The organism is Streptomyces sp. NPDC001219 (genome assembly GCF_053597915.1).
Window position 1 is genome coordinate 113554 of record NZ_JBSFJF010000011.1, and the last position, 47696, is coordinate 161249.

General features: G+C 73.4%; 41 protein-coding genes and 1 pseudogene (1 of these 42 running past the window's edge). 26 read left to right on the plus strand and 16 right to left on the minus strand.

What is annotated here, in order from left to right; all coding sequences use genetic code 11:
• Both ACWC9R_RS09840 and pcaD read left to right on the plus strand, forming a co-directional pair.
• Window positions 1–958, plus strand: partial view of a CocE/NonD family hydrolase gene (locus tag ACWC9R_RS09840; protein WP_450730072.1) — the 3' portion only. It extends 719 nt beyond the left edge of the window; the window shows 958 of its 1677 coding nt (coding positions 720–1677); the start codon falls outside the window, past its left edge; the stop codon is at window positions 956–958.
• A gap of 182 nt (window positions 959–1140) precedes the next feature.
• Window positions 1141–1959 (plus strand): 3-oxoadipate enol-lactonase, encoded by an 819-nt coding sequence (gene pcaD / locus ACWC9R_RS09845; protein ID WP_450730075.1) that lies wholly within the window; start codon window positions 1141–1143, stop codon window positions 1957–1959.
• 12 nt (window positions 1960–1971) lie between these two features.
• On the opposite strand, the gene ACWC9R_RS09850 is transcribed toward pcaD, so the two are convergent.
• Window positions 1972–3036 (minus strand): PP2C family protein-serine/threonine phosphatase, encoded by a 1065-nt coding sequence (locus ACWC9R_RS09850; RefSeq protein ID WP_450730161.1) that lies wholly within the window; start codon window positions 3034–3036, stop codon window positions 1972–1974.
• A gap of 280 nt (window positions 3037–3316) precedes the next feature.
• Here ACWC9R_RS09850 and ACWC9R_RS09855 point away from each other — a divergent pair, with 280 nt between their 5' ends.
• Entirely contained in the window at window positions 3317–3451 is a 135-nt protein-coding gene (locus ACWC9R_RS09855) for a hypothetical protein (protein WP_450730077.1), read from the plus strand.
• A gap of 27 nt (window positions 3452–3478) precedes the next feature.
• On the opposite strand, the gene ACWC9R_RS09860 is transcribed toward ACWC9R_RS09855, so the two are convergent.
• Both ACWC9R_RS09860 and ACWC9R_RS09865 read right to left on the minus strand, forming a co-directional pair.
• Window positions 3479–3766 (minus strand): hypothetical protein, encoded by a 288-nt coding sequence (locus ACWC9R_RS09860; RefSeq protein WP_450730079.1) that lies wholly within the window; start codon window positions 3764–3766, stop codon window positions 3479–3481.
• Window positions 3767–3974: 208 nt separating this feature from the next.
• A complete protein-coding gene (locus ACWC9R_RS09865) occupies window positions 3975–5198 on the minus strand; it encodes a serine hydrolase domain-containing protein (RefSeq protein ID WP_450730081.1) in 1224 nt (407 codons plus the stop codon).
• Window positions 5199–5596: 398 nt separating this feature from the next.
• Here ACWC9R_RS09865 and ACWC9R_RS09870 point away from each other — a divergent pair, with 398 nt between their 5' ends.
• Together ACWC9R_RS09870 and ACWC9R_RS09875 are read left to right on the plus strand one after the other, a co-directional pair.
• On the plus strand, window positions 5597–5731 hold the full coding sequence (locus tag ACWC9R_RS09870; RefSeq protein WP_450730083.1) for a hypothetical protein: 135 nt from the start codon (window positions 5597–5599) through the stop codon (window positions 5729–5731).
• A gap of 98 nt (window positions 5732–5829) precedes the next feature.
• The gene (locus ACWC9R_RS09875) at window positions 5830–6231 is read left to right on the plus strand and encodes a VOC family protein (RefSeq protein WP_450730085.1); all 402 of its coding nucleotides are present in this window, start codon (window positions 5830–5832) and stop codon (window positions 6229–6231) included.
• A 71-nt stretch (window positions 6232–6302) separates the two neighbouring features.
• On the opposite strand, the gene ACWC9R_RS09880 is transcribed toward ACWC9R_RS09875, so the two are convergent.
• Window positions 6303–7121, minus strand: a complete 819-nt coding sequence (locus ACWC9R_RS09880) for a lipase family protein (protein ID WP_450730087.1) — start codon at window positions 7119–7121, stop codon at window positions 6303–6305.
• Window positions 7122–7362: 241 nt separating this feature from the next.
• Between ACWC9R_RS09880 and ACWC9R_RS09885 the strand changes: the two genes are divergently transcribed.
• The 9 genes from ACWC9R_RS09885 (at window position 7363) to ACWC9R_RS09925 (ending at window position 16144) form a co-directional block, all read left to right on the plus strand.
• Window positions 7363–7749, plus strand: coding sequence for a hypothetical protein (locus ACWC9R_RS09885; RefSeq protein ID WP_450730089.1), 387 nt, complete (start codon window positions 7363–7365; stop codon window positions 7747–7749).
• Between the two features lie 109 nt (window positions 7750–7858).
• Entirely contained in the window at window positions 7859–8449 is a 591-nt protein-coding gene (locus ACWC9R_RS09890; RefSeq protein ID WP_450730091.1) for a (2Fe-2S)-binding protein, read from the plus strand.
• A complete protein-coding gene (locus tag ACWC9R_RS09895) occupies window positions 8446–9441 on the plus strand; it encodes an FAD binding domain-containing protein (protein WP_450730093.1) in 996 nt (331 codons plus the stop codon). Before ACWC9R_RS09890 ends, ACWC9R_RS09895 begins: the two co-directional genes overlap by 4 nt.
• Before the next feature lie 125 nt (window positions 9442–9566).
• The gene (locus ACWC9R_RS09900) at window positions 9567–11720 is read left to right on the plus strand and encodes a xanthine dehydrogenase family protein molybdopterin-binding subunit (protein ID WP_450730095.1); all 2154 of its coding nucleotides are present in this window, start codon (window positions 9567–9569) and stop codon (window positions 11718–11720) included.
• 140 nt (window positions 11721–11860) lie between these two features.
• Window positions 11861–12430 carry an ATP-binding protein gene (locus ACWC9R_RS09905; RefSeq protein WP_450730097.1) on the plus strand — a complete coding sequence of 190 codons (570 nt, stop codon included), beginning with the start codon at window positions 11861–11863 and terminating at the stop codon, window positions 12428–12430.
• A 134-nt stretch (window positions 12431–12564) separates the two neighbouring features.
• Complete coding sequence (locus tag ACWC9R_RS09910; RefSeq protein WP_450730099.1) at window positions 12565–12999, plus strand: hypothetical protein; 435 nt, start codon at window positions 12565–12567, stop codon at window positions 12997–12999.
• A gap of 90 nt (window positions 13000–13089) precedes the next feature.
• Window positions 13090–13602, plus strand: a complete 513-nt coding sequence (locus ACWC9R_RS09915) for a hypothetical protein (protein ID WP_450730101.1) — start codon at window positions 13090–13092, stop codon at window positions 13600–13602.
• An 80-nt stretch (window positions 13603–13682) separates the two neighbouring features.
• Window positions 13683–14852 carry a PLP-dependent cysteine synthase family protein gene (locus tag ACWC9R_RS09920; RefSeq protein ID WP_450730103.1) on the plus strand — a complete coding sequence of 390 codons (1170 nt, stop codon included), beginning with the start codon at window positions 13683–13685 and terminating at the stop codon, window positions 14850–14852.
• 5 nt (window positions 14853–14857) lie between these two features.
• Window positions 14858–16144 (plus strand): MFS transporter, encoded by a 1287-nt coding sequence (locus ACWC9R_RS09925; RefSeq protein WP_450730163.1) that lies wholly within the window; start codon window positions 14858–14860, stop codon window positions 16142–16144.
• Window positions 16145–16224: 80 nt separating this feature from the next.
• Here the strand turns inward: ACWC9R_RS09925 and ACWC9R_RS09930 are convergent, their stop codons facing one another.
• Entirely contained in the window at window positions 16225–17127 is a 903-nt protein-coding gene (locus ACWC9R_RS09930; protein WP_450730105.1) for a class I SAM-dependent methyltransferase, read from the minus strand.
• Window positions 17128–17353: 226 nt separating this feature from the next.
• Between ACWC9R_RS09930 and ACWC9R_RS09935 the strand changes: the two genes are divergently transcribed.
• Window positions 17354–19411, plus strand: coding sequence for a phosphocholine-specific phospholipase C (locus ACWC9R_RS09935; protein ID WP_450730107.1), 2058 nt, complete (start codon window positions 17354–17356; stop codon window positions 19409–19411).
• 188 nt (window positions 19412–19599) lie between these two features.
• Window positions 19600–20646: an aldo/keto reductase gene (locus ACWC9R_RS09940; protein ID WP_450730109.1), complete on the plus strand. Its 1047-nt coding sequence runs from the start codon at window positions 19600–19602 to the stop codon at window positions 20644–20646.
• 69 nt (window positions 20647–20715) lie between these two features.
• On the opposite strand, the gene ACWC9R_RS09945 is transcribed toward ACWC9R_RS09940, so the two are convergent.
• Together ACWC9R_RS09945 and ACWC9R_RS09950 are read right to left on the minus strand one after the other, a co-directional pair.
• Window positions 20716–21888, minus strand: coding sequence for a L,D-transpeptidase family protein (locus ACWC9R_RS09945; RefSeq protein ID WP_450730111.1), 1173 nt, complete (start codon window positions 21886–21888; stop codon window positions 20716–20718).
• A gap of 230 nt (window positions 21889–22118) precedes the next feature.
• The gene (locus tag ACWC9R_RS09950) at window positions 22119–23459 is read right to left on the minus strand and encodes a DUF6777 domain-containing protein (RefSeq protein WP_450730113.1); all 1341 of its coding nucleotides are present in this window, start codon (window positions 23457–23459) and stop codon (window positions 22119–22121) included.
• Between the two features lie 380 nt (window positions 23460–23839).
• Here ACWC9R_RS09950 and ACWC9R_RS09955 point away from each other — a divergent pair, with 380 nt between their 5' ends.
• Window positions 23840–25153, plus strand: coding sequence for a streptophobe family protein (locus ACWC9R_RS09955; RefSeq protein ID WP_450730165.1), 1314 nt, complete (start codon window positions 23840–23842; stop codon window positions 25151–25153).
• 36 nt (window positions 25154–25189) lie between these two features.
• On the opposite strand, the gene ACWC9R_RS09960 is transcribed toward ACWC9R_RS09955, so the two are convergent.
• From ACWC9R_RS09960 to ACWC9R_RS09970, 3 genes are read right to left on the minus strand one after another with little or no spacing between them, the layout of a single operon-like run.
• Window positions 25190–26227 (minus strand): serine/threonine-protein kinase, encoded by a 1038-nt coding sequence (locus ACWC9R_RS09960; protein WP_450730115.1) that lies wholly within the window; start codon window positions 26225–26227, stop codon window positions 25190–25192.
• On the minus strand, window positions 26224–26934 hold the full coding sequence (locus ACWC9R_RS09965; RefSeq protein WP_450730117.1) for a hypothetical protein: 711 nt from the start codon (window positions 26932–26934) through the stop codon (window positions 26224–26226). Before ACWC9R_RS09965 ends, ACWC9R_RS09960 begins: the two co-directional genes overlap by 4 nt.
• A gap of 16 nt (window positions 26935–26950) precedes the next feature.
• Window positions 26951–29341 (minus strand): FHA domain-containing protein, encoded by a 2391-nt coding sequence (locus tag ACWC9R_RS09970; protein ID WP_450730119.1) that lies wholly within the window; start codon window positions 29339–29341, stop codon window positions 26951–26953.
• Between the two features lie 391 nt (window positions 29342–29732).
• Here ACWC9R_RS09970 and ACWC9R_RS09975 point away from each other — a divergent pair, with 391 nt between their 5' ends.
• Window positions 29733–31307 carry a solute carrier family 23 protein gene (locus ACWC9R_RS09975; RefSeq protein WP_450730121.1) on the plus strand — a complete coding sequence of 525 codons (1575 nt, stop codon included), beginning with the start codon at window positions 29733–29735 and terminating at the stop codon, window positions 31305–31307.
• 82 nt (window positions 31308–31389) lie between these two features.
• Here ACWC9R_RS09975 and ACWC9R_RS09980 read toward each other — a convergent pair whose 3' ends face one another.
• Window positions 31390–32115 (minus strand): transcriptional regulator, encoded by a 726-nt coding sequence (locus ACWC9R_RS09980; protein ID WP_450730123.1) that lies wholly within the window; start codon window positions 32113–32115, stop codon window positions 31390–31392.
• A 681-nt stretch (window positions 32116–32796) separates the two neighbouring features.
• On the opposite strand from ACWC9R_RS09980, the gene ACWC9R_RS09985 reads away from it, so the two are divergent.
• Window positions 32797–35196, plus strand: coding sequence for a glycosyltransferase (locus ACWC9R_RS09985; protein WP_450730125.1), 2400 nt, complete (start codon window positions 32797–32799; stop codon window positions 35194–35196).
• Window positions 35193–36386 carry an acyltransferase family protein gene (locus ACWC9R_RS09990; protein WP_450730127.1) on the plus strand — a complete coding sequence of 398 codons (1194 nt, stop codon included), beginning with the start codon at window positions 35193–35195 and terminating at the stop codon, window positions 36384–36386. The genes ACWC9R_RS09985 and ACWC9R_RS09990 overlap by 4 nt, the downstream gene beginning before the upstream one ends.
• A 34-nt stretch (window positions 36387–36420) precedes the next feature.
• Here the strand turns inward: ACWC9R_RS09990 and ACWC9R_RS09995 are convergent, their stop codons facing one another.
• Window positions 36421–37191 carry a TetR/AcrR family transcriptional regulator gene (locus tag ACWC9R_RS09995; protein WP_450730129.1) on the minus strand — a complete coding sequence of 257 codons (771 nt, stop codon included), beginning with the start codon at window positions 37189–37191 and terminating at the stop codon, window positions 36421–36423.
• Between the two features lie 140 nt (window positions 37192–37331).
• Here ACWC9R_RS09995 and ACWC9R_RS10000 point away from each other — a divergent pair, with 140 nt between their 5' ends.
• Window positions 37332–37553, plus strand: a complete 222-nt coding sequence (locus ACWC9R_RS10000; protein ID WP_450730131.1) for a hypothetical protein — start codon at window positions 37332–37334, stop codon at window positions 37551–37553.
• A gap of 94 nt (window positions 37554–37647) precedes the next feature.
• Here the strand turns inward: ACWC9R_RS10000 and ACWC9R_RS10005 are convergent, their stop codons facing one another.
• Window positions 37648–38442 (minus strand): maleylpyruvate isomerase family mycothiol-dependent enzyme, encoded by a 795-nt coding sequence (locus ACWC9R_RS10005; RefSeq protein WP_450730133.1) that lies wholly within the window; start codon window positions 38440–38442, stop codon window positions 37648–37650.
• 333 nt (window positions 38443–38775) lie between these two features.
• On the opposite strand from ACWC9R_RS10005, the gene ACWC9R_RS10010 reads away from it, so the two are divergent.
• Window positions 38776–39222, plus strand: a complete 447-nt coding sequence (locus ACWC9R_RS10010; protein ID WP_450730135.1) for a DUF4118 domain-containing protein — start codon at window positions 38776–38778, stop codon at window positions 39220–39222.
• Between the two features lies 1 nt (window position 39223).
• Here ACWC9R_RS10010 and ACWC9R_RS10015 read toward each other — a convergent pair whose 3' ends face one another.
• Window positions 39224–39709 (minus strand): hypothetical protein, encoded by a 486-nt coding sequence (locus ACWC9R_RS10015; RefSeq protein WP_450730137.1) that lies wholly within the window; start codon window positions 39707–39709, stop codon window positions 39224–39226.
• 186 nt (window positions 39710–39895) lie between these two features.
• Window positions 39896–42763, minus strand: a complete 2868-nt coding sequence (locus ACWC9R_RS10020; protein ID WP_450730139.1) for a SpoIIE family protein phosphatase — start codon at window positions 42761–42763, stop codon at window positions 39896–39898.
• Window positions 42764–43015: 252 nt separating this feature from the next.
• Here ACWC9R_RS10020 and ACWC9R_RS10025 point away from each other — a divergent pair, with 252 nt between their 5' ends.
• The 3 genes and pseudogenes from ACWC9R_RS10025 to ACWC9R_RS10035 all read left to right on the plus strand — a co-directional run.
• Window positions 43016–43537: a DinB family protein gene (locus tag ACWC9R_RS10025; protein ID WP_450730141.1), complete on the plus strand. Its 522-nt coding sequence runs from the start codon at window positions 43016–43018 to the stop codon at window positions 43535–43537.
• A gap of 290 nt (window positions 43538–43827) precedes the next feature.
• Window positions 43828–45003: a ribosome small subunit-dependent GTPase A gene (gene rsgA, locus ACWC9R_RS10030; protein ID WP_450730143.1), complete on the plus strand. Its 1176-nt coding sequence runs from the start codon at window positions 43828–43830 to the stop codon at window positions 45001–45003.
• A gap of 106 nt (window positions 45004–45109) precedes the next feature.
• A pseudogene (locus ACWC9R_RS10035) lies at window positions 45110–45361 on the plus strand (Ada metal-binding domain-containing protein); the annotation flags it as partial.
• Window positions 45362–45510: 149 nt separating this feature from the next.
• On the opposite strand, the gene ACWC9R_RS10040 reads toward ACWC9R_RS10035, so the two are convergent.
• Window positions 45511–45993 (minus strand): DUF456 domain-containing protein, encoded by a 483-nt coding sequence (locus ACWC9R_RS10040; protein WP_450730145.1) that lies wholly within the window; start codon window positions 45991–45993, stop codon window positions 45511–45513.
• Between the two features lie 398 nt (window positions 45994–46391).
• On the opposite strand from ACWC9R_RS10040, the gene ACWC9R_RS10045 reads away from it, so the two are divergent.
• Window positions 46392–47606, plus strand: a complete 1215-nt coding sequence (locus ACWC9R_RS10045) for a protein phosphatase 2C domain-containing protein (protein ID WP_450730147.1) — start codon at window positions 46392–46394, stop codon at window positions 47604–47606.
• The last annotated feature ends 90 nt before the right edge of the window (window positions 47607–47696 follow it).

Genomic DNA, 47696 nt, shown 5'->3' on the forward strand with positions numbered 1-47696 from the left:
AGTGCCCTGGCTGGACGGTGTGATGACCCACCCGGACGCCGACGACCCGTACTGGGACGGCGCTTCGGTGGCCGCCGCGGCGGAGCGGTCGGCCGTGCCCACCTGCCTGGTCACCGGGTGGCACGACGGGCTGGCCGACCAGAGCTTCCAGCAGTTCGACCGGCTGCGCCGAGCCGGCTGCGAGTCCTCGCTGCTGGTCGGCCCCTGGACGCACACCTCCGCGATGCAGCAGGGCTGGCCCGAGGTCTTCGCCGAGAGCCTCGCCTGGCTGCGTGCGCACCTGTGCGGCGACCATGCCGGGCTGCGCCCCACTCCCGTACGCGTCCATGTCGGCGGCGAGGACGCCTGGCGGGACCTCGACGACTGGCCGCCGGCCCCCGCCACCACCGACTGGTTCCCGGCGGCGAAGGGGACGCTCGGCACACAAGCCCCGCTGGAATCCGGCCCGTTGGCGGACTTCCGCTACGACCCGGATGACCCCACCCCGTCCGTGGGCGGGCGGCTGCTCTCCCGTGCCGCCGGTCCCCGGGACAACCGCGAGCTGGAAGCGCGGGAGGACGTCCTGACGTTCACGAGCGCGCCGCTGGCCGAGCCCGTCGACGTCGTCGGCCCGGTCTCCGCCCGGCTGCGGATCGCCACGGACACCGGTCACGCCGATGTCTTCGCCCGCCTCTGCGACGTGGACGCGCAGGGCCGGTCCACGAACATCTGCGACGGGCTGACGCGGCTGCGGACCACCGGACAGACCCCCTCGGAGGTCACCGTGCCGATGAGCTCCACCGCCCACCGCTTCGCCGCAGGGCACCGGATACGTCTCCAGGTCAGCGGCGGCGCCCATCCGCGCTACGCCCGCGGTTCCGGCACCGGGGAGGCGCCGGCCGAGGCGACCCGCTTCGTGCCGGTGCGGCTCACGCTGCACACGGGATCGGCGCTGACGCTCTCGCAGGGCGGCGCGTAGGGGACGCCCGGTCGCGGACCTGACCGGCCCTCGTGTCCAGGTACGCCACAACCCTCCTGGACACGACGGCCCCGCGCACCGTGGAGCGGGGCACCGCCCCGGCCGCACCAACCCCCGTGCTCCGCCGGCGCGGTCGCGGGCCGCACACTGGAACGTCCCCAGTGCCGCCCACAGGAGTCCGGATGACCCACCCGCCCGCCGCCCCGCTCCCGCACCACACCGTGGACGGACCGGACGACGCCCCGCCGCTCCTCCTGGGGCCCTCGCTCGGTGCCTCGCTCGCCGTCTGGGACCCGCAGCTCCCTGCCCTGGCCCGGCGCCACCGCGTCATCCGCTGGGACCTCCCCGGCCACGGGGGCACCCCCGCCGGAGTGCTGGGCACCGCGCCCGCCACCGTCGCCGGCCTGGCCCGGCTGGTTCTCGGGCTCGCCGACGCGCTCGGCCTCGACCGGTTCGCCTACGCCGGGATCTCGCTCGGCGGCGCCGTCGGGGCCTGGCTCGCCGCCCATCACCCGGAGCGGATCGTCTCGCTCGCCCTGCTCTGCTCCTCCGCACGGTTCGGCGAGCCGGCCGGCTGGCACGAACGGGCCGCGCTGGTACGGAAGTCGGGTCTCGGGCCGATCGCGGAGGCCGCCGCGAGCCGCTGGTTCACCCCGGCCTTCGCACACTCCCCGCAGGCCACCGCCCTGGTCGAGGCGGTGCGCCGGTCGGTGGCCCCGGCCGGCTACGCGGCCTGCTGCGACGCCCTCGCCGACTACGACCTCCGCACCGGCCTGGCCCGGATCACCGCCCCCGCACTCGTCGTCGCGGGCCGCGCCGACCCGGCCACCCCGCCCGCCCACGCCCGCGAACTCGCCGACGGCATCACGGACGCGAGCCTGCTCGAACTGTCCGGCGCCGCCCACCTCGCCAACGTGGAACGGCCGGCCCCGGTGCGGACCGCCCTGCTCCGCCATCTCGCCGGCGCCGAACGGCCGGAGAACCGGTCGGGCCGCCGCTGACCTGCGGCCCGTTCACCGGCCCGGCCGGTAGCGGACCAGCAGCATCGCCGCGTCGTCGTGCAGCGGCCCCTCGGCATGCTCCACCAGGTCCTCGCGCACCGCGCGCAGCGCCGTCTCCGGGTCGGGGTCCTTGAGCAGCGCGGCGCGTTCGTCGAGGGGGTAGAAGCGGTCCGCCGCGTCACGGGCCTCGGTGACGCCGTCGGTGTAGAAGAGCAGTTGGTCGCCGGGGGCGAACGGCACCTCGTAGGGCACCGGGGCCGAGGTGCCGTGCAGGCTGAGGCCGAGCGGCAGCGCGCGGTCGGGCGGTGCGGCGAAGCCGACCGTGCCGTCGGGGCGGACGACCAGCGGCGCCGGATGACCGAAGTTCAGCAGCGTGGCACGCGGGCCGTCGCCGATCTCGGCGAGCACCGCCGTGACGAACCGTTCGCCGGACAGATGACGGTTCAGCGCCCGCTCCACCCGCGCGCCGACCGCCGGCAGGTCCGCTTCGTCATGTGCCGCCTCCCGGAACGCCCCCAGCACCACCGCCGCGCTCTCCACGGCCTCCAGGCCCTTGCCCTGCACATCGCCGACGATGATCCGCACCCCGGCGGGCGAGGTCACCACCTCGTACAGGTCACCGCCTATCCGGGCCTCGGCCAGCGCCGAGGTGTACGACACCGCGATCCGCAGCGGGCCGGCGCCGCGCGGCACCGGCCGCAGCAGGACCCGCTGGGCGACCTCGGCGATCGACCGGACGCTGGCCAGTTCCGCCTCCCGGCGCTGCCGCATCACCGCGGCGACCACCCCGGCCGCGGTCACCCCGGCCACCGTCAGCAGGGCGGTCAGCCCGCGCCGGGTGTCGAACAGCCCGTTGTAGACCCCCAGCCCGAGGCAGAGCAGGAACGCCGTCAGCCCGACCACGGCCGTCCGCCGCCAGCCGCCGACCAGCCCCGCGAACGCCGGCCCCAGCGACACCAGGGGCAGGAACCCGACCCCCGGCCCCGCGATGAGGTCAACCGCGGTGACCACGGCCATGACCGCGTACGGGAGCACGGCCAGCACCCGGGAGCCGGTGCGCCGCTCCTCGTTCTCCATGGCCAAGGCGTTCTCCGGCGGTCTCAGGTGAAGGGTTCGGACGAGAGGGCCGTCGGCCGTCGGAGTGTCCGAAAGCGCCCCTCCGGCCTCTGGCCTGAGCATATGCAACATATGCCGTACCGAAATACCTCGAATGCGTGCTGTTACCGAATCGCAGTGGCCCGCACCAGCGGGGAGCGCCCGCGCGGGAGGGGCATGCGGATCTCAGGGACCCTTGACGCGGCGCCCCGGACATGGGGGCGGAGCGCACTGCCGCGCCTGGCGTGACCGGCATGCGCGTGTGCTGGTCACCGGCGGCGAGGGCGGCGGCGGCCCGCCTGCGCCCTGCCTGTCCACCGCCCGCCGACGGACCTGGCTGACCGCCCAGGCCGCCCTCGCCCATTTGGCCAACCACCCGTTGTACGCCGGATGGTGACGAGGCGTCAGGAGTGGGTGAAGGGGGTCAGGCGAGGTAGGGGCGGGTCGAGTTGACCCGGCCGGGGCGCAGAATCCGGATCGGGCCGCGGTTGCAGGAGGGGCAGTCGGCGCGGGTCAGCGGGGAGGCGACACGGACGCCCCGGGTGAAGTAGTCGGCGCGCCGGTGGCCGGCCAGATCCGTGGTGTGCCGGATCTCGTACTCCTCTTCCCAGCCGTGCCCGCAGTGCAGACAGACGAACGCGTACGCCTCGTGAACCGTCTCGGTGTCCCGTTCCATGATCACCACGCCCTTTCCCCGGGCCGTGGCGCTCACGCCAGGCCGGATGCATGCCGCACCTCCCATTATTGCGCTCGGCAACGAGGATGGCCGGGTCGGATTTCCGGGCCGGGGAGGGGCGGCGCGGCCCCTCTCACCAGGAGGGATGCCGGCACGGGCCGCGCGGGACCGGGGGTGGGGTGCCTTGGGGCGCGAGACGCCCGGGGCGGGCGGGCACGGCGGGTGGCCGGGCCGACCGGCAGCGTCACCCGCCACCCGGCAGGTCACCGCCGCCTCGGCCCCGTTGCCGCGCCAGCGCCCGGTACACCGCCCGCACCAGCCCGGCGTTGCGCGGGTCCTGGCCCGTCGTGCCGCCGCCGTACCTGTTCATGGTGTACGCGTACGACAGCCGGTTCTCCGGATCGGCGAAGGCGAAGGAGCCGCCCGCGCCGCCGTGTCCGAACGCCCGCGGGTTGGGTCCCGCCTGGCCCTGGTGGTTGAGCATGTAGCCCAGGCCCCAGCGGTGCTCGTACCCGGCCGGGGCGAGCGCGTCGATCGTCAGATCACGCTCACCCGGCAGGCTCTGCGACCGGCGCATCGCCTCCAGGGTGCCGGGCCCCACCAGCGAGCCGCCCGCCAGCGCGCCGTACACCGTCGCCAGCCCGCGGGCGCCGGCATGGGCGTTGCCCGCCGGGATCTCGGCCGACCGGTAGGCGGCGCTGTTGACATCGCCGGTCGGGATGTACGTCAGCGCCAGCATCACGACGGTCAGCGGATGGTCGGCGAGCGACCGGTACGGCGGCTTCGGCGCACCGGGGAACTGCTCGGCGAGCCGCGCCTCGTCCAGCTGCCCGACCATGTCGGCACAGCGGGCGTGCTCCTCGGCGGGCGTGCCGATGAACACCCGCGCGCCCAGCGGCCCGGTGATCTCGCTCTGCAGGAACGCGCCCAGGGACCGTCCGGTGATCCGCCGTACGACCTCGCCCACGAGGTATCCGAAGGTCACCGCGTGATAGCCCTGCGCGGTGCCCGGCTCCCACCACGGCGGGGTGGCCGCCAGGACGGCGCACACCCGGTCCCAGTCGTAGGCGTGCCCGGCGGGCAGCGGCTCACGGGGCGCGATCAGACCGGCCCGGTGGCTGAGCAGCCAGCGCACGGGTATGTCCTCCTTCCCGGCCTGCCCGAACTCGGGCCAGTACCGGGCCACCGGCGCGTCGAGGTCCAACTCGCCCCGGTCCACCAGGAGATGAGCACACAGCGCGGTCATCCCCTTGGACGTCGAGTAGACATTGACCAGGGTGTCGCGCTCCCACGGGCGGGTCCCCGCGGCGTCCGCGTGGCCGCCCCACAGGTCCACCACCGTCTCGCCGTCCACCGTCACCGCGACCGCCGCGCCCACGTCACCGTGCTCGCTGAAGTTCCGCTCGAACGCGTCCCGTACGCCGGTGAATCCCGGTGCGCAGTGGCCGTTGACGGTGGCTGGCTCCACGGTGGCTCTCCTCGCGTCGTCCCGGTGCTCTCATCCCGTTCCGCCGCATGTGCGTACGGCGTTCCGTAGCGGTATCCGTATCGGATGATCCGCCCAGCTCGATGCCCGTGGCAACGATGTGCGGCCGGACGGCTCAGCGGCGCGTGTCCGGGGAGGGGCGGGGAGCGGAGGGGCGACCGGCCCGGCGCGGGCGGCCGCCTGGCCGGTTTCCGTGGCGCCGGCGATGAAGAAGCGGCCGGGGCGCGCCGTGGTGAGTATGGAGGGTGTGGCGGTGGCGGTGACGGCGGAAGCGGTGGAGGGTGCGGCAATGGCGGAGGCGTCGAGGACGGTGCGGGACGGTGGAGAGGGCTGTAGGCAGCGGTGTCGGGGCCGCGCGGCCGGGTGGGGGTGGGGAGCCGGTGCGCGCTGTCGGGGGCGGGGAGCCGCTCCGTCCTGTGGAGGCGCTGCTGCTGGTCGGCCTTCTGCGAACGACGGTGGGCCCGGAACCGTCGATGAGCGAGGTCACGTTCACCGCCGCGCGCACCGGCCGCTGAACCCTCCGCCGGCGGACTCCTCTCCTCCCCACCGATGAATCGGCCCACCGAACGCGGTCTACCTCACCGACCCCACCATCACGCACCCGGAGGACGCCATGTCTGCCACCCCCGCTCCCGAACCCGCCCCCGCTCCTGATGCCGTCGCCGTCCAGCCGGTGATCGTCACCCCTGACCTCGACCGGCTGCAGGCCTTCTACGCCGGGCTGGCCGGTGCCGAGGAGATCACCCGGGTGCCGGAGGAGGGGCCGGTCTTCTTCGTCATGCTGCGGGTCGGTGGCTCGGAGCTGGGCATCGTGGCGGACCGGAGCGTCGAGACCGGCACCCCGACCCGGATTCTGCTCAGCATCGCCGTCCAGGACGTCGATGCCCTGCTGGACCGGGTCGGCCCGCTCGGCGGAACCGTGCTGGGTCCGGCCAACGACATGCCCTGGGGCCAGCGGGTCGCCCATATCCAGGACCCGGACGGTAACGCGGTCAACCTCACCCAGCCGGTCTGACCGGCACGGCCACCGGGCCGCGGCGGACCCGACCCCACCTGCCCCCTCCGGGCCGGGCCCCGCCCGAAGCGTCAGTTCTGGTTCTTCTCCAGTGCGTTGAGGTACGCGTCCATGAAGTGGTCCCGGACGCCGTCGGAGGCGGGCGCGAGGAGGTCGGCGGTGAAGCCCTGAGCGCGGTCCACCAGCCCGTGGAGCAGCGGCATGGTGTGGTGGATGGCGCCCCTCGCGTCGATGTAGCGCAGCGCGGAGACATGGTGGAAGGCGGGCTCCGGGGGCAGCTGCGGCACGATGTCGTTGTTGTTGACGAAGCGGTACATGCGGTCGGAGAAGGCCGTGTTGAACTCCTTGGACAGCTGCCGGTCGCAGGTGCGCGGCTGGCCGAAGGTGTAGACGCCGTTGGCCGTGACCCGCGGCTCCTCGAAGTGCAGCCGGGCGGCGGCCAGCATCGCCAGCGCCCCGCCGAGGCTGTGGCCGGTGAACCACACCGTCTGGCGGTTGTCGCGGAACGCGTCGATGGCGGCCCGGACCTGCGGCCAGACGGCCTCCAGCGCCTGGCCGAAGCCGTAGTGGACACAGCCCTTGCCGCCGGGGCCGGGCCACGGTGGTGTGGTGGCGTCGGACAGCCAGTCGCGCAGCTCCACCGGCTCCGTGCCCCGGAAGCTGGTGATGATCATGCTGTGTCCGCCGAGGGTGTACGCCTCGGTGTCCTCCAGCGGGAACGGTGGACGGAAGGTGGTGTGGTGGTGCCGTACCCGGTCGAAGCCCCATTCCCGGGCGGTGGTTTCGATGGTCTGCTCGTCCTGGTAGGCGAGCGCGGAGGCGCGCGCCATGGAGAGTGCGTGGCGGACGGTGTAGCCGGTGGCTTTCTGGTCGATCGTGGCGCTGGTCAACGAGGGCTCCTCTGGCTGGTCCGGCTGGGGCGACGAGGGCTGCTGCGAGGGCGGGACGCTGCGCGTGCGGCAGCTCCGGTCACAGAACGCTCGCACTGACTACGCAGCGTAACTTCCGGGTCGGGTGCCGGGCGGTTGCCGCCCGTTCAAACCACTCGTTCGTGCCTCCGGTCGCACACACCGGGCCGCCGGGCGAGCCTGGAAGCGTTCGGCTCCCGGAGGACGGCGGAAAGGCCCCACAGTGAACAGCGCGAAGCAGGCGGCACACGCGGACCATGTATCGGCCGAGGTGATGGTGGAGCTGGAGAGCTGCGCGACGCAGGACGCGCACGCGGTCTTCAGCGCGCTGCGTACCTCCTTCAGCTCCGACCGGGCGGCGGACGACGTGCCCGAGGAGGTGGCCGGGGCGGGTTCGACTGTGTGGACCTCGACCTTCGACGTGAGTGAGCGCAAGGCCACCGCCGAGCCGCGGCGGCTGACCGCGCCCGTCCTGGTCAGCCTCCAGGGCGGCTACTGGGCGGTCGACCAGCTGTGCAAGGGCCTGGAGTCCGCGTTCGCCGTGAAGGTCCTCGGGACGGCGGCCGGTGACCAGGAGAAGGAAGTCGAGCTGCGGCTGGAGACCCGTTAGCGGCCCCGGCTCCATGACCGAAGCGGCGGGCAACCACGGCCACGGCGCAGGGCAGCGGCCCGGCTCACCCGGCCGCCCCTCGCGGCCCGGATCGGAAAGGCGTGAGTGAGTGGAGTCCACCCATCATCCGGAGACCGGCGGTGCGCCGTCGGCGGACGGCCACCGGTCCTCCGTGGTGCTGCACATCAACGGAGTGACGCACACACTGACCGTGGACCACCGGACCACGGTCCTGGACCTGCTCCGCGAACGTCTCGGCCTGACCGGCGCCAAGAAGGGCTGCGACCACGGACAGTGCGGCGCGTGCACCGTGCTCGTCGACGGGCGGCGCGCCAACAGCTGTCTGCTGCCGGCCGTGGCACAGGACGGGTGCCGGCTCACCACGGTCGAGGGCCTGGCCGAGGGGGAGCGGCTGCACCCCCTGCAGCAGGCCTTCCTGGAGCGGGACGCCCTGCAGTGCGGCTACTGCACGCCCGGCCAGATCTGTTCGGCCGTCGGCGTGCTGACCGAAGTGGCGGACGGCTTCCCGTCCCATGTCACCGCGCCCACCGCGGACTCCGGGACCCCGGTCGAGCTGACCGACGACGAGATCCGCGAGCGGATGAGCGGAAACCTCTGCCGCTGCGGCGCCTATCCGCGGATCGTCGAAGCGGTCCGGGACGCCGCCCTCCGGGCGGGTGGCCAGGAGGCGGCGCGATGAAACCGTTCGGGTACCTGCGGGCGACGAGCGTCGAGGAGGCGGTACGGGCCGCGGCCGACGAGCCCGGCGCCCGCTTCCTCGGCGGGGGCACCAACCTCGTCGACCTGATGAAGCTGGGCGTGGAGGCGCCCCGGCTGCTCATCGACGTCACCCGGCTGCCGCTCGACCGCGTCGAGGCACTTCCGGACGGCGGGCTGCGGATCGGCGCGCTGGTCCGCAACAGCGATCTCGCCGCGGCGGCCGCCGTCCGCGACCGCTACCCGGTCCTGTCGCAGGCGCTGCTGGCCGGGGCCTCGGGGCAGCTGCGGAACATCGCGACCACCGGCGGCAATCTGCTCCAGCGCACCCGCTGTCTGTACTTCCAGGACATCAGCAAGCCCTGTAACAAGCGCGAGCCGGGCACCGGCTGCCCGGCCCGTGAAGGGGCGCACCGCGATCTCGCCGTACTGGGCCACTCCGAGCACTGCGTGGCCACCCAGCCGTCCGACATGGCGGTGGCGCTGGCCGCCCTCGACGCCGAGGTGCAGCTGCACGGCCCCGACGGGGAGCGCACCGTGCCGGTGACCGATTTCCACCGGCTGCCCGGCGACCGCCCGGAACAGGACACCGTGATCCGGCCCGGCGAACTCGTCACCGCCGTCCGGCTGCCGCCGCCGGTCCCCGGCGCGCGCTCGCGCTACCGCAAGGCCCGCGACCGCGCCTCGTTCGCGTTCGCCCTGGTCTCCGTCGCCGCCGTACTGGAGGTGCACGACGGCGCCGTACGGCGGGCGGCCCTCGCGTTCGGCGGGCTGGCGCACCGGCCCTGGCGCGCCCGCGCCGCCGAAGAGGTGCTGCACGGCGCGCCCGCCACCGAGGACACCTTCGCCCGCGCCGCCGACGCCGAACTCACCGCCGCCCGGCCGCTGCGCGACAACGGCTTCAAGGTCGCGCTCGCCCGCAGCCTGACCGTCGGCGTGCTGGCCGGGCTCGCCGCCCCGCCCGACGACCGCTGACGACCCCCACCCGCCACCGACCCCCTCCGCACCCACCCCTCCCGCACCCACTACAAGGACCACCAGGACGCCACCGCCGACCCGGCCCCGCCCCGGCCCCGGGCCCCGACCCAAGGACGCGCGCCATGAGCCCCGACTCGTTCCCGCTCGGCCCACTCCCGTACCCCCTGGGCGCCCCGCTCGTCCGCCGGGAAGGACGGGAGAAGGTCACCGGCACCGCCCGGTACGCGGCCGAACACACCCCGCCGGGCTGCGCCTACGCCTGGCCGGTGCCCGCGACCGTCGCCCGGGGCCGGGTCACCGCAGTGGACACCGCGGCGGCGCTCGCCCTGCCGGGGGTGTACGCGGTGCTGACACACGAGAACGCGCCCCGCCTCGCGGCCGCCGACGATCCGACGCTGTCGCTCCTCCAGGACGACCGGGTGCCGCATCGCGGCTGGTACGTCGCGCTCGTCGTCGCCGACAGCCTGGAGGCCGCCCGCGCCGCCGCCGGGGCGGTCCGCGTCAGCTACGAGACCACCGCGCACGACGTACGGCTGACCGCGGGCCATCCGGGCCTGTACGACGCGGAGACCGCCAACGGCGGCCATCCGGGCACCCGCGAACGCGGCGACTTCGAGGGGGCGTTCGCGGCCGCGCCGGTCACCGTCGACGCCACCTACACGGTGCCCCCGCTGCACAACCACCCCATGGAGCCGCACGCCTCCACCGCCCGGTGGAGCGACGGGCATCTGACCGTCCACGACTCCAGCCAGGGCGCCACCAAGGTCTGCGCGGACCTCGCCGCGCTGTTCCGGCTCGACCGGAGCGAGATCACCGTCGTCTCCGAGCACGTCGGCGGCGGCTTCGGCTCCAAGGGGACGCCCCGCCCCCAGGTCGTGCTGGCCGCGATGGCCGCCCGCCACACCGGGCGCCCGGTCAAACTCTCCCTGCCACGCCGGGAGATGCCGGCCGTCGTGGGCCATCGCGCCCCCACGATCCAGCGGGTGCGCCTCGGTGCGGGCGACGACGGTGTCCTCACCGCCCTCGCCCACGAGGCCGCCACCCACACCTCCACCGTCACCGAGTTCGTCGAGCAGGCCGCCGTCCCGGCGCGCGTCATGTACACCTCGCCGAACAGCCGCACCGTGCACCGCGTCGTCCCGCTCGACGTCCCGACGCCCTCCTGGATGCGCGCACCGGGCGAGGCCCCCGGGATGTACGCACTGGAGTCGGCCGTCGACGAACTCGCCGTCCTCCTGGACATCGACCCCGTCGACCTGCGGATGCGCAATGAGCCGGACACCGAACCGGACAGTGACCGCGCCTTCAGCAGCCGGCACCTGGTCGGCTGTCTGCGGGAGGGCGCGGAGCGCTTCGGCTGGCGGCCCCGGGACCCGCGGCCGGGAGTCCGCCGCGTCGGCGACCTGCTCCTGGGCACCGGCGTCGCCGCCGCCACCTACCCCGTCCTCATCGCCGCCTCCTCCGCCGAGGCGCACGCCGCCGCCGACGGCACCTACCGCATCCGCGTGAACGCCACCGACATCGGCACCGGCGCCCGCACCGTCCTCGCGCAACTCGCCGCCGGTGTGCTGGCCGTGCCCGACGAACGCGTCCGCATCGAGATCGGCAGCAGCGACCTGCCGCCCGCCATGCTGGCCGGCGGCTCCGCGGGCACCGCCTCCTGGGGCTGGGCCGTCCACAAGGCCTGTACGGAGCTGCGGCACCGGCTGCGGGACCACGTCGGACCGCTCCCGGACGACGGGCTGACGGCCGCCGCCGACACCCGCCGGGAGACGGCCGAGCGCTCCCCGTACGCCCGGCACTCCTTCGGTGCCACCTTCGCCGAGGTGCAGGTCGACACCGTCACCGGGGAGGTCCGGACACGGCGGATGCTGGGCGTCTACGCCGCCGGCCGCATCCTCAACTCCCGTACCGCGCGCTCCCAGTTCATCGGCGGGATGACCATGGGGCTGGGGATGGCGCTCATGGAGGGCAGCGGTCTGGACCCCGCTTTCGGCGACTTCGCCGAGCGCGACCTGGCCTCGTACCACGTGCCGGCCTGCGCCGATGTCCCGCCGATCGAGGCGTACTGGCTGGAGGAGGAGGACCCGCACCTCAACCCCATGGGCAGCAAGGGCATCGGGGAGATCGGCATCGTCGGCACCGCGGCGGCGCTCGCCAACGCGTTCTGGCACGCCACCGGCGTCCGGTTGCGCGACCTCCCGCTCACCCCGGACAAGGTCCTGCCGCGGCTCCCGGACCGGCCGGGAGCGGGCCGGGCCGGCGGACTCCGCTAAACCAAGATCAGTTGCGGAACCCGTCCCACCGGGTCACCATGACAAATGACCCATACGTGATTAATGCTCACTCTTCGTGTTTCGGGGTTCGTTGGTCCAACGAGGTGAAGGGCGTGAGCCTCGCGGTGAGGAGCCACGACATGACACTTCCCGGCGACCGGCACTACACGGTCGAACTGCATGCTTCGGCGGAGCGTGTGCCGCAGATCCGGCGGATTCTGGCCGCGCACCTGCGGTACTGGGACCTTGAGCTGCATATCCCGCCCGTGTGCCGGGGAGTGGCGGAACTCCTGACCAACGTCCATCGCCATATCGGCCCGGACGCCCCGTGCGTCGTCGAGCTCCGCTGGACCGGCCGTCACCTCACCGCCTCCGTCGCCGACCAGGGGCCGCGCCTGCCGAAGCTGCTCAGCGCCGCCGACGGCGGACTCTCCAGGGTGGCGGCACTGAGCGACAGTTGGGGCACCTGCGGCACCCCGGACGGCAAGGTCATCTGGTTCACCCGCCGGGTCGAGGCGGCCCGCAAGTCGCCGCTGACCAGCCGCACCCCGCTGCGCAGCGTGCCCGACGCGAAGGGCCAGCCGGCGGTGCCCCCGGCCCTGCCGGTCGAACCGCCCGTCGAGCCCGTGTGGGAAGCCGCCACGGAGACCGCGGCGGAGGCCACTCCGGCCGCCTCCTCCGCGGTGGCGTCCGAAGGCGCGCTGGTCTGACCCACCGCCTGACACGCCGTCACGGAAACCGGTGAGGCGCTGACGCCCCCTGTCGCGCCGCGCCCACCGGCCGATATGCACCTGTGGGCGCGGGGATACCGGCAACGGCCGCCCGCCGCGGTTACGATCACGGCATGGCAACGGTCAGGGCGGCCAACGGCAGGATGCGGAACCGCGGTTCAGCGGTTCCGTTCCGTGTGCTGTGGCTGGCCGCCCTGCTGATCAGCGTGCTGGTCGCCCACGGGGCACGGGCCGAGACCGCCGAGGGCCACCTGGTGAACGCCCTGCCGGTCGCCACGGCCGCCGCCGAAGCGGGCCAGGACAGCTGGCTCGCACCCGAACACCCGGCCCACTCCGGCCAGCCCGACGCTCCCGGGCAGCACACCGACGAGCTGTGTGTCTCGGGCCAGCCGCAGCAGGGCGCCGCCGTGCCGCCGCCCTGCCCCGCCCCCTCGGCGGGCACGTCCTGGGACCCGCCCGTGCAGGGCCGGTCCGGGGCGTCCGACGGCGCCCGGAGCGCCCTTCCACCGTTGCGCGGCACAGCGTCCTCCGTCGTGCGGCAGGTCTAGATTCCGGCCGATTTCCGGATCGCCCCTGCCGATGCCGTCCGCCGGTGAGCGTGTGCCGCGCCGCCGCGGCGGTGGTCCCACGGAGAACCTGTGCCGTTCCGCGTCCCGTTGTGGCTTCCGTTCCGTCGTCCCGTCCCCAGTGGTGCCCCCTCCCTGCGCCGTGCCCGCTTCCGTAGGGGCGCCCGGCGGCTGAGGGACGCCCGCTTACGCCGCCGTCGGCCGGCCGTCCTGCTGCTCCTGGTCGCCGGACTGCTGTCCGTGGTGCTCCCGTGCGCCGACGGGGCCGACGGCCACCACCGTGCGCTCGGCGCCGCGCAGGTCGCCTCGGGCCCGTCCGCCTCCGTGGCCGTCGCGCCCGCCCGTGTGGCCGCCGAAGAGGACGCCGGGCACCACGGCTCCGCGTGTGTGCCCGGCCGGTCCGGCCATCTTCCGGAGGGCCGGCCGGCCGGCGGGGCGGAGGGGGCCGCGGCGCCCGCCGTCCTCACGGGCGCCGCGCGGGTCGCGGCCGCCCGCCGCCCGGCCGCGGGGGGCCGGGCCGGGCAGCGCAGACCGGTGCGCGGCGGCCGGTCCACCCTCGCCGCTCTCTGCAGGTGCCGGATATAGGAGCCGCCGCCGCGACCGGCCACCACGGCCGGTCCGCGATGCGCGCCCGTCCATCCCGCACCACCGAACGAGAGCGAACCATGCACTCCCTCCCCACGGCGGCCCGCTCCGCCTCTCCCGCGGTCCCCGCCGCCCCGGCGCCCGGCACCGCCCCCGCCTCCGGCATCCCCGGCCTGGTCGGCAACACCCCCGTCCTGCACATCTCCGAGCCGCTCACCCCGCCCGGCCGCGGCTTCTGGGCCAAGCTCGAAGGCCGCAACCCGGGCGGCATCAAGGACCGGCCCGGACTCCACATGGTCGAACGGGCCCGCGCCCGCGGCGAGTTGCAGCCCGGCGCCCGGATCATCGAATCCACCAGCGGCACCCTCGGCCTCGGCCTGGCCCTCGCCGGAATGGTGCACGGCCATCCGGTCAGCCTGGTCACCGACCCCGGCCTGGAGTCCTCGATGACCCGGCTGCTGACCGCGTACGGCGCCCAGGTCGAGATCGTCGCCGAGCCGCACCCCAGCGGCGGCTGGCAGCAGGCCCGCCGCGACCGGGTGCGCGGACTGCTCGCGGCGCACCCCGGCTCCTGGTGCCCGGACCAGTACAACAACCCCGACAACACCACCGCCTATCTGCCGCTGGCCCTCGAACTCGCCTCCCAGCTGGGGCACATCGACGTCCTGGTGTGCAGTGTGGGCACCGGCGGGCACTCCGCCGGGGTGTCCCGGGTGCTGCGCCAGCTCTACCCGCAGCTGCGGCTCGTCGGCGTCGACACCATCGGCTCGACCATCTTCGGACAGCCCGCCCGGCCCCGGCTGATGCGCGGGCTCGGATCGAGCATCTATCCGCGCAATGTCGCCTACGACCAGTTCAGCGAGGTGCACTGGGTCGCACCGGCCGAAGCGGTCTGGGCCTGCCGCACCCTGGCGTCCTCGCACTACGCCACCGGCGGCTGGAGCGTCGGAGCGGTCGCGCTGGTCGCCGGCTGGCTGAGCCGGACCGAGCCGGCCGGCACCCGGATCGCGGCCGTCTTCCCCGACGGGCCGCAGCGCTATCTGAGCACGGTGTACGACGACCAGTACTGCGCTGCCCATGGCCTGCTCGACGCCCCGCCGGCGGACGGGCCGCAGACCCTGAGCCGGCTGGGGGAGCGGGAGGTCACCGTCTGGAGCCGGTGCGCTCAGGTCGTCGATCCGCTCGGCCCGTCCGGTGCTGCGGGACCGTCCGGCGAGGCGTCCGCCCACGGTGCGGGGGAGGCCCGGTGACCGGCATGCTCACCCAGTACCGTTCCTACGACCGCAGCGCCCGGATGCTGATGGCCAATCAGTTCACCATCAATCTCGGCTTCTACATGCTGATGCCCTATCTGGCCGCGCATCTGTCCGGGACGCTCGGTCTGGCGGGCTGGCTGGTCGGACTGGTCCTGGGCGTCCGCAACTTCAGCCAGCAGGGGATGTTCCTGGTCGGCGGCACGCTGGCCGACCGCTTCGGCTACAAGCCGCTGATCGTGGCCGGCTGTGTGCTGCGGACGCTCGGCTTCGCGACGCTCGGGCTGGTGGACTCGCTGCCCGCGCTGCTGGCGGCGTCCGGGGCCACCGGACTGGCCGGCGCGCTGTTCAACCCGGCGGTCCGGGCCTATCTGGCCGCCGCCGCGGGCGACCGGCGGCTGGAGGCGTTCGCGCTGTTCAACGTCTTCTACCAGGCGGGCATCCTGCTCGGCCCGCTGGTGGGGATGGTGCTCACCGGCGTCAACTTCCGGGTCACCTGCCTGGTCGCGGCCGGGATCTTCGCGCTGCTGAGCGTCGTGCAGATCCGTGCGCTGCCGGCCCGCGGCGAGGAGACCGCGGCGGACGACGAGGCCGCCCGGCGCAACGGTCTGCTGTCCCAGTGGCGGGAGGTGCTGGCCAACCCGCCGTTCCTGCTGTTCTCCGGCGCCATGATCGGCTCGTATGTGCTGTCGTTCCAGGTCTATCTGGCGCTGCCGCTGGAGGTACGGCGGCTGGCCGGTGAGGGGGAGTCCGGCACCGTGGCGGTGGCCGGGCTGTTCGCGGTGTCCGGGCTGACCACCATCCTCGGGCAGACCAGGGTGACCCGCTGGTGCAAGGCCCGGATGACGGCGGGCCGGGCCCTCGCCCTGGGCCTGCTGACCATGGGGCTGGCCTTCGTCCCGCTGCTGGCCGCCACGGCACTGCCGGTGCCGGCCGGAGGGCCCGGCCGCTGGGCCCTCGCGGCCGTCCCGCCGGCGCTCTGCGCACTGCTGCTCGCCCTCGGCACGATGATCACCTACCCGTTCGAGATGGACACCATCGTCCGGCTGTCAGGCAACCGCCTGGTGGCGACCCACTACGGGCTCTACAACACCATCTGCGGAATCGGCATCACCCTCGGAAACCTGCTCACCGGCGCCGCGCTGGACGCCTCCCGGTCGGCCGGACTGCCCGCGCTGCCCTGGATCGCCCTCGCGGCCCTGGGCCTGGCGTGCGGTGCCGCCCTCCACGGACTGCAGCGCACCGGCCGGCTGGCCCCGGCCGCCGGGCTGGAGGCGGCGATGGGCTGACGGAACCGGTGGCCACTCCGTCCACGAGGAGCGGGGTGGCCACCTCCCGGTCCGTCACCGCATCCGGGCTGTCGGGCCGGTCACCGCCGGCGAGCCGTCACCAGCCACGCCGCGCTGCCGAGCGTGACGCCGTCGGGGCCCTGGTGTTCGGCCAGTGCGTCCCGCAACGCGGTCGCTGTCCTGGCCCGCGCTTCCGCACTCGCCTCGGCGAGCATCGCGCGCGACTCCGGCATGGCGAGCTGGTAGGCCACCACGTCGTCCGGGTCGGTTCCCATCCACATCGGCTCGTCGACGGCGCCGATCGTGATCCCGTCGAATCCGGTGCTGTCCAGCAGCTTCGTGATCCGGTCCGCGTCGGCGAGCGAGAACGGGCCCGGGGCGCCCGGCGCATCGAGCTCCGGCAGCTGTACATACGGGGCGATGGCGCCCATCGGCACGGTCAGATAGGCGTTGTCCCGCACGCCCCGCCAGCACAGGAACGCCACCTGTCCGCCCGGACGCAGCGCTCGGGCGATGTTTCCGAACGCCGCCTCCGGGTCGGCGAAGAACATCACGCCGAAACGGCTGATCGCGACGTCGAAGGCGCCGTCCGCGAAGCGGTGGACCTGTGCGTCCCCCCGCTCGAAGGTGACCCGCGGCAGCCCGGACCCTGCGGCCCGCTTCCGGGCCTCGGCCAGCATCGGCGCCGACACGTCGACACCGAGCACCGACCCCTGTGCCGCGGTCCGCGCCGCCTCCAGGCTCGTACCGCCGCTGCCGCATCCGATGTCCACCACCCGGCTGTCCGCCCGAATCCCGGCCGCCGCCATCAGGTGCGGAGTGAGCCGGCGATACCTCGCCTCCTGCCGTTCCCGCTGCTGGGCCCAGTACAGTCCCTCGTCCCCGTTCCAGGTCCTGGCCTGGCCGGCGTTGCCCGCGGCGATCTCCTCCGGCAGCGGTGCCCCGCCGTCCCCGGCCACGCCCTGATCGTTGCCCTGTCCCATTGCTCCCCCTTGTTCGAAATGCCCACAGGTGGTTGTACGGCGCGCCCACCAGGGAGTTCGTCGCACGTACCTCGATGTGCCATATCTGCGACACCCCCCCTTCCCTGGCGCTCGCTCCTCTTGGAACACTCTGCTGAACCGTGGTTTCGCACCACTCCTCACACAACCGCACACCAGCACCCGTCATTTCGCCAACTCCCCCACACGCGAAGAGGTTCCCCAGCCCATGCCTGAACTGAATCGGCGGCGTTTCCTCCAGATCGCCGGCGCCACCGCGGGCGCCTCGGCCCTGTCGAGCAGCATCGCCCGTGCCGCAGCCATCCCCGCCAAGCGCCGCTCCGGCTCCATCAACGACATCGAGCACGTCGTCGTACTGATGCAGGAAAACCGTTCCTTCGATCACTACTTCGGCTCGATGAAGGGCGTCCGCGGCTTCGGTGACCCGCGCCCGTTCATCCTCGACAGCGGGAAGTCCGTCTGGCACCAGCCGGACGGCGACAAGGAGGTGCTGCCCTACCACCCGGACGCCGAGGACCTCGGCATGCAGTTCATCGAGGGTCTCGACCACGAGTGGGCGGGCGGCCACAAGGCCCGCAACAACGGCAAGTACGACAACTGGATAGCCGCCAAGACCGCCGGGACGATGGCGCATCTGACGCGCAAGGACATCCCGTTCCACTACGCGCTCGCCGACGCCTTCACCATCTGCGACTCGTACCACTGCTCTTTCATCGGGGCGACCGACCCCAACCGCTACTACATGTACACGGGCCATGTCGGCAACGACAGTTCGGGCGGCGGCCCGGTCCTCGGCAACGAGGAGGCCGGGTACAGCTGGACGACCTACCCGGAGCGGCTGGAGAAGGCCGGGATCTCCTGGAAGTTCTACCAGGACATCGGTGACGGCCTGGATGCCGACGGCAAGTGGGGCTGGATCGACGACGCCTACCGCGGCAACTACGGCGACAACTCGCTGCTCTTCTTCAACCAGTACCGCGACGCCAAGCCCGGCGACCCGCTCTACGACAAGGCCCGCACCGGCACCAACGCCAAGGAGGGCGACGGCTACTTCGACCGGCTCCGGGCCGACGTGAAGGCCGACAAGCTGCCCCAGGTCTCCTGGGTCGCCGCCCCCGAGGCCTTCTCCGAGCACCCCAACTGGCCCGCGAACTACGGCGCCTGGTACGTCTCCCAGGTGCTGGACGCGCTCACCTCCAACCCCGAGGTGTGGAGCAAGACCGCCCTGCTCGTCACCTACGACGAGAACGACGGCTACTTCGACCACGTGGCCCCGCCCTTCCCGCCGGCCTCCGCCGACGAGGGCAAGTCGACCGTGGACACCACGCTCGACAGCTTCGGCGGCAACGCCAAGTACGCGGCCGGCCCCTACGGCCTCGGCCAGCGCGTCCCGATGATCGTCGTCTCGCCCTGGAGCACCGGCGGCTACGTCAATTCCGAGGTCTTCGACCACACCTCGATCATCCGGTTCCTGGAGCGCCGCTTCGGTGTCCACGAGCCGAACATCTCGCCCTGGCGGCGCGCCATCTGCGGCGACCTGACCTCCGCCTTCGACTTCGGCCTGGAGAACACCAAGCCGGCCGCGCTCCCCGCCACCGACGGCTTCCAGCCGCCGGACAAGGAGCGGCACGACAGCTATGTGCCGAAGCCGCCGGCCAACCCCGTGCTGCCCAAGCAGGAGCCGGGCTCCCGCCCCACCCGCCCGCTGCCGTACGCACCGCTCGTCGACGGGTCGGCGACCCCCTCCAGCGGCCGCTACACCCTCACCTTCCGCAGCGGCGACAAGGCCGGCGCCTGCTTCACCGTCACCGGCGGCAACCGCACCGACGGCCCCTGGTCGTACACCACGGAGGCCGGTAAGAAGATCTCCGACACCTGGAACACCGCCTACTCCAAGGACGTCTACGACCTGACCGTCCACGGCCCGAACGGCTTCCTGCGCACCTTCAAGGGCGCCGGCAAGAAGGCCGGGCCCGAGGTCACCGCCCGCCACGACGCGACCGCCGGCCGCGTCGAACTCACCATGACCAACCACGGCGGCACCGACTGCCACCTCACCGTCACCCAGGCCTACGGCGGCGCCAGTGAGACCTTCCCGGTCCGCGCGGGCGCCACCGTCAAGCACGCCTTCGACCTGCGCAGCAGCAAGCGCTGGTACGACCTGTCGGTCACCTCCGACACGGACGGCGGCTTCCTGCGCCGGTTCGCCGGCCATGTGGAGACCGGGGAGCCGGGTGTGAGCGACCCGGCGATCATCACGGGCTGAGCGGACCACGGCCCGTTCCACGACGCTCGTTCCGCCGGTCCGCCGGCGGAACCCGGGGCGCCCGCCGCACCAGGCGGGCGCCCCGGCTGCGCGAACGGCCCGCCGGGAGCGCCGTCTTGCCCTGGAGTGCGCTCCAGCTCCTAGCGTGGGCGCACGACCTACCGCCGTCGCGGAACGAAGGGAACCACGTGCGCTACACACTGTTCGGCAGGACCGGTCTGCGGGTGAGCGAGCTGAGCCTGGGCGCCATGACCATGGGCGAGGACGGGGGCCGGGACACCAGCGCCCGCATCCTGGACACCTACGCGGACGCCGGCGGGAACTTCATCGACACCGCCGACAACTACACCGGCGGCGCCTCCGAACGCCTCCTCGGGGAGCTGCTGGAGGGCCGCAGGGACCGCTTCGTCCTCGCGAGCAAGTACACCTGCGCGACCCGTCAGGGCGATGTGAACGCGGCGGGAAACCACCGCAAGAACCTGGTCCGGTCGGTGGAGGCGAGCCTGGCGCGGCTGCGCACCGACCACCTCGACGTGCTGTGGGTGCACGCACGGGACAACTTCACGCCCGTGGAGGAGGTCATGCGGGCGCTCGACGACGTGGTGCGCTCGGGGAAGGTGCTCTACGTCGGGGTGTCCGACTGGCCCGCCTGGGAGATCGCGCAGGCCAACACCCTTGCCGAGCTGCGCGGCTGGACCGCGTTCGCCGGCTCGCAGCTGCGCTACAACCTGCTGGAGCGGACGCCGGAGCGGGAACTGCTGCCGCAGGCCCGCGCCTTCGACCTGGCCGTGCTGGCCTGGGCACCGCTCGCGGCCGGCAAGCTCACCGGCAAGTACCGCCGCGGGGAGACCGGCCGGCTGGCCGGTGGGGACGGCAGCGTCACGCGGGACCACAACGAGGAGGAGACCGTCACCGCGGTGCTGGAGATCGCCGAGCAGGGCGGCTGGAGCCCCGCGCAGGTGGCCCTGGCCTGGCTGCGCAGCCGGCCCGGCAACATCATCCCGATCATCGCCGCCACCAAGGAGAGCCAGCTCCGCGACAACCTCGGCGCCACCGGCGTCTCACTGGACGCCGACGCGCTGGCCCGGCTCGAACAGACCAGCGCGGTGCCGCTGGGCTTCCCGCACGACTTCCTGCGGCAGCCGGGCATCATCGAGAACGTCTACGGCGACCGCTGGGCCGAGATCGAGGACCGGCGCTCCACCTACCGCCGCACGGCGGGCGAGATCCGCTGACACACGACGGACGCCGCCGCCCGGTCATCGGGGCGGCGGCGTCCAGGTCTCATCTACCGTGGCGCGGGGTCAGTCCAGCGCGCTGCGCTGCTTCCACTCCTGCCAGTTCTCCTGCCAGACCTCCAGGCCGTTGCCGACATCGGTCTTGTTGGTGTTGGTGGTGCCCTTCACCTCGACCGTGGAGCCGATCGTCAGGAAGTCGTAGGCCCTCTTGGCGTCCGAGGTGGTCATGCCGAAGCAGCCGTGGCTGTTGTTCTCCACGCCGATCGACTTGTTCCACGGGGCGGAGTGCAGGAAGGTCCCGGACGCGGTGAGGTGGGTGACCCACTTGGAGTCCAGCATCCACTCACTGCCGTGGCCGATGGTGGCGGAGTCCATCGTCTCGGCCGCGTTCTTGCTGCGGACGGTGTGCACCCCGCCGCGGGTCGGGTCCTGCGGGGAACCGGCGGAGCCGGAGATGCTGCCGACGTTCTTGCCGTTCTCGTACATCGTCATGGTGTGCGAGGGGACGTCGATGACGGCCTTGTGGTCGGCGCCGATGGTGAAGCCGAAGTTGTAGTCCCGGGCGAACCAGCCGCCGTCACCGGAGTTGATGCCGGACAGCGCGCCCTTCACGGAGACCTTGGTGCCGGACGGCCAGTAGTCCTTGGGCCGCCAGTCGATCCGGTCCTTGCCCGAGTAGTCCTTGACCCAGCCCCAGGAGCCCTCGACCTTCGGCTGGGTGGTGACCTTCAGCGCCCGCTCGATCTCGGCCTGCCGGTCCTTGGCTATCGGGTTGTCGAAGAGGATCGAGACCGGCATCCCGGTGCCGACGGTCTGCCCGCCGGACGGGGTGTTGGTGAGCTTGTTGACCTTGCCGGCCTCCTCCGTGGTGAACTTCGAGGTGGCCGCGGACTCCTTGCCCCCGTCGGAGGTGGCCTTCGTCCGCACGGTGTAGGTGGTGTCCGGCATGACCTTGCCGTCCGAGGCCCATGACGCGCCGTTACCGGAGAGCTGTCCGGCGACCTTGCCGCCCTTGTCGTTCTCGACCTCGACCGAGGTGAGCTTGCCGCCCTTGGCCCGTACGGATATCTGTGAGCCGAGCTTGGCCGGGGTGTTCCCGGCGGCCGGGGTGACGGTCACCTTGGTCGCGGGCTGGTCCGCCTTCGACGCGCCGCCCGGCCCGCACGCGGTCAGCAGCGCGGCTGCCGCGGTCAGGGCGGGTAGCAACCGGGCGGAGTGGCGACGTGGTCCGGCGTGCACGGGTATCCCTCCAGAGCAGAACAACTGTCAGTGGCGGGGCCCGGCCCCGTGAGGGGGTCGCCGTCAGGAGCCGCCAATGCCCCCGCCGCCTTAGCAGAGGGGTTGTCCGCCGAGAGGGTTGTCCCGGATGCCGGAGGATTAGGACACAGTTCGATATCGGTAGCACGAAAAGGCGACGGACGGCCTTTCCGGCCGCCCGTCGCCTCGTATCTCCTCCGGTGTGCCCGGTGTCAGGAGGACCCGCCGCCGGTCGCCCCGCCCTGGGTCGACTGACCGCCGGTGTTCCCGCCGGTCGTGCCCCCGCCGCCGGTGTCCCCGCCGGTGGTGCTGCCACCGGTGCTGCCGCCGGTGGTGCCGCCCGTGTCTCCGCCGGTGGTGCTGCCACCGGTGTTCCCGCCGGTGGTGCTGCCGCCGTTGTTCCCGCCACCGGTCGTGCTGCCGCCGTCGGTGCTTCCGCCGGTGGTGCTGCCGCCGTTGGTGGTGCCTCCGCCGCCGGTGGACGTGTCGGTCGAGCCGCCGTTGGACCCGCCCGTCGCGCCGCCGTTCTGCGACGGAGAGGTACCGGGCGCGGTGCCGGTGCCCCCGTTGGACTGTCCCGTGGTCCCGGGGCTGGGCTGGCCGGGCGGCGGTGACTGGCCGGGCGGCGGCTGGGACGAGGCGGGCCCGCTGGGCGTCTCGGGCGGTGCGCTCGTCGAGCGGTCCTCGCCGCCGGTGGTGCCGTCGGGACGCTTGAACCACTTGCCCGTCTTCGGGTCGCGCAGCGTGAACTCCTTGATCTTGGACTTCGCGGGGGTGACGACGACCGAGTTCGAGGGCTGGTACCCGGGCCACTTGCTGCCGACCGTCTTCACGTCGCCCTTGAGCGCCGTCGGCGGTGTCAGCGGATTGCCGCACTTGCAGCGCACCCGTGGCACCCCGTACGAGTCGACCAGGACCGCGGTGCCGGACTGCAGGACCGACTGGAAGGTGGTGGCCTTGCCGCCCTTGAAGCCGTGGTTGGTGACCCGGGTGTCATAGGTCAGCTGAACGGGCGTCAGCGTCCGCAGATAGGAAGGGACGTCGTTCGGCTGCTTGCCCAGGACCCCGGCGAACGCGCGGTTCTTGGCGGCGTCGCCGGACAGGAAGCTGATCTGCTTCTCGACGTTGCAGCTCGCGCTGTTCTCGGTGCCGCCGTAGAGGCCGGGCGTCGCGCCCGAGAACTCGCTGTTCCCGCCGCCGGACGGCTTGCGCGGGGTGGCGGACGGGGTCGGGGCGGACTCGTTCGCCGACGACGGGGTCATCGGGTCCGGGCCGGTGGAGGCGACCGGTTCGGCGAACACCTCGCTGGTGCCGCCCCCCGGACGGGTGAGGACCACGATGAGGACCACGGCCACGATCACGGCGCCCGCGATGAGCGCGACCCGCGGCACGGACTTCCACCAGGGCCCGCCGCCACCGGCACCCCTGCCGCGGCCGCCCCCGCCGCCTCCGCCACCGCCCCCGCCGCCCTTGCCGGGGCCGCCCGGCGGAGGCTGCTGGTAGCCGGGCGCGGTGGGCGGCTCCGGCTGTGCCTGTCCGGGATACGAGCCCACCTGTGTCGGCTCGTGTCCGGGACTGGACGGCGTACCGGAGAGCGGGCCCGACGGCGGCCCTGTCGGGTGGCTGTCAGGCGGCGGGGGAGATGTCACGGGTGCCTCTTCCGACGCGTGTGGGCCATCCGGCTATGCGAATTTTGCCCGTGTTTGTCTGTGTCAAGGACATTGTGTGCCCGGGAGCGGCGCCGTCCGCAAGCGGGGCGGCAGCTCGGTGCTTACGGTGGTGCGTGCATGCCCGCCATGCGGTAGACGCACGGAAATGTGTGCTCCACGGCGGAAGGTGAAGCACCATCCGCCGCCCGTCGGCGCATGCGACATCCCGCCCCGGGACCGTGGTTGCCGCCGTCCCGCGACCGGCAGAAGAGAGGTTGAGCCAGATGCGAGGCCCCGCGTCAGCCGGTTCCCCGGGCCCGGACCGCTCCCGTGGCGCACCGCCCGCCCTGCGCGCCTGGGCCCAGGCCCTCGGCGCGGCCGTGGCGGGGATCGTCACCATGATCGTGGTCGCCGCGATCGGCCTGTGGGCGGCCGGCGCCGCCGACCTCCCCGGCGGCGCGTTCCCGTCCGTGGTCGCGGCCACCGTGCTCATCGCGGCCGGCGGCTCGGTGGGGCTGTCCGGCGACGCCGGCGTCATCGCGGAGGCCAAGGCGGCGCTGGACGTCGTACCGCTGTCGGTCACGCTCGCCGGCGCGCTGGTGCTCGCCGCCGTCTTCCTGCTGCCGCTGCGCCACCGCGCGGTGGCCGGCACCCGGGAGCTGCTCGCCCGGATCGCCCGAACGGCGGTGTGCTGGCTGGTACTTCTGCTGCTGGTCTCGCTCGCCGCCCGGCACAGCTTCCGGATCTCGGTGGGCGACGACCTCGCCGAACAGATCGGCACCGAGCTGGGCGCCACCCCCACCGTCGGCTTCCGCGCCGATGTGCCGGCCACGCTCGGCGTCGGGCTGTTGTGGGTGCTGGCGCTGCTCGCGCTGACCTTCCTGGTCTCCCGGCGCGCCCCGCTCTCGCCCCGGCTGCTGCACTACCAGGACTCCGTACGGCCGCCCGCGTTCGCGATGGTGCTGACGCTGCTCGGCTACGCCGTGATCGGGCTGGTCGCCGGCATCGTCGAACTCATCACCGGGGACCGTGCGTCCCAGACCCTCGCCGTCATCTTCCTCGGGCTGCCCAACCTGGCCTGGATGGCGTTGGGCATCGGCACCGGCGGCGCCTGGGTGGGACATGTCGACAAGGCCCTGGGACTGCCCCTGCCGCACCTCCTCGACCAGGTGCTCCGCACCCACGGGCAGCGCACCCTCGACCTCGGCTCGCTCGCCGCGCACGACCGCCGGGCCTGGCTGCTGGTGGCGGTGGCGGCCGTGGTGCTGCTCGCCGCCGCCTTCACCGCGGCGGTCCGCTCCCCGGTGCGGCGCCCCGCCTGGCGGCACGGCGTCGAGATGGCCGTGGCGCTGGCGGTCACCCTGTTCGCCGTCGGCCTGCTCACCCGGATCTCCGCCCATTACGGGCTCTCCGTGATCGGCGTCGGCGACCTCGGCGGCGACCTGGGCGGCGCGGTCACCCTGGAGCCGCAGCTGCTCCGGCTGGTGGGGGTGGGCCTCCTCTGGGGGCTGGTCACCGGCGTCCTCGGCAGCCTGGCCGCGCGGGGCGTACGCCATCGGGGTGAGGCACCGGCGCCGCCCGGGGCACCGGAGCGGTGACGGCCGCCGCCCATAAGCCGTGACGGCCGCCGCGCGCTACCCCGCGCGGCCCGGGAACATCGGGGTCGCCCAGCGCGGCGGTGGCGGCGGCGCCGCGCTGCGCCGGCCGCCCTGGTCCACGGGGGCGTCAACCTGCGTCATCGGGTGCGCCTGCGGGGTCCCGGCCGGCACCGGGGGCACCGTGGCCCGTCCCGCCGCGCGCAGCGCCGCCACGAAACCCCGGCAGGTCTCGTAGCGGTTCTCCGGGGCCTTGGCCAGGGACTGGGCGAACACCGCGTCGACGGTCTCCGGCAGATCCGGCCGCAGCTCCGTCATGGCCGGCGGCGGATCGTACTGATGCGCCCACAACAGCGCCATGTCGTCGTCGCGGCGGAACGGCGGCGCCCCCGTCAGCATCTCGAACAGCACACAGGCCAGGCTGTAGACATCGCAGCGGCCGTCCACCGGGCGGCCGGAGATCTGCTCGGGCGCCACGTAGTCCAGCGTGCCGACGAACTGGCCGACGCTGGTGAACCCGGTCAGCGACAGGGACTTCTTCGTCAGCCCGAAGTCGGTGAGGTAGGCGTGCTCGGGGCGGTCGCTGTCGGTGCCCTCGGCGATCAGGATGTTGCCCGGTTTGACGTCCCGGTGCACCAGGTCGTGCGCGTGCGCGGCGTCCAGCGCGGAGGCCACCTGGAGGGCGATCCGGCAGGCGGTCTCCAGCGGCAGCGGCCCGTCACGGTCGAGCAGCGCCCGCAGGTCCCGCCCCTGCACGTAGCGCATCGCGATGAAGAGCACGCCCTCGGTCTCCCCGGCCTCGAAGACCGGCACGATATGCGGGTGGTCGATCGCCGCGGCGACCCGCGACTCATGGGCGAAGCGCTGCCGGAAGGTGTCGTTCCGGGCGAGTTCGGGTGCCAGCAGCTTCACCGCCACGGTACGGCCCAGCCGCAGGTCCTCCGCCCGGTAGACCACCGCCATCCCGCCCCGGCCGATCTCGTCCTGGAGCAGGTACTCGGCGATCTGCCGCCCGCGCAGCCCGGAGGAGTCGGGAGCGGTGGAGCGCTCCTGGGACGGTCCGGGCCCGCCGTTCACCGGATGTCACCCACGGGGTTCGGCGGCGGGGGTGGCCGCTCGCCGGGCTGGAAGGCGCGGGTCGGCGGCGCGGACGGCCCGTCCGGGGGGCCCGGTGTTCCGGCGCCCGGTTCCGGCCCGGCGGCCCCGGCGGCCGAAGGGGTGGGCGGATACCCGGCCGGCGCCGGCTCGTCCCGTGCCTCCGGGCTCACCCCGGACCCCTGCCGCTCCCCGGACCGCGAGGACGGCCCCGCCGTCACCGCGTAGGTCTGCAGCGACACCCCGTCGCAGTAGCACCACCGCTCGTGCCGGGCGTCGTAGAGCCAGAGCGCATCGCCGTCCACGACCACGCCCAGCCGGGTGCCGCGGGTGCGCGCGGTGAACGACTCCCCGTCCAGCTGCCCGGCGGCCAGCTCCTCGATCAGCTTCCGGTACCGGCTCAGTTCCCCCTCGGCGGCGCCCAGCAGCGGGCGGGGGTCGGCGGTCCGGGCGCCGCCCTGCGCGGCGGCCGGCGGGTCGCGCGGTACGGCCAGCAGCAGCCGGCCGTCGACCCAGGTCGACCAGCCGTTGGAGCACATCGCCAGGGCCCAGTCGCCGCGGCGGTCGACGATCTGGACCGGCAGCAGCGGATCGAGCGGTGCCGACGGCCGGGTGGTGTCCGGGGCCGACCAGCTCGCCATACCCTCCGGGGGGACGACATGGCTGGGGAGGAATTCCGGAGAGGTCACAGACGGCTCCTCGGCGCTACCTGCGCATGATCTCGGGCTCGTGCCGCCGCAGCAGCTTGGTGACCACGAAGCCCAGAATCAGGGAGAGCACGATCATCATCCCCATGTTCAGCAGCCAGGTGCCCGGCTTGTGCTGGAACAGCGGGTCCGCGGTGCCCTGCGGCATGATGTGGTGCAGATCGATGGTGCCCGCCATGGCCCCGAGCCCCCACCGGGACGGCACCAGCCAAGCCAGTTGCTCCAGCACCAGCACACCGTTCAGTTTGAGCAGCGCACCGCAGAACACGACCTGGACGATCGCGAGCAGGACCAGCAGCGGCATGGTGACCTCTTCCTTCCGCACCAGCGCGGAAACGAACAGGCCGAGCATCATGGCGGTGAACGCCAACAGCGCCACCGCGAGGGTGATTTCGATCAGCGGCGGCATCAGCACCCCTTTGCCGCCGGGGGCGTTCAGCTTGACGCCGATCAGCGCCACCAGGGTCAGCACCACGGCCTGCACGATCGTGATCAGCCCCAGCACCAGCACCTTGGACATCAGATACGCCGAGCGGGACAGGCCGACGGCTCTCTCCCGCTGATAGATGGTCCGCTCCTTGACCAGCTCCCGTACCGCGTTGGCGGCTCCGGTGAGCACCGCTCCGACGCACAGGATCAGCAGTGCGTTGACCGCCGAGTCCGCGGTGAGCGCGGACCCGGCCAGGGCGTGCGCCATCGCTCCCATGACGAACGGCAGCGCGACCATGATGATCAGGAAGGTCCGGTCGGCGGTCAGCGCCGCGGCATAGCGCCGCACCAGCGTGTGCAGCTGCTTGCCCCAGCTCTGTGCCTTCGGCGCGGAGACGGGGCCGGCCGGGGCCTCGGGCGGGCGCAGCGGCTGATGGGAGTCCGCGGCGACATAGCGCCGGTGCTGCGGCGAGGCACGGAACCGGCCCGCCCAGTCACGGTCCCGGTCGTTCTCGAAGGCCTCGAACGCCTCCGGCCACTGCTCGTACCCGAAGTACGAGAGCGCCTCGTCCGGCGGCCCGTAGTAGGCGATGGTGCCGCCCGGCGCCAGGACCAGCAGCCGGTCGCAGACGTCCAGGCTCAGCACGCTGTGGGTGACGACGATGACCGTACGGCCGTCGTCCGCCAGCCCGCGCAGCATGTGCATCACGGAGCGGTCCATCCCGGGGTCGAGGCCGGAGGTCGGCTCGTCGAGGAAGAGCAGCGAGGGCTTGGTCAGCAGCTCCAGGGCCACGCTCACCCGCTTGCGCTGGCCGCCCGAGAGGCTGTGGATCGGCTGGTCCACCCGCTGGTCGAGGCCCAGTTCGTGGACCACCTCGTCGACCCGCGCCTGCCGCTCCGCCTTCGCGGTGTCCTCGGGGAAGCGCAGCTCCGCGGCGTAGCCGAGGGCCCGGCGCACGGTCAGCTGCAGATGCAGGATGTCGTCCTGCGGGACGAGTCCGATGCGCTGGCGCAGCTCGGCGTAGTCGCGGTAGAGGTCACGGCCGTCGTAGAGCACCGTCCCGTCGTCCGCGGGGCGCAGCCCGGTCAGCGCGTTGAGCAGGGTCGACTTGCCCGCGCCGCTCGGTCCGACCACGGCCAGCAGCGTCTTCTCGCCCACCGGGAAGGACACCTGCTCCATCAGCGTCTTGCGGCCGTTGTCGACCCGTACGGCCAGGTCCTGTACGTCCAGCGAGACCTCGCCGGTGTCGATGAACTCCTGGAGTTCGTCGCCGACCAGGGCGAACGCGGAGTGGCCGATACCGACGATGTCGCCGGGGATCATCGGGGCCCGGTCCACCGGCTGGCCGTTGAGGTAGGTGCCGTTGTGGCTGCCCAGGTCGACGATCTCGAAGCCCTCGGCGCCGGCGCGCAGCTCGGCGTGCTTGCGGGAGACCGAGAGGTCGTCGACGACCAGGTCGTTCTCGGGCGCGCGGCCGATCCGGGTGGTCCGGGCGGCCGGCAGCGGCCGTACGGAGCTGGGCCGGCGGAAGGTCCGGGTGCCGGCGGGGTAGGAGACGGCGGAGGGCCGCTCGGTGCGGGTCGGCGGCGGCGGTGGTGCCGATGGCGCCGGCGGGGTGGGTGCGGCCGGCGGTGGTGGTGACACCCCGGAGAGCACCGCACACGGACCGTCCGCGGGGTTGCCGAACCGGATCACACTGCCCGGCCCGATACCGGTCTCGTGCACCCGCCGTCCGTCGGTGAAGGTGCCGTTCGTACTGTCCTCGTCCTCCACCGTCCAGTGGCCCGACTTGGTCCGCAGCACCGCGTGATGCCAGGAGACCCGGGCGTCGTGCAACACGAGTTCGCACGCCGGGTCCCGTCCCACGTGGTAGACGCGGCTGGGGCTCATCACCTGGGTGCTGCCGTCGGACTCGACGACGAGTTCCGGCGCGGAGGGCGCATCCTGCCGCTCAGCCATACCAAAATGCTACGGCCGCCGGCCGGGCTCCGCCTGTTGTCGCCGCGGCGGCGCCGCGACGCTCGAAGTCCCCTTCCCAAAACGGTATTTCGGGCCGTGATCAGCCTTTATCCGAGCGAATACGACCGGTTACTCGCGAGAAAGGGCACAGGTCAACTAGGGTGAACGCCCCGATTGGTCCCACCTGCAAATTCCATGGAAATGCCGGAATTTGCCGCGCAGGTCGAAACGAGTCCTGTGGACCCCGGGACGCACAGTGCAGTGCAGGGCTACGTGGTGTCGGTGACACCGCTGAACGTCGGCTTTGTAAGACCCAGCCGGTCCGTCCGTCCTCCGGGACACGACGGGCCGGTCCCTTCTTATTCACCTACCTCCCGAAGGCAAGGCAGAGATGGCACGAGTCTCCCGACAAGACCCCGAGCAGTTCCCCCCGGAGCGGGCTCACCCCGTCGACGAGGTCCTCCCCGTCGGCAAGCTCACCCTCTACGGCTTCCAGCACGTGCTCGCGTTCTACGCGGGCGCGGTGATCGTCCCGATCATCCTCGGGAACGCCCTGGGTCTCTCCCGCGAGGAACTCGTCTACCTGATCAACGCGGACCTGCTGACCTGCGGTGTCGCCTCGATCATCCAGGCCCTCGGGGTCTGGAAGATCGGCGCCAGGCTGCCGCTGGTCCAGGGCGTCACCTTCACCGCGGTCTCCCCGATGATCGCCATCGGGCTGGGCGCGGGCGGCGGCACCGCCGGTCTGCTCGTCGTCTACGGCGCGGTGATCACCGCGGGCATCGCGACCTTCCTCTTCGCGCCCTTCTTCAGCAAGCTGGTGAAGTACTTCCCGCCGATCGTCATCGGCACGATCCTCACCGTCATCGGCCTCACCCTGATACCCCAGGGGCTCCAGGACGCGGCCGGCGGCGCGAGCTTGATCGGACACCCCGGCTACGGCGACCCCAAGAACCTCGCCTACGCGCTGGGCACCCTGCTCTTCGTCCTCCTCGTGGTCCGGGTCGGCAAGCCGTACCTGAGCAGCCTCGCCGTCCTGCTCGGCCTGGTCGCCGGTACCGGCGTCGCCTGGCTCTTCGGCGACGTGGATTTCAGTGCCGTGAAGAATGCCGACTGGTTCGGCGTCAGCACGCCCTTTCACTACGGAATGCCGAAGTTCGAGCTGTTCCCGATCCTCGCCATGGTCGTCGTCATGCTGATCACCATGGTGGAGACCACCGGAGACGTCTACGCGATCGGTGAGATCACGCGTAAGAAGGTCGACAACACCACCGTCGCCAATGCCCTGCGCGCCGACGGTGTCGCCACCGTCCTCGGCGGAATTTTCAATTCCTTCCCCTACGTGGCCTTTGCCGAGAACATCGGCCTGGTGCGGATGTCAAAGGTCATGAGCCGGTTCGTGGTGGTCGCGGCCGGCGGATTCATGATTGTCATGGGGCTGCTGCCGAAGGCGGGCAGTGTGGTGGCCGCCATTCCGCATCCGGTGCTCGGCGGTGCCGCGATCGCGATGTTCGGCATGGTCGCCGCGGTCGGCATCCAGATCCTCGGCAAGGTGGACCTCCGCGAGGAGCGCAACGCCCTGATCCTCGCGGTCAGTCTGGCCGCCGCGCTGCTGCCCAACGCGGTCGAGCCGTTCTTCGCGCGGATGCCGGAGGACGTCCGGGCGGTCCTCAACAGCGGTATCACCCTGGGCAGCCTGACCGCCGTCCTGCTGAACCTCTTCTTCAACGTCTTCACCCGCCGCAAGACGATGGAGATCGACTGGGACGAGATCGAGGCCGACGAACCGGCCGAGACGCACGAGCCGTTCGGCGCGCCCGCCCCGGCCGGCCCGTACACCCCGCAGACGCACCACCGGCCGGGCCCGGCCACCCCTCCGGGCTTGCCGTACCCGCAGGGCTCGCCGTACCCGCAGGGCGGACCGCACCCGCAGGGCGGGCCGGACTGGGGAGCCCCCGGCCGCTGAGTCCGCCAACGCCCGCGGGCGGGGAGGGAACCGGGCATCCGGTTCCCTCCCCGCCCGCTTTTCCGTCGCTGCCCGCCGCCCGTCAGTAGGTGGGCACGGTGTTGAACGGCGGCGCCTCGCCCGCGTCCCCGATCAGCTCCCAGAAGTGGTCGACCAGCCGGCGCAGATACGCCGAGCGCTCGGCCGCGACCTCCTTCAGCCGCGAGTCGTCGTTCCGCGCCACCACATGCCCCATGTAGCGCTCGGAGAACTCCGCGAACTCCGCGTGCATCGTGCGCAGCGCGTCGCTCACCCGGGTCTTGTTCAGTGTCGTGATCTTGGCGACCGGCCCGACGTGGGACTTCCAGCGCCCGTCGATGGCCGTCCGCAGATGCCCGGACAGCTCCTCGTCCCGGCCCATCACCCCGATCAGCTTCCGCAGCGACAGCCCCAGCGCCTCCACCAGCGCCTTGGTCTGCCGGTAGTCGCCGCTCCACTGGGAGGCCGACTCGGCCGCCCAGTAGTGGGCCGGGTCCATGCCGATCAGCTGTGACAGCCGCTCCACGCTCAGCTGGCGGGCCATCCGGTGCTCGGCCAGGGTCCGCGGCTCGACGCCCATCAGCACCGTCAGCGGGCACCACAGGACGTCGGCCAGGGCGAACAGCTGCGGCTCGGTCGGCATCTGGGAGCCGTACTCCCAGGCCTCGACCAGCTCGGGGTGCACCGGCGTGCCGCACGCCGTCATGGACTGGGCGACCTGAGCCGTAGTCAGGCCCACCCGGGCCCGCGCGGATCTGGCCCCGGCGGGGGAGAAGGGAGTGCTGTACACGTGGCGGGACACCTCGCTGCACCCGGCGAACGAGGGGTGCTTGGGGGGAGAGGGCATGGAGGAACATCCAGGAGCGGGCAGATTAACAGATGGTCGATAGGTACGAATCCACCATTGCCCTGCGACTCGAAGGTGAGCGGCGCCGCGCGGGCGGACGGGCGGGAGATGTGCGCTATCTGTCCGATTCCACGCCGCAACTCGCTTACTGGGTATAGCCGGTGCCTCGGTGCTTACCGGGCGGTAGCGCCGCGTCGAGACCGGCTGGACGGCGGGATGTCATCAGAGCGTTACGTGGCGGCAGGTGTGGTGTCACAGTTCGCGTCGAGGCTGAAAAGGTCGACCGGCCCCGCCGCGCGGAGCTGGCCGACGGCACACCCGACATCCGGTCCTCCCCCACAATCCGATCAGGATGGGACCCCACATATGCGATCAGTGCTGGAACGCGCCCACGCGTTCCCAGGCTTGGAGCGTGCCTCAGCAGCCGCGCCCCCGCGCCCCCGTGTCCGTACCGCGGAGAGACGGACCCGAAGAGCGACCGCGGGACAACGCGCACCTGTCATGGAGCCGGCAGCCGGCTAGGGGCTGATCCGAAGCACCGGCCCCAGGCCCGGGCCGCCGCCGAACGATGCGGTGGACCGGGCCCGCTTTCGTATGCCTCCTTGCACGAAAGGACATTCCCAGGTGCTCACTTCGCACCGCACCACCTCCCAGGGCGCACCCACCGCCCTGCTCGACACGGCGTCGCACGCCGCTCCCGCCACCCCCACCGCCCCCGCCGACGACTCCCGGACGGGCGGGCGGGTCCTCGTGGTCGGCGCTCCCGGACCGCGCCGGGAGCGCCTCAGCCGAACCCTGCGCGCCACCGGCCACGAGGTCCGGCACGCCGTGCCCGGCGACGTCGGCCGGCGGATGGGGCAGGCCCACCCGGACGCCATCGTGGCCCTCGGCGACCGGGGCGCACCCGGCGCCCACGACGACGGCGCCCTCGACGTGATCCGCGAGGTCCGCACCGACCCCGCCGGGCGGGCGCTGCCGCTGCTCATGGTCACCACGGGCCCCGGGCCCTCCGGTGTGGCGGACATGCTGCGGCACGGCGCCGACGACTGCCTTCCGGAAGCCTCCGACCCGGTCGAGCTGTCCGCCCGTATCGAGGCCAAGCTCCGGCGGGTCCCCGTACCGGTCGAGAGCCTGCCGCGCGACCCGCGCACCGGCCTGTACTCCCACCCGCACTTCCTCGACGAACTCGACCGTGAGCTGCGGCGTCCCGAGGCGGCCCGGAACGGCGGGGTGCTCGCCGTGGTCGGCGTGGCCGAGATGGCCGCGCTGGAGGCCCGGCTCGGGCCGCGTGTCCGCCGTGAGGTCGCCGAGCGGCTGGCGGGCGTCGCGGAGCGGCTCGGCAGCTTCTGCGACCGGCTCGGCCGGGACGACGACGGCCAGCTGCTGATGCTGCTGCCCGGCGTCGACGAGGAGACCGCCCGCCGCGCGCTGGAGAAGTTCGCCGCGACCGTGGCCGGCACCCGGTTCGTCGTCGCCGACGAGAACGTCCGCCTCACCCCGGCCATCGGCTGGCTGCCGCTGGCCGGCTGCGCGGACGGCGCCCGGGCCACCGGCCAGGCCCGGGACGCGGTACACGAGGCGCTCCGCCACCGGGACCTGCGCCCGGTCCGCTACGCCCCATGGATGCGCGGCACACCGCACCGGAACCGCCGCCCGTCCCTCAGCGCGCTGCTCCGGCCCGCCCTCTCCGCGCTCTCCCCGGTCCTGGCGCTGCTGCTCGGCGTCGCGGTGCCGTTCGTGCTCTATGTGCAGACCTACGCGCTGGGCTGGGACCTCGGCTCCGCCATGTACTGGGTGGTGGTGGCCGGACTGGTGCTGTCCGCGCTGCTGATCGTCCTGGAGTGCCTCTTCTCGCTCGACGCGGCCGCCCGGCCCGAGACGCCCGGCGCGCCGTACCCGCCGGCCAGTGCCGTGATCGCCGCGTATCTGCCCAACGAGGCCGCGACCATCGTCGAGACCGTCGAGTCGTTCCTCCGCCTCGACTACCCGGGCGAGCTGGAGATCCTGCTCGCGTACAACACGCCGCATCCGCTGCCCGTCGAGGACACCCTCCGCGAGATCGCGGCCCGGGACCGGCGGCTGGTGCTGCTGCCGGTCGCGGGCAGCACCTCCAAGGCGCAGAACATCAACGCCGCGGTCACCCGGGTCCGCGGTGAGTTCGTCGGCATCTTCGACGCCGACCACCACCCGGCCCGGACCGCGTTCCGGGACGCCTGGCACTGGTTGTCCAACGGCCATGACGTGGTCCAGGGCCACTGCGTGATCCGCAACGGCGACAGCTCCCGGGTCGCCGAGCTGGTCGCGGTGGAGTTCGAGGCGATCTACGCGGTCAGCCACCCGGGCCGCACCCGGCTGTACGGCTTCGGGGTGTTCGGCGGCTCCAACGGGTTCTGGCGCACGGACCTGCTCGCCCGGACCCGGATGCACGGCTCGATGCTCACCGAGGACATCGACTCCACGCTGCGCGCCCTGGGCGAGGGCGCCCGGTTCGCCGTCGACCGCACCCTCGTCTCCCGTGAACTGGCGCCCACCACACTGAAGGCGCTGTGGAACCAGCGCTCCCGCTGGGCGCAGGGCTGGCTCCAGGTCTCACTGCGGCATCTGTGGCGGAGCCTGCGTTGCCCGGTGTTCACGGCCCGTCAGAAACTGGGCCTGTGCGTGCTGTTGGGCTGGCGGGAGATACAGCCGTGGCTGACGCTGCAGATCCTGCCCATCCTGCTGTACTCGGCCTGGCGGGCCGGCGGGCCGCACCGGCTCGACTGGGCGGTGCCGGTGTGCGTCCTGGCGGTGCTGTTCACGATGGCGGCCGGACCGGTGCAGGCGCTCTTCGCCTGGCGGCTGGCGGTTCCCGAACTCCGGTCCCGCCGCCGGTGGTTCTGGTCCTATCTGCTCGTCTCGACCTTCTTCTACAGCCACTTCAAGAACATGGTGGCCCGGCAGGCCCATCTGAAGGAGGCGCTGGGGGACCGGCAGTGGCGGGTCACCCCGCGGGCGGTCGCCCCGAAGGCGGTGGCCCGCCGATGAGCGGTACGGACACCGTTCCGGCCGGCGCCGGCCGGGCCGGGGCCATCGACGGCTTCCGCGCACTCGCCGCGCTCAGCACCGTCACCTTCCACGTCTGGCAGCAGTACTTCCGCTACGACGTACAGGGCAGCCATCCGCCGGTCGACGACCCGGTCGTCGGCGCCGTCCTCTCCCTGGAGGTCATCGACCTCTTCTTCGTGCTGTCCGCGTACCTGCTGACGCTCTCGTACGCGCGGGCCGCCCTCGACGGGCGCTCGATCCGGCCGGCCCGGGTGTTCCTCTTCCGGCGGGCGATCCGGATTCTGCCGCTGTACTTCCTGGCGGTGCTGGTCGTCTGGGCGTGCCGCAACCCGACCCTGCCGGGCAACTGGCGGGACCTGGTCGAGCACCTCACCTTCACCCATGTCTTCGACCAGCAGCGGATCTTCTACACCCTGGGCCCCACCTGGTCGCTGTCGCTGGAGGTGCTCTTCTACCTCGTCCTGGTGGCGCTCGGGCCACTGGCGGTCCGGGCCTGCCGTCCGCTGCGGCGGCGCGGCGCCAGGGTGGCGGTGTGCGCGGCGGGGTGCCTGTTCCTGTACGCTGCGCCGCTCGCCTGGATCGCCGTCGCCCACTACGGGTTCGGGGTGCCGCACACCGACTGGGTGGTGTACTTCGGTCCGCAGGCCCGCTTCGGCGGCTTCGCGGCCGGGATGGGGCTGGCGGTGCTGACGGCCGCCCTCGGTGGTCGTGGCCGCCTCGGCCCGCGCACCGCCCTGCCGCTGGCGGGGCTGTCACTGGCCGGGCTGTTCGCGCTCTCCCTGGACTCCGCGCCGGAGAACGTCACCTTCACCTTCTACCACCCGATCGCCTCGGTCCTGTGGGTGGTGCTGCTCTTCAGCACCCTCCATGTGCGTCAACGGACCGCCTGGCAGGGCCTGTTGACGGCCCGCCGGCTGACCTCCGTCGGACTGGTCAGCTACAGCCTCTTCATCTGGCACGAGCCGGTCATGCTTCTGCTGCACCGCGCCGGCCTGCTGCCCACCGGGCCGTCGGGCTTCCTGCCGGCCCTGCTGATCGTGTTCCTGGTGGCGATGCCGGTGGCCGCGGCGAGTTACTGGCTCATCGAATATCCGGCGGGCCTGCTCGGCCGGCTCAAGGACTCCCACGGCCGGCCACGGGAGTTCTACCCGGAGCCGGCCCTCCGCTGACGGCGGCGGGCGGACACTCCGCCTTCGCCGGAGATCAGCGCAGCGTGCGTTGGTCTCCGGCGAAGATCCGGTCGAGGTGGTAGTCGAGGGTGCGGCGCACCTCGTCCAGCGTGCGGCGCCCGTGGAGCACATCGCTGCCCAGACCCACCACACCGGACACCAGCAGATCGGCCTCGCGCCACGGATCGAGACCGGGCGCGGTCCGCCCGTCGGCCTGCGCCGCGGCGATCAGCTCCGCCACCATCCGCTCCAGCGGCTGCTCGGCCGGCAGGAAGGCCCTGGCGAGTTCGGGGTCCGTCAGGCTGCGGGCGTAGTACGCGGCGAACACCCGCAGCGCGGCGGTGCGTTGGGCATCCACGGGCAGGAACTCCTCCAGCACCGCCCGCAGCAGCCCCCGGGGCTGCGAGGCGTCGAACCGGATACGGGAGCGGGCGATGCGCTCGTTCTCCGCGTGCAGCAGATGCAGCGCGTCGACCAGGAGCCGGTGCTTGCTCGTGAAGTGGTACTGGACCGCGCGGAGCGACACCCCGGCCTCGGCCGCCACCTCCCGCAGGCTCGCCGCGTGCAGCCCCCGCTCGGCGGCGATCCGCCAGAGCGCCTCGGCGATCCGCAGCCGTTTGCCCGACGGGGCGGGTGCCGCCGGCCGCTCGGCCACCGGGGCCGGTGTCTGCTTGCGCCGCCGGTAGGCCTTGGCCTGGCAGCTGCGCGAGCAGTAGAGCGCCGGCCGCCCCCGCCCCGCCGGGGGGAGGGCCGTACGGCACATCCGGCACACCGGCTCTCCGGCCCGCCCCTTTTCCGCACGCACAATTCCCCTCCCGAATCCCTGAATTGTGTGACGTAATTCGAATTCCGCAGTAATGGAGCGGCCAATAGCCGCTTTCTCAATGGTACGTTCGTAACGTCCTCGGGGGAACGGAGGACCTTGCAACAGGACTTGGGGGACAGATGAAGTACGACATCCTGCAGATCGTCGGCGCCGTGGTGATGGTGGTTTTCGCGCAGGGCGCGATCCGGCTGCTCATCGACCACGACGACACCGGACTGCTCGGCGGGCTCGACGGCGGCTTCGGCCTCACGCTGGCCGTGCACCTGGTGCTGGTCGCCGTGGGCGTGCTGCTGACGGGCTGGTCCCACACCCGGGCGAAGGCGCTCGGCCGGCGGACCTGACCGGCCGACAGGCCGCGGGCCTCGGGGAGCGGCCCGGCCCGCCGCAAGGAGATGCCGGACCACGGAAGGCACGCGTGGTCCGGCAACCCGGGTCTCAGAAAGCGGAGTTGGTGAACCAGCGGGTCAGCAGCTCCGCGTCACCCGTGGTCGCGAAGGCGTCCGCGCCGTGGTCCAGGCGCCCGTACAGGAGCAGCAGCAGATCCGCCGCGGTGCCCTCGACACCGGCGTCGGCGGCGGCCGCTTCCCCGGTCCGCGGCGCGGTGGCGAAGCCGTCCGGCCGCAGGCGGACCAGCCAGTCGCCGTCCGCGTCGGTGCACCGGAAGCGGAGCGTCTCGCCGTCGCCGCGCAGCCGGGCCACCTGGGGCGCGAAGGGCGTGGCGTGCGGCAGATTGGTCAGGAACTCGTCGACGCCGTCCGTCGCGAGCGCGGGGTCGACCACCGGGCGGCGGCCGACCGCGCACTCCGCGTCGGTACGGTGCACCAGCGTCTCGAACAGCATCCGCCGCATCCAGAACCGGGCGTGCTGATCGACGCCCCACGCCCACATCGGCGCGTCCGGGTCGGTCCCGGCGAACGCCTCCTCGGCGACCGCGGCACTGGCCGACAGCCAGCCGGCCCAGCCGTCCTCCGCCGTCGGCAGATCCAGCTCCACCTCGCGGCTGCGCGGCGGTTCCTGGACGAGCCGCCGCAGCAGAACGGAGAACATCCGCTGCACGCTCCCGGTGTGCCGGACCAGGTCCCGGAGCGTCCACTCCGGGCAGCCGGGCACCGGCGCCGACAGGTCCGCGCCGTCCAGCACCGCCACGAACGCGGCGGTCTCGGTCGCGACGGCGGCGCGGTGTCCGGCGGGGCCGACGGCCGCCCGGCCCATGGGGTGCGAGGTGTTCATGGACGGTGTTCCCGCTCTCTCCGGCCCGGCGACCGGACCGGCCGGGCATCTCTCCGCAGCCTGTCACAACGGGCGGGCGGGGCGGCGGGCGCCCCGGCCCGTATCGCCGGGAGCCGGGCCGGGCGTGGGCCGGCCTGAATCCGGCGGCCTCGGCCGCTCCACCCTGGGATCAAGGCGGCGTCAGAAAGCGCCTGCCGCCCGTACGTACGGCGTCAAGGACCGCGCCGCGGCGCTCCCGTACGGCCTACGGCGCGCAGTCTGGGAGCGAGGGTCCACCGCGGGTCCCGGGACCGCACCGGTCCGCCGCAACGGGCCGCAGCAGGAGGTGTTCCCGTGACCACCGTGCACCGCCCGGCGCCCGCGCCCCGCCCGTACCGCCCCCGCACCACCCGGTTCCCGCGGGTGACCCCGTCCGCCACGGCCCCGGTCCGCCGGGTGCCGCAGGACCGCACGCTCGCCCGTGATCTCGCGCTGCCGCTCGGCGCCGTCGGTGCGGCGCTGCTGGTGACCGCCCTGACGCTGGCCGGCGCGACCGGCCGGGAACCGGCCGTGCCGGCGCTGTTCGCCCTGCTGACGGGGGCCGTGGCGGTGCGCACCCGGCCGGTCCTGGCGCCCGTCGCTGCCCTGGTGTCCTGGATGTTCTACGACGGCTTCGTGCTCCATCAGCGTGCCGAACTGGCCTTCCAGGCACCCGACCGGACGAGCCTGTGCGTCCTCCTCCTCGCCGGCGCCGTGGGCGCGGGCTGCGCGGCCGCCGTACGGGCCGTCCGCCGGTCCTGACTCAGAGCCGGCAGCCGCAGCGGCGGCGCCGGGAGCGGACGGCGTGCCGGTAGCGGGACACCGCGGCCCGGCGCCGGCGGCTCGCCGCGCCCAGGAACCCCAGCCCGATGCCCAGCATCCAGACGTCCTTGGCCACGACCATGCCCTCCGGGGTCGGCCGCAGACTCCCCGGCTGCCGCATACCGGGAGTCCGCAGATACAGCCCGACCAGCCCGCCGGAGAACCCGGTCAGCGCGAGTCCGGCCAGCCGGGTGGGGACGAGCGGCGCCAGCAGCGCACCGCCGACCGCGACCTCGGAACACGCCAGCAGCCGGGTGAACGGCACCGCGCGGATCTTGGTCAGGAACGGATAGGCCACACACGCCGTGCTGTGCACACCCTCGGCGGTCTCCCGGTCGGCCCGCAGCAGCGTCAGCCCGGAATCCAGGACGAAGGCGCCGACGGCCAGACGCGGAGCCAGATCACGCGCTTCGGGCAACTGCACCATGGGAGCCTCCAAGATCAGCGTCGGCCCCCCGGCCGAGCTTAGCCAGGGGGCAGGGGCCCTGCATCCGGCGGCCGCCATGCGGGGGCGGCGGCGCGTACGGGCGGCGAGCGGCGGCGCTTCCCACGCCATGCGGCCGCGTGCCCCGAGCCCCGACGCGCGCCCGGCCCCGGGCCCCGCCCGCCGCCGTCACAGCGCGGGAACGTCGTCCCACTGGTCGAGGACGTCATCGACCGAGTCAGGCCCCGGCTCCGGACGGCCGCCGTCCAGCGACTGCTCGGTCCAGATGACCTTGCCGTCCGGGGTGTAACGGGTGCCCCAGCGCTGGGCGAACTGGGCGACGAGGAAGAGGCCCCGGCCCCCCTCGTCCGTGGTGGCGGCCCGGCGCAGATGCGGGGAGGCGCTGGTGCCGTCGGAGACCTCGCAGATCAGGGCCCGGTCGTACAGCAGCCGCACCCGGATCGGCTGGGCACCGTAGCGGATCGCGTTGGTGATCAGCTCGCTGAGGATCAGCTCGGTGGTGAAGTCGATCGCCGCCAGCCCCCAGGACTCCAGCATCCGCAGACAGGCCGCCCGGACGGGGGCGACGGCCGCCGGATCGGAGGACACCTCCCACTCGGCGACCCTGGTGGGGTCCAGCAGCCGGGTGCGGGCCACCAGGAGCGCGATGTCATCGCTGGGATGGGCGGGCAGCATCGCGTCGAGGACCGCCGTACAGGTCTCCTCGGGGGTGTGCTCCGCCCCGGACGCCAGGGCCGTACGGAGCAGCTCCAGCCCGGCGGCGATGTCGCGGTCGCGGTTCTCGACCAGCCCGTCGGTGTACAGCACCAGCCGGGAGCCCTCGCTCAGCGTCAGCTCCGTGGTCTCCACCGGCACGCTGCCGCCCAGCCCCAGCGGCGGGGAGACCGGCACCTCGGGGAACGTGACACCGCCGGCGGGGCGGATCACGGCCGGTCCGGGATGGCCCGCGGTGGCCAGGGTGACCCGGCCGGTGACCGGGTCGTAGATGGCGTACAGGCAGGTCGCGCCGGTGATGCCGGTGCCTCCTGGGTGCGCCGGTGCCCCGTCGGAGTCGCCGTCCGTGCCGCCGGGCCAGGCGCCCGCCACAGCGCGGCCGTCCTCGTCGCCGGTGCCCAGACCGGCCGCCCGTGCCTCGTCCGTGTCGATGTGGGTGACCAGCTCGTCCAGGTGGTTCAGCAGTTCGTCGGGCGGCAGGTCCAGGGCGGAGAAGTTGTGGACCGCGGTCCGCAGCCGGCCCATGGTGGCGGCGGCGTGCAGCCCGTGCCCGACCACGTCGCCGACGACCAGCGCGACCCGGGCGCCGGGCAGCGGGATGACATCGAACCAGTCGCCGCCGACCCCGGCGTGCGCGGGCAGATAGCGGTGGGCGACCTCCAGGGCGGACTGTTCGGGCAGGGTCTGCGGCAGCAGACTGCGCTGCAGGGTGACGGCCGTGGTGTGCTCGCGGGTGTAGCGGCGGGCGTTGTCGACCGCGACGGCGGCCCGCGCGGTCAGCTCCTCGGCGAAGGCCAGATCCTCCTCCCCGAAGGCGTCCGAGGCGGCGGACCGCCAGTAGTTGACCAGCCCCAGCACCACGCCCCGCGCCTGCAGCGGTACGGCGGCCAGCGACCGGAGACCGGCGTCCAGCACCTGCTCGGCGCCCTCCCGGTCCTGCTCATGCCAGGCGTCCGCGCCGCGCAGATCGCCGACGAGGACCGGCCGCCCGCTCGTCAGGCCCGTCGCCATCGGCGTCCCGGGACCGTACCGGAGCACCTCGCCGACCCGGTGGAGCGCCGCGTCCTCGGGGACCCCCCTGACCGCCATCCGCCGGACTTCGGCGCCCGCCCCTGCCGTCGGTTCGTCGCCCCGCAGCACCGGCTCCAGCAGCTCGACGGTGACCACATCGGCGAACCGGGGCACCGCGACCGCGGCCAGCTCCTCGGCGGTCCGCTCCACGTCCAGCGTGGTGCCGATCCGCAGCCCCGCGTCGTAGATCAGCTTCAGCCGCTCCTGGGCCACGCCCGCCCGCCCGGCCAGCGCCCGCAGTTCGGTGGTGTCCCGCAGCGTCACGGCACTCCCGGGGGGCCCGCCGTGCGGGGCGGTCGGCCGTACGTTGACCGCGAGCAGCCGGTCGCCGGCCAGCAGCACCTCGTCGGTCGCCGCCCGCCCCGACGTCAGCAGCGCGCTGAGCTGCGGTTCCAGGCCGAGGCCGGCGACCGGGCGGCGTTCGGCGTCCGCGGGCAGTTCGAGCAGCCGCCGGGCCTCGTCGTTGGCCAGCAGCAGCCGCCCGTCACTGCTGATGATCAGTACGCCCTCCCGTACGGCGTGCAGCACCGCGTCGTGGTGGTCGTACATCCGCCGCACCTCCGCCGGATGCAGCCCCCGCGTCTGCCGGCGCAGCCGACGGCTCACCAGCGCCGCCCCGCCGGCGACCAGCAGCAGCGCCCCGGCGGCGGAGCCGAGCAGCAGCGGCAGCTGCTGCCCCACCTCCGCGTCCGCCCGCTGGACGCGGATGCCGACGGCCACCAGCCCGAGGAGCGAGCCGTCCGGTTCGAGGACCGGGACCGTCGTGGTCACCGCGGGGCCGAAGGTCGAGGTGAAGGTCGCGGTGTACGGCCGCCCCTTGAGCGCGGGACGGTAGTCGTCGCCGGTGACGCGCTTGCCGATCAGCCGGGGATCGGGGTGGGTCCAGCGCATGCCGTCGGGCCGCAGGACGACGACGTAGTCGACACCGGCGGCCTTCCGGGCCGCCTCCGCCCGGGGCTGCAGCGCCGTGCTGGGGTGGGCGGACCGCATGGCGGCACGGGTGCCCGGGGCGTGCGCGAAGGTCTCGGCCCCGACGGCCGAGAGCTGACGGGCCTCATGGGCGCTCGCGTCCCGGGCCTGGAAGACGAGCGCCAGGACGGCCGCGATGACCAGCAGCACCGCGAGGGCGAGCTGCAGCACGAACACCTGGCCCGCGACGCTGTGACCGTTCAGCAGCGACCGCAGGCGTTGCCCCGGGGAGCGTGGTGACGCCGGTGTTTCGTCACCTTCTCGCCCGAAATTTTCCGTCATGACCCATATCTAGCATTGTGCTCCACCGCGAGGTGATCGGCCGTCCCGGGGCCCGCGCTCCCCGGGCGCCCTGCCCTGCCCCGTTGAGCAATGCTCAGCTGCTCTGGTGGCGGGTGTCCGGCGTCCGGTGTCTGGGGTCCGGCGGCCACCACGCCACGCCGGGCGAGCCGGTCACCGCTCCCGTCACCGCTCCGGGGACGCCGTACACCGCGTCCGGACCGATTGTCAGTGCCCTGTGCGAGCCTGACGGGCATGGGAACGACACCTGACGGGCGGCCCGTTCCGCCCCCGCACGCCGATGAACGCGCCATGCTGGAAAGCTGGTTGGATTTCCACCGCGCCACGCTCCCGCTGAAGTGCGCGGGCCTGGACGACCGGCAGCTCCGCCTAGCCTCCGCCGCCCCGTCCACGATGACACTGCTCGGCCTGGTCCGGCATCTCGCGGAGGTCGAACGCAACTGGTTCCAGCGGGTGTTCGCGGGCCAGGACGTACCGCCGCTGTACGGGGAGGGCGGCGGGTTCACCCTCGCCCCGGACCGCGGGATCGACGAGGCGCTGGCCGACTGGCGCGCGGAAGTCGCCCGGAGCCGCGAGCTGATCGCCACCGCCTCGCTCGACGACTCGGGCACGCCCTCCGAACGGGAGGCCGGATTCCTCGGGGACCAGGGGGTTTCCCTGCGCTGGATTCTGGTCCACATGATCGAGGAGTACGCACGCCACAACGGTCACGCGGACCTGCTCCGGGAACGCATCGACGGGGCCACAGGCGCCTGAGGTTCGCCGCCCGACCGGACCGGATCACGGGGAACGGAAAATGCCTGGCGCCATCGCGTGGGACCGGTCTACAGTCGGCAGCGTTCGGAGGACGGCCTGACGCCGCCCTCGTCGGCTGTCCGGGAAGAGCGGGAGGTGAGTACTGATGGCTGTCGTTGCGAAGGGCGCTGCCCGCATCCAGCAGATCATCAACCTCCTCCCTGTGGTCTCCGGCTGACCCGACGTCATCTCGCTTCGCCCGCGCCTCGCGCGGCACGGCCGGGACCGCTCCTTCTCGAAGGGCCATCCCGTTGTTCGACCTTTCTTCCTCTGTCGCGCACCCGCTGACCGCCTACGGCTGGGACGACGGATTCGCGCAGAGCTTCACCCCCTTCGCCGGGCCGGGACGCGTGCCCGGCCGTATCGTCCGCGTGGACCGCGGGCGGGTGGACGCCGTCGTGGCCGACGGCGACGGCATCCGTACCGTGCTGGCGGACACCGCGCTGGTGGCGACCTCCGACCCGATGCGGGTGCCGTGCACCGGCGACTGGGCCGTCATCGACCTGGAGAACGGGCGCGGCGGCGACCATGTCGACGGTGTCGTACGGGCGTTGCTGCCGCGCCGGACGGCGTTCGTGCGGTCCACCTCGTCGAAGCGCTCCGAGGGCCAGGTGCTGGCCACCAACATCGACCACATCGTCATCTGTGTCTCACTCGCGGACGCCCTGGACCTCGGGCGGATCGAGCGGTTCCTCGCGCTGGCGTTGTCCGGCGCGGGCGAGGACGGACCGCGACACCCCTCCGCACCCGCCGCGGAGGGCGGCGCACAGCCGGTGGTCGTGCTGACCAAGGCGGATCTGGCCGGCGACCCGGACGGTCTGGCACATCTCGTCGAGGACGCGGAGACCGCGGCGCCCGGGGTGCCGGTGCTGGCGGTCAGCTCGGCGACCGGTGACGGGCTCGATGTGCTCGCGGCCGTCCTCTCGGGCAGTACTTCGGTCCTGCTGGGGCAGTCCGGCGCGGGCAAGTCCACACTGGCCAACGCCCTGCTCGGGGAGGACCTGCAACGGGTGCAGGCCATTCGCGACCGGGACGGCAAGGGCCGGCACACCACGACCACCCGGGACCTGCGGGCGCTGCCCGGCGGCGGGGTGCTGATCGACACCCCCGGGCTGCGCGGCGTCGGCATGTGGGACGCCGAGAGCGGGCTCGCCCGGACGTTCTCCGAGGTCGAGGCGCTGGCCGAGGAGTGCCGCTTCCACGACTGCGCACACCGCTCGGAGCCGGGCTGCGCCGTACAAGAGGCCGTCGAGAGCGGGGAGTTGCCTGTCCGGCGGCTGGAGAGCTACCGGAAGCTGCAACGCGAGAACCAGCGCATCGTGGCCAAGACGGACGCCCGGCTGCGCGCCGAGATCCGCCGCGACTGGAAGCAGAAGCAGGCTCTGGGCCGGCACCTGATGGAGCGGAAGCGCGGCCCGCAGGGGTGAGCTGAGCGGTGGGGGAGGCCGTCCACGGCCGGCCTCCCCCCTTGCCGAGCGCCACGCCCGTCTTCTGCCGGCCGGGCCCGCCGGGCGTGCGGCGCGTACTCAGGGCGTGAGGGACGACGAGGCCAGGTACGAAGCGGTGAGCTGCCGGGACGCACGGTACGACTACGACGGGGAGTCCCTCTTCGCCGTGGTGACGACCTTCGCCATGGTGACGACCGGCGTCCACTGCCGGCCGAGCTGTCCGGCGGTCACACCCCAGCGGGTGAACGTGCGGTTCGTCCCGTCGGGCGCCGCCGAACAGGCGGCCGGGTTCCGGGCCTGCCGCACCGACCGGACGCCGGCCGCCTTCCCAGCGTCGCGGCCCGCGCACCGGCGCCCACCTCAGGATGCGGGCGCCGGCCGCCCCTGACGTGGCGAGCGCGCCGGGGCCGGACCGGGAGCGAGGCGGGACGGCGGCCCCGGCCGCGTACGCCCCCACCGCCCCCATCACTCCCACCGGGCGCCCCCTCAGCCCGCCACCACCGCCCCCGTCCAGGCGCCGACGACCAGCAGGCAGGCGAACAGTTCGACCAGCACGCTCAGGCCGATGGCGCGCAGGGCCGTACGGGTCGAGGCCCAGGCGTCGCCGTGGCTGCCCAGCCGGATGCGCTCCAGCAGATAGAGCCCGCCGACGGAGCCCAGCAGGCCCCCGACGACCGGGATCACGAAGAACCCCACGATGCCGGCCACTCCCGCCAGGAACAGCGCACGGTACGGCGTGCCCACCGCCCGCAGATCGCGGGCCGGCAGCAGCCACTTCACCACCTGGTTGAGCAGCAGCAGCGCGGTGGCGGCCATCAGGACCACCCAGGCGAGCGCGGACCTCTCGGACAGCGTCCACCACATCACGCCCGCCCAGACGATCAGCGGCCCGGGAATGCCGGGCACCAGCACCCCGAGCAGCCCGAGCAGCATCACCAGACCGGCCGCGACCAGCTGCCAGACACTCATGCGCCGGCCGCACTTCGCCCGGCCCGCCTGCCGTCGCCCCGCGCGCGCCGTCCCGTGGTCCGCTCGCCGCACCCGGTCACGCGCCGGCCTCACTCCCGGCGGGCGCGCGCCCGGTGACGGCCCGTCCGCTGCACACTCTCATGGGCCCAGGGTGCCGGAAGCGGCCCGGAAGCGCTTGCCGGCGGGCGGCCGGAGCGCGGGCCCCGGGGAAGCGCGCCGGTCCTACCGGTCACACCGGAGCCGAACTGACCGCCGTCCACCACGGTTCGCCCGCCCACCTACGAGGACCCGCGCTGGTCAGCGACTCCCCTGGACGGTCACTCTTGTGAGGCCGAACGCCCGGTGGACGCTCTTTTGCGCCCTGTTGAGGGCACGGTCGCGCAGGGACAATACGGCGCATGAACCAGCAGGAGGCCGGGTGCGGCCAGGAGGACGACTGGTGGCGGGAGTTGTACGGCGAGGGAGGGGGAGACGACGCGCCGGGGCGCGCCGCGGTACGCGACGCCGGGCCGGCCGACACCCCGGACACCCTCGATGACCGGGTCGCCTCGGCGCTCCGGGCGGTGGCCGCGCCGCGCCGGGCGGTCCCGAGGCGCCAGCCCCCAGCGGCCCGCCCGACGGCGTCCCCGTCGGCGCCGATCCCGCTCCAGGCCACCGGGCCGGGCCACCGCCCGGCGCCTGCCGCCCCGCCGGTCGCCCCGTCCGCGCCGGAGCCGCCCCGTGACATCCCAGCCCCGGCCGGCACCGGCACCCCGGACGACCGCCCGCCGCTCTCCGGCGAGCTGGGCACCCTGCCCGCCGCCGACCCGGCCGCCCTCGACGACCTGGTGCCGGACACCGCGCTGGACGGCGCCCGGTACGGCTCACTGACCCTGCTCGCCGCCTCCCGGCGCGGCGACCTCGCCCGCCACCGCGGCGACGTACGCCGCGACGCGCTGCTCACCGCCCGCTTCGGCGCCGGCCGGCACGCCCTGATCCTGGTCGCCGTCGCCACCGGCCGCCCCGCCGCCGAGGGCGGCCACCGCGCCGCCCAGGAAGCCTGCGCCCGCATCGGCGGCGCGGTCGGCCGCAGCTACACCCGACTGGCCGAGGACATCCGTACGGACCACCGCAGCGCCCTCAAGTCCGGGCTCCAGCGGCTCACCGACCGCAGCTACGGCAGGCTGCGCGACCGGACACCGGAGCCCGACGACGCATCGGAGCGGTACACCCCCGCACTCCGCTGCCTGCTGCTGCCCGCCGACCCGGACTGCCGGACCCGGGTGTTCTTCGGCGTCGGCGCGGGCGGTCTCTTCCGGCTCCGCGACGGCGCCTGGGAGGACTTGGCGCCCGCGGTACCGGACCAGGCCGCCAAGGCGGGACCGGACGACGGTGCCGACGGTGCCGAGCCGTTCCTCTTCCGTACCGCCTTCGCCCGTCCGGGGGACACCCTGCTGCTGTGCAGCGCCGGCCTCGCCGAGCCCCTCCAGCAGGACCCCGGGTTCGCCGCCCGGCTGGCCGGCGAGTGGTCCGCCGCCGCGCCTCCGGACCCGGTGTCCTTCCTCGCCGCCGCACAACGTCCCGTGGCGGGCCACCCGAAGGACCGTACGGCCGTCGGGGTGTGGGAGTCCTAGGACCTGTCGTCAAACTCCCGTCGTTCGCCCGAAGGGCGGCCCCGCGGCGTCTGGTGCGTGCGATCGCAAGGCGGAGGGTCGCCCCGATAC

Excerpts from the sequence above, each read along its gene's own strand:
- pcaD (WP_450730075.1), top strand. The coding sequence starts at position 1,141 with ATGACCCACCCGCCCGCCGCCCCGCTCCCGCACCACACCGTGGACGGA.
- ACWC9R_RS09850 (WP_450730161.1), bottom strand. The coding sequence starts at position 3,036 with ATGGAGAACGAGGAGCGGCGCACCGGCTCCCGGGTGCTGGCCGTGCTC.
- ACWC9R_RS09875 (WP_450730085.1), top strand. The coding sequence starts at position 5,830 with ATGTCTGCCACCCCCGCTCCCGAACCCGCCCCCGCTCCTGATGCCGTC.
- ACWC9R_RS09895 (WP_450730093.1), top strand. The coding sequence starts at position 8,446 with ATGAAACCGTTCGGGTACCTGCGGGCGACGAGCGTCGAGGAGGCGGTA.
- ACWC9R_RS09900 (WP_450730095.1), top strand. The coding sequence starts at position 9,567 with ATGAGCCCCGACTCGTTCCCGCTCGGCCCACTCCCGTACCCCCTGGGC.
- ACWC9R_RS09905 (WP_450730097.1), top strand. The coding sequence starts at position 11,861 with ATGACACTTCCCGGCGACCGGCACTACACGGTCGAACTGCATGCTTCG.
- ACWC9R_RS09910 (WP_450730099.1), top strand. The coding sequence starts at position 12,565 with ATGGCAACGGTCAGGGCGGCCAACGGCAGGATGCGGAACCGCGGTTCA.
- ACWC9R_RS09920 (WP_450730103.1), top strand. The coding sequence starts at position 13,683 with ATGCACTCCCTCCCCACGGCGGCCCGCTCCGCCTCTCCCGCGGTCCCC.
- ACWC9R_RS09925 (WP_450730163.1), top strand. The coding sequence starts at position 14,858 with ATGCTCACCCAGTACCGTTCCTACGACCGCAGCGCCCGGATGCTGATG.
- ACWC9R_RS09930 (WP_450730105.1), bottom strand. The coding sequence starts at position 17,127 with ATGGGACAGGGCAACGATCAGGGCGTGGCCGGGGACGGCGGGGCACCG.
- ACWC9R_RS09935 (WP_450730107.1), top strand. The coding sequence starts at position 17,354 with ATGCCTGAACTGAATCGGCGGCGTTTCCTCCAGATCGCCGGCGCCACC.
- ACWC9R_RS09955 (WP_450730165.1), top strand. The coding sequence starts at position 23,840 with ATGCGAGGCCCCGCGTCAGCCGGTTCCCCGGGCCCGGACCGCTCCCGT.
- ACWC9R_RS09970 (WP_450730119.1), bottom strand. The coding sequence starts at position 29,341 with ATGGCTGAGCGGCAGGATGCGCCCTCCGCGCCGGAACTCGTCGTCGAG.
- ACWC9R_RS09975 (WP_450730121.1), top strand. The coding sequence starts at position 29,733 with ATGGCACGAGTCTCCCGACAAGACCCCGAGCAGTTCCCCCCGGAGCGG.
- ACWC9R_RS09990 (WP_450730127.1), top strand. The coding sequence starts at position 35,193 with ATGAGCGGTACGGACACCGTTCCGGCCGGCGCCGGCCGGGCCGGGGCC.
- ACWC9R_RS10000 (WP_450730131.1), top strand. The coding sequence starts at position 37,332 with ATGAAGTACGACATCCTGCAGATCGTCGGCGCCGTGGTGATGGTGGTT.
- ACWC9R_RS10005 (WP_450730133.1), bottom strand. The coding sequence starts at position 38,442 with ATGAACACCTCGCACCCCATGGGCCGGGCGGCCGTCGGCCCCGCCGGA.
- ACWC9R_RS10015 (WP_450730137.1), bottom strand. The coding sequence starts at position 39,709 with ATGGTGCAGTTGCCCGAAGCGCGTGATCTGGCTCCGCGTCTGGCCGTC.
- ACWC9R_RS10020 (WP_450730139.1), bottom strand. The coding sequence starts at position 42,763 with ATGACGGAAAATTTCGGGCGAGAAGGTGACGAAACACCGGCGTCACCA.
- ACWC9R_RS10025 (WP_450730141.1), top strand. The coding sequence starts at position 43,016 with ATGGGAACGACACCTGACGGGCGGCCCGTTCCGCCCCCGCACGCCGAT.
- ACWC9R_RS10040 (WP_450730145.1), bottom strand. The coding sequence starts at position 45,993 with ATGAGTGTCTGGCAGCTGGTCGCGGCCGGTCTGGTGATGCTGCTCGGG.
- ACWC9R_RS10045 (WP_450730147.1), top strand. The coding sequence starts at position 46,392 with ATGAACCAGCAGGAGGCCGGGTGCGGCCAGGAGGACGACTGGTGGCGG.